Genomic DNA, 56,201 nt, shown 5'->3' with positions numbered 1-56,201 from the left:
AGGGTGTCGCTGGCGGCCTTGGTGGCGGCATAGGCGCCCCAGAACGCGCGCGGCTTTTCCGCGACCGTGCTGGTCATGCCGATCACGCGGGCATCCGCGCTCTTGCGCAGCAGGGAATCGAAGTTGGCGATCAGGGCCTGAGTGGCGAGCACGTTGGTCGTCAGGGCCTTGTTGAACGCGCGCTGGTCGATATCGGCCACGCTCGTCAATTCCGGGAGGATCGCGGCGTTCACTACTAGGATGTCGAGCTTGCCCCAGCGCTGCGAAACGGCCGTGGCGAGGCGGGCGATTCCGTCCGATTCGACCAGGTCGACCGGCGCGATCGTGGCCGAGCCGCCGGACTCGAAGATCCGGTCCTCGATGGCTTCCAGCGCCTTGGTGTCGCGCCCCGTCAGCAGGACATGCGCCCCGGCAGCCGCTAGGGCGAGCGCCGTGGCCGCGCCGATGCCCCGGCTGGAACCGGTTACGAGCGCGACCTGACCTTCGAACGGCTTACCGCCTGCATTTTCGCTCACGCTGCGTTGCGCTCCCCGGAGAAGCGTTCGGCGAAGTCCGTCAGCTTCGTGGGATACTCGCCCGAGAAGCAGGCGTCGCAGAACTGCGGGCGCTTCTTGTTGCGCTTGTCCTCGCCTACCGCGCGGTAGAGACCGTCGATGGAGACGAAGGCGAGGCTGTCTGCCTTGATGAAGTCCGCCATGGCCTGGATGTCCATGTTGGCGGCCAGCAGCTTCGAGCGCTCAGGCGTATCGACGCCGTAGAAGCACGAGTGCTCGGTCGGCGGGCTGGCGATGCGCATGTGCACTTCGGCAGCGCCCGCATCGCGCATCATCTCGACGATCTTGAGCGAGGTGGTGCCGCGCACGATCGAATCGTCGATCAGGATGATGCGCTTGCCTTCGACGATGGCGCGGTTGGCATTGTGCTTGCGCTTCACGTCCGCGTGGCGGGCGGCGTCACCCGGCTGGATGAACGTGCGGCCGACATAGTGCGAGCGGATGATGCCGAGTTCGAAGGGAATGCCCGATTGCTGGGCATAGCCGATCGCGGCGGGAACGCCGCTGTCCGGCACCGGGATCACGACGTCGGCCGGGGCCGGCGCTTCCTTGGCCAGTTCCATGCCGATCTGCTTGCGTACGCCGTAGACCGAGCGGCCGTCCATCACCGAATCGGGTCGGCTGAAGTAGACGTGCTCGAAGATGCAGGGGCGCGGGGCCGGATTGCCGAAGGGGCGGTGGCTGGAGATCGTGCCCTTGTGGTCGACCTGGACGAGTTCGCCCGGCTCGATCGAACGTATGAACTCGGCGCCGATCACGTCGAACGCCACGGTTTCCGAAGCGAAGACGGTGGCATCGCCGATGCGGCCCATGACCAGCGGGCGGATGCCCAGCGGATCGCGGCAGGCGATCATGCCCTCTGCCGTCATGCAGATCAGCGAATAGGCGCCTTCCACCATGCGCAAGGCATCGACGAAACGGTCGAGCAGCGTGGGGTAGCGGCTCGTCGCGACGAGGTGGATGATCACCTCGGTGTCGGAGGTCGACTGGAAGATCGAGCCCTTCGACACGAGATCGCGCTTCAGCGTCATCGCGTTGGAGATGTTGCCGTTATGAGCGATCGAGAACCCGCCGGCGGCCAGGTCGGCGAACAGCGGCTGCACGTTGCGCAGGCCCGATCCACCGGTGGTCGCGTAGCGGACGTGGCCCGAGGCCATGGTGCCCGGCAGGGTGTCCAGTTCGCGCTGGGAGAACACTTGCGCCACATGGCCGAGGCCGCGATGGGAGTGGAACTCCTCGCCGCTGAAGCTGGTGATGCCCACGGCTTCCTGGCCGCGATGCTGAAGGGAATGAAGCCCGGCCGCAGCGATGTTCGCCGCGTCCTTGGAGCCGATTACGCCGAAAACGCCGCACTCTTCGCGCAGCTTGTCCCCGTCGGCGTCTCGAAAGGGATGTGTCATGTTCATGGATGTCGTCCGGGCTGCCGTCGCGCCAAATCGCCCGCGCATTTGGAGCGTGTTGGCTCCAAATGCAAGGCCCAGCGCGAAAGAGCCTGAGACTCCAAGCGGGCGGCGGCCTTGCGCGCCTTCGATGACGGCGTGATGACGATGGGATGGGAGCCGAATCGCGCCGGAGGCGTTTCCGACTTCCGTTCATCCTGGCGTCACGCGTGGTCCCCGATCAGCTTGCCAGCTTTCCGACATGTGCTTAATGCCGGGCTCTCTGCCCGATCTCAGACGGACCCGTCGCTTGATCCTATCCCCTTTCGAATGGACCATTGCCAAGCGCTACATGCTGCCCGGGAAGGGCGAGCGCTTCATTGCCCTCGTCGCCGGCATCAGCCTGGTGGCGGTCATGCTCGGCGTCGCCGCGCTGGTGATCGTCATGAGCGTGATGAACGGCTTCCGCGCCGAACTGTTCGACAAGATCGTCGGGCTGAACGGCCATGCCATCATCCAGGCCTATGGCGGGCGGCTCGACGACTGGCAGAGCGTGCTGAAGGACGTTCGCGCGACGCCCGGCGTCACTCATGCTTCGCCGCTGATCGAGCAGCCGCTGATGACCACTTTCAACGGCCGGGTCGAAGGCATTCTGGTGCGCGGCAATACGCGAGAGGACCTTACCCGGCTCAATGACAAGGTAAAGGCGGGGAACTTCTCCGAACTTACCGAGGGCAGCGACAATGTCGCGATCGGTTCTCAGCTTGCGCAGAATCTGGGAGCGCAAGTGGGTGACACCATTACGGTGATAAACCCGCTCGGCCGTTCCACGCCCTTCGGCACGGTTCCGCGCCAGATCGCCTATCGCGTCGCCGCGATCTTCGAGATCGGCATCTACGATTACGACAAGGCCTACGTGGTCATGCCGATGAAGGACGCGCAGACCCTCATGCTGACGGGCGACACCATCGGCATGATCGAAGTGTCCACGACCAATCCCGACAAAGTCGGCGAAATCCTCGCCCCGCTCGAACGCAAGCTGAAGGGCAGGGCCATCGTCACCGACTGGAAGACCATCAATGCCTCGCTGTTCGAGGCGTTGGCGGTGGAGCGGGTGGCGATGTTCGTCGTGCTCTCGATCATTGTGCTGGTGGCCGTCTTCAACATCCTCTCCTCGCTGATCATGCTGGTGCGCGCCAAGACCCGCGATATAGCCATCCTGCGCACGATGGGGGCGACCCGGCGCTCGCTGCTCAAGGTCTTCGTGACCACCGGCTTCTGCATCGGCGCGCTGGGAACGGTTGCCGGCGTGCTGCTCGGCATGGTGTTCCTCTACTTCCGCCAGCCCATCGTCCATTTCGTGGAGATCGTGACCGGCCAGAACCTCTGGGATCCCTCGATCCGCTTCCTGACCGAGCTGCCCTCGCGGCCCGATCCGGTGGAGATCGCGGTGATCTGCGTGATGGCCCTGATCTTCAGCTTCCTCGCCACGCTCTACCCCGCCTTCCGGGCGGCGAGCACCGACCCCGTGCAGGTGCTGCGCTATGAATGATCCCGTTGTTCGCCTCAACAAGGTAACCCGCAGCTTCGAACAGGGCGGCGTGACCATCGATGTCCTGCGCGGCGTCGATCTGGAAGTGCGTCCGGGAGAGATCGTCGCCCTGCTCGGGCCTTCGGGTTCGGGCAAGTCGACGATGCTCCAGGCCATCGGCCTGCTGGAAGGCGGCTTCGGCGGCCGGATCGAGATCGCGGGAATCGATGCCTCGAAGCTCGGCAAGGACGGCCGCGCGGCCGTGCGGCGCGATCACATCGGCTTCGTCTATCAGTTCCATCACCTCCTGCCTGATTTCAACGCCATCGAAAACGTAGTCCTGCCGCAGCTCATCACCGGCAAGTCGCGCGAGGAATGCGAGGTGCGCGCGCGCGAACTGCTGAGCGCGCTCGGGCTTGGCCAGCGGCTGGACCACCGCCCGAGCAAGCTTTCGGGCGGCGAGCAGCAGCGCGTTGCCGTGGCACGCGCGCTGGCGAACAGGCCGCGCCTCGTGCTGGCGGACGAACCGACCGGCAATCTCGATGAATCGACCGCCGATACGGTCTTCGCGCAGTTCCTGGCGCTGGTGCGCGGGCAGGGCAGCGCGGCGCTCGTGGCTACTCATAACGAGCGTCTGGCTGCGGCGATGGACCGCGTGGTAAGACTGCACGATGGGGTGCTCTCCTGACCGTTCATCGTCTGACGTTCATCGGGGGAACATCGTTGATGGTCTAAGCGTTTTGGCTATCGAGGCAAGACGCGCGAAAGGAGCGTATTTATGAGCGACTTTCCCACTACCATCCAAGGCCATCCGGCTGGCGAAGGCCCAGGCTGGAACGATAGTGCCGAACTGCACAAGACGGCCGACGGTGGGGGTGTCTTCAACGTGTTCAAGGCCATCCGCAGAGATACGGTGGCCAATCTGATCCGCTACGTCATGCATCTGCCTGAAACCGAGCAGGGCAACTATTCCGTCCAGAAGGACGGTGACAGGCTGTTGGAAATAGGGGATATACGCCGTCTTTATAGAAGGACGGACTTCCCTCATGGCGTCACCGGCTGATCCCCGCACGATCGCGGATTTCGAAGCGACATTGCCCGGCGGCGAGACAGTGAGTCTCGCCGACAGGCTGGGCAAGGTCCTGTTGGTGGTAAACACGGCCAGCAAATGCGGCTTCACCCCGCAATATGCCGGGCTCGAAGCTCTATGGCGTAAATACCGGGAATCCGGCTTCGAGGTGGTCGCTTTCCCATGCAACCAGTTCGGGGGGCAGGAGCCGGGCTCCGCCGATGAGATCGCTTCGTTCTGCGAAGTGAATTTCGGCCTATCGTTTCCGCTAATGGGCAAGGTCGACGTCAACGGAGACCATGCCGCGCCGCTCTGGACCTGGCTGAAGGGCGAGGCTCCAGGTCTGCTGGGAAGCAAATCGATCAAGTGGAACTTCACCAAGTTCCTCATCGGCCGAGACGGCAAGGTCGTGCGCCGTTATGCTCCGACCGACAAGCCGGAGAAGCTGGAAGAAGATATCGAGGCGCTGCTCTGAACGTGGATCGGGCGATCTGCCGGAAAGAGGAGTGCTTAAGCGGACCGGCACTATGTCGAGCCATTTCGGAGCGATCTTTAGCTCCTGTCCACCGTCGATGATCATTCCCGCCTTGATCGGGCGGCATGGCAACGCCTAAATTCCTCGCATGTCCCATGCCCCATTCGTACCGCTCCGCATCTTCTCGAGTTTCACGATGCTGGATGGCGCGATCGATCCCAAGGCCGCGGCCAAGCTCGCCAAGGAACGCAAGTTCCCCGCCGCTGCAATCTGCGACCGCAACGGCCTCTACGGCGCGCCCACGTATGCCCAGGCGTGTACGGGAGCAGGCGTCCAGCCGATCGTCGGCACGTTCCTTGCGGTCGCACGTCCCGGCGTGGTGGCCCAGGGGCAGGATCTTCCGATCGATTGGCTGGCCCTGTTCGCACAGAACGAGGCTGGCTGGCTGGGTCTGTGCGACCTCGTCAGCCGCGCGCATCTGGAACGGCCGCTCGAGCTGGATCCGCATGTCTCGCTCGAATCGCTACGAGGGCATACCGATGGCCTGATCTGCCTGACGGGCGGGGATGAAGGCGCACTTGCGCGACTTTATGCGACTGGCCAGTACGATGCCGCGGAAAGCTACTGCGATACTCTGCAATCGCTGTTTGGCGACCGTCTTTACATAGAGATCACCCGCACCGGCGAAACGGTGGAGGACGAGAGCGAGGAAGATGTCATCGCGCTCGCCTACAAGCGCGACATTCCCTTGGTCGGCACCAATCCGGCCCAATATGCCGAGGCTCAGTTCCACGCCGCGCATGACGCCATGCTCTGCATCGCCAACTCAACGCAGGTCGATGCACCGGAACGTCCGCGTTCCTCCCCGGAACGCTGGGTAAAGCCGGTGGAAACGATGCAGGAACTCTTCTCGGACCTGCCGGAAGCGCTGGCGAACACTCTCGTCGTCGCCCAGCGCTGCGCTTACATGCCGCCGCGCCGCAAACCGCTGTTGCCCAGCCTTGCCGGCGATCTCGAAGGTGAGGCGCGAATGCTGGCGGACAATTCGCGCGCCGGCCTTGCGAAAAGGCTTGCGCCCTATTGGCCGGACGTGACCGAGGAAGAACTCGACGCGGCCATGGCCCTTGAGGGCGATGCGCGCGAGGCGGCCTATAGGGAACTGGCCGAACGCGGCGTCACCGAAGACTTCCTCGACTATGCCAAGCGCCTCGATTTCGAAGTGCAGATCATCGTCGGCATGGGCTTTCCCGGCTACTTCCTGATCGTTGCCGACTTCATCAAGTGGGCGAAGGACAACGACATTCCCGTGGGGCCGGGGCGCGGTTCGGGCGCCGGTTCGCTGGTTGCCTGGGCGCTGACCGTCACCGACCTCGACCCACTCAAGCTGGGCCTGCTGTTTGAACGCTTCCTCAACCCGGAACGCGTCTCGATGCCGGACTTCGATATCGACTTCTGCGAAACGCGGCGCGGCGAAGTGATCCGCTACGTTCAGAGCAAATACGGGCATGACCACGTCGCGCAGATCATCACTTTCGGTAAGATGAAGGCCCGCGCGGTGCTGCGCGATTGCGGGCGGATCCTGCAGATGGGTTACGGCCGCGTCGATAGCCTCTGCAAGATGGTGCCCAACCATCCGACCGACCCCTGGACGCTGACCGAGGCGCTGCACGGGCGCAAGCAGCACGGCGTGACCAAGGATCCGCCGGTCGCCGAATTCCGCCGCGAATACGACGTAGACCGCGAGGTGAAGCGCCTGGTGGATCTTGCCGTTCAGCTCGAGGGTCTGCCGCGCAACTCGTCGACCCACGCGGCCGGCGTCGTCATCGGCGATCGCCCACTAGCGCAGCTGGTGCCGCTCTACCGCGATCCGCGCTCCGACATGCCGGTGACGCAGTTCGACATGAAGTCGGTGGAAGACACCGGCCTCGTGAAGTTCGACTTCCTCGGCCTCAAGACGCTGTCCGTACTGAAGAAGGCCTGCGACCTGCTGGAGCGGCGCGGGATCACGATCAACCTGTCCACGCTCGCCTGGGACGATCCGGCGGTCTACGAACTGCTCAAGCGCGGCGATACGGTCGGCGTGTTCCAGCTGGAATCGGAAGGCATGCGCCGCACCCTGGCGGCGGTGAAGCCGACCAACTTCGGCGACATCATCGCGCTCGTGTCGCTCTATCGCCCCGGCCCGATGGACAATATCCCGCTGTTCGGCCGCCGCAAGAACGGGCTGGAAACGATCGAATATCCGCATGACAAGCTGGCCGGTATTCTGGGTGAGACTTACGGGATCTTCGTCTATCAGGAACAGGTCATGCAGGCCGCGCAGATCCTGGCGGGCTATTCGCTGGGCGATGCAGACCTTCTGCGCCGCGCCATGGGCAAGAAGGTCCAGGCCGAGATGGACAAGCAGCGCCAGCGCTTCGTCGATGGTTGCAAGGACATATCCGGTATCGAGACGGCCAAGGCCAACGAGCTGTTCGATTTGATCGACAAGTTCGCCGGCTATGGTTTCAACAAGTCGCACGCCGCTGCCTATGCGCTGCTCGCCTACCATACCGCCTGGTTCAAGGCGCATTACCCGCACGAATTCTATGCCGCTTCGATGTGCTTCGACATGCACCAGTCGGAAAAGCTGGCGATCTTCGTGGACGATGCGCGCCGCAACGGCATCCAACTGGCCGCGCCGGATATCAACATGTCCGAAGCGGAGTTCTGCGTGGAGGAGACGCCAGACAGCCATGCTGTGCGTTATGCCCTGGCAGGCATCCGCAATGTCGGTGAAAAGGCGATGGATGCGATCGTGGCCGAGCGGGAGGCCAATGGAAAATTCGTCAGCCTCGACGACGTTTTCCGCCGCGCGCCCGCCGGTTCGATGAACCGCCGCCAGCTCGAAAGCCTTGCGGCCGCCGGCGCCTTCGACGCGCTGGAGCCCAACCGGGCGAAAGTTCTGGCCAATGCCGATACTCTGCTGGCAGAGGCAGATCGCTCCTCCCGCGAACGCAACAGCGCGCAGCACGGCCTGTTCGGGGGAGACGATCATGTTGAACAGGGTCTGCGGCTCGTCGATGCCGAGCCCTGGAACCGCACGGATCAGATGGCCAAGGAGCGGGAAACCTTTGGCTTCTATTTCGCCGCGCATCCGGTCGAGCAATATCGCGCGGTCGCTTCGGCCAACGGCGCGCGCACCTATTCCAGCCTCATGGCGGGCGGCGGTGCGGGGCGCACGGGCGCGGTCATGGCGGCAATGGTCGAGAACGTGCAAAAGCGGAAGACCAAGCGCGGCAAGGACTTCGTCATGGCGGATTTTTCCGATCAGTCCGGCAACTTCTCCGCCTCCTGCTTCGAGGAAAGCATGGTTGAGAACTTCGTCAGATGGTCGAAAGAGGGCGCCTGCATCCTGCTCAACGTGGAACTGGATAGCCCAAGCCCCGACGAGCCTCCTCGAGTGACAGTGCGCAGTGCCCGGCCGCTGAACGAAGTGAAGGCCGATGCGCGCATGCTGCTGTCGCTGGAGATCGATCGGGTGGAAGCCGTGCAGGAACTCGCGATGCTAATGCGGCCAGGAGCACCCGGATGCGGCGAACTTGTAGCGGTTCTGCACCTTGGGGAAGGGCGCAAGCAGAAGATTCGACTCGGGCGCGACTTCGCACTCGACGGTGATTTCGCGGAACATCTGTCCAGCGTTGCCGGCATATCCAACGTGTCGCTGATCGCGCGGCGCGGACCCGAAGGACTCCGCCGGGCAGCCTAAAGCCGCCCCACAGGGTCGGGTTGAAGGAAAGCACCGGACGCCCGACGCGGCGTCCAGTGTTGTCGTCTGGGATCGCGACGTTCAGATCCGCCTCAGATCCGGAAGCAGGCTCAGTTGCCGCTGTCCTTGTTGACGCTGCTGGCGGCATCCTGCGCGGCATCGCCGACCTTGTCCGCAGCGGCGCCGACATTGTTGGCCGCTTCGGTGATCGCGCCGTCCTTGGCGGCTTCGCTCTGCGTGCCCTGGCTGAACAGATAGATTCCGCCGACGACCGCAATAAGCAGAATCAGCGCCATGATGATCCCCGTGGCGCCGCCCGAGGATCCGCGCTCGCGAATGATCGTCGTCGTGGTGTTGGGTGCCTCGGGAGCGCGCTCGGTGGTTACCGTTTCATCAGCCATGATGGCCTCCTCTCCAGTTCCTGTGACGGGTGAATAACGCGAAAGTCTGGATCCGGTTGCCGCTTGCTCAAGGCGCTGCCCGGATCCGCTTCGCTTCACCAGCCCCCAACGCGCGATATCATGCCTCGGGTCTGTCCGCGATTAGCCCCTAAGGCTACAGAAGCGAAAGTTGACCATCCAGCGACGGTCGGCGGAACCTGGAACTGTCCAGCGCGATGTTCGGCCGCGAAAATCCCATTCGCGTCATGGCCAGCTTGAAGCGGCTTCTGAAAAGGTCTGCCCAGACGCCGCTCGGCCGCATGCGCGTGAAGAAGTCCGGGTCGTTGTCCCGCCCGCCGCGCATCGACTGGATCGTGGCCATGACTTTGCCGGCGCGATCCGGAAAATGCGCGTTCAGCCATTCGCGAAAGAGCGGAGCGACTTCATGAGGCAGGCGGATCATGATCCAGGTTGCGCGACCGACTCCCTGAAAACTGGCCGCTTGCAGAATGTCTTCGAGGTATTGGTCGGTGATCGACGGGATGACCGGCGCGATCGAGACGTGACAAGGCACTCCGGCTTCCACCAGCCTGCCAAGAGCCGCGATCCGCTTGACCGGCGCGGCGGCACGAGGTTCCAGCAGGCGCGACAATTTAGCATCCATGCTCGTCACCGAGATGCCTACTTCCACAAGATCGAGGGCGGCCATTTCGGCAATCAGGTCGAGATCGTGCAGCACGCGGTCCGACTTAGTGGTGATCGTTACGGGATGGCGGGTTTCGAGGCAGACTTCCAGAACGCTACGCGTGATCCGGTAGCGCCCTTCGATCGGCTGGTAGGGATCGGTATTCGTCCCCATGGCGATAGGTGCGGGATGATAGGCGGGCTTGGCAAGCGTTTCGCGCAGCAGCCGTGCCGCCTGCGGCTTGGCGAACAGCCTGGTCTCGAAGTCGAGGCCTGGGGAAAGATCGTGATAGGCGTGAGTCGGCCGGGCGAAGCAATAGATGCAGCCATGCTCGCAGCCACGATAGGCATTGATCGAGCGATCGAAGGGAATGTCCGGCGACTTGTTGAACGACAGGATGGATCGGGGATGCTCGTCGGTGACCGTGGTCGCGGGGTGGCGGGGAGGGCCGTCGAGATCTTCCACGACATCCAGCCAGTCTCCGTCAGCCTCCCGCTGAGGAAGGTTGAAGCGCTTGCTTGCCTGGCCGCTGACGGCGCCTCTTCCCTTGTGAGCCTGCATGCGACTCATATGAACAAATAGAGAACAAAATGCAAGCGACCGACTCGCGGCATCGATGTGAAGACGGGGCGGCATTCGGGTCCACGAAGCAAACCTGCAAAAGAAAACCCTCCGGCCTTGCGGACGGAGGGCTTCTTCGAACTCAGGTTCGGATGTGTGGGATCAGGCCCAGCTTGCCATCCTGGCTTCGAGGTTCTGCACGATGGCCTCGAAGAACTGCTCGGTGGTCATCCAGTTCTGATCGGGACCGATCAGCAGGGCAAGGTCCTTGGTCATCTTGCCGCTTTCGACGGTTTCGATGCAGACCTGCTCCAGCGTCTCGGCGAACTTCACCACGTCCGGCGTCTCGTCAAACTTGCCGCGGTAGGCGATGCCGCGCGTCCAGGCGAAGATCGACGCGATCGGGTTGGTGGAAGTCGACTTGCCCTGCTGATGCTGGCGGTAGTGACGGGTCACGGTGCCGTGGGCGGCTTCCGCTTCGACGGTCTTGCCGTCGGGCGAGAGGAGGACCGAGGTCATCAGGCCGAGCGAGCCGAAGCCCTGCGCGACGGTGTCCGACTGCACGTCGCCGTCGTAGTTCTTGCAGGCCCACACGAACTTACCCGACCACTTGAGCGCCGAGGCGACCATGTCGTCGATCAGGCGGTGCTCGTAGATGATCTTGGCTTCGGCGAACTTTTCCTTGAAGCCTTCGTTGTCGAACACTTCCTGGAACAGGTCCTTGAAGCGGCCGTCATAGGCCTTGAGGATGGTGTTCTTGGTGGAGAGGTATACCGGCCAGCCAAGGTTGAGGCCGTAGTTGAACGAAGCGCGCGCGAAGTCGCGGATCGATTCGTCGAGGTTGTACATCGCCATGGCGACGCCCGGAGCCGGGAAGTCGAACACGTCGAGGTCGATCTTCTCACCGCTCTCGCCGTCCCAGACCAGGCGCAGCTTGCCGGGGCCGGGGATCAGGGTATCGGTGGCCTTGTACTGGTCGCCGAAAGCGTGACGGCCGACGACGATCGGGTCGGTCCAGCCCGGAACCAGGCGGGGGACGTTCGAGATCACGATGGGCTCGCGGAAGACGACGCCGCCAAGGATGTTGCGGATCGTGCCGTTGGGCGACTTCCACATCTTCTTGAGGTCGAATTCGGTGACGCGGGCTTCGTCGGGGGTGATCGTTGCGCACTTGACGGCAACGCCATGTTCCTTGGTCGCGTTGGCGGCGTCGATGGTGATCTGGTCACCGGTTTCGTCACGCTTCTGGACCGAGAGATCGTAGTACTTGAGATCGATGTCGAGGTAGGGGAGGATCAGCCGTTCACGGATCCATTCCCAGATGATCCGCGTCATTTCATCGCCGTCCATCTCGACGATGGGATTCTTGACCTTGATTTTTGCCATTCCGGAAAACTCCCCTGAGTGAGAATTGGGGGTCTCTTAGGCAGGCGCGGCACGGCTGGCAAGGCGGGTCACAGCCAGGGCGCCCGCTTTGCGCAGTGGCGGAGTTGCAGCGCTTGCACGGTTTCCAGCTTGACGGAAACGCGCGCGCGACAGCGGCGTCATCTCTGCCGTTTTGTTCATGTCTAGAACGAGAAAACCCCGCTAGGTCAGCGACCTGCGGGGTTCTCGAATGGTGGGCGTAGCAAGGATTGAACTTGCGACCCCTACGATGTCAACATAGTGCTCTACCACTGAGCTATACGCCCACACCATTCGGTCGGTCCGTTGCGGCTCCGTAGTGCCGCTCGGTGGAGTGGGCCTCTAACGGTGGAGCCGGGGGTTGGCAACCGGTTTTTTCAAAAACTTTCACGGAGCCGTGGGCAGCCCTGTGGATAGCGTCGATCAGAGCTGCGCGTGTTCCGAAAGGCCGAAAAGTCGCTGAACTTCCATTACGATATCCCGCAAATGGAAGGGCTTGGACAGCACTTTGGCATGCGGGGCCTCGCGGCCGGCGCGCAGCGAGACGGCGGCGAAGCCGGTGATGAACATGACTTTCGTGATCGGCGAGACTTCGGCGCAGCGCTGCGCCAGTTCGATCCCGTCCATTTCCGGCATGACGATGTCAGAGAGCAGAAGGTCGAAATGCTGCGTTTTCAGATAAGGGAGCGCTTCGGTGCCGCGATCGACGGCCAGCACGTCATAGCCTGCGTTTTCCAGTGCGCGGGCAAGGTAGGTGCGCATGGCCTGGTCGTCTTCGGCAAGCAGGATGCGGATCATCGCGTTTTCATATCCAGATTCGTGGTCGGTTAACGGGCGGCAGTCGCACGCTCTTCGGCGGTGCCACGTTCTTTATGAGCCAAGGCATAACGCCTGTCTGGTTAAAATTCTCGCTCCCAAATTAATAGTGACCGGGAACGGGACGCTTTGACAGGGATGGGCGAAAGCGGCAGCCTAGCGGCCATGATCGACTCATTGCGCGAGGACAACTCGCAACAAGGCGGCGGGGGCAGCATCCCCGGCACTCCCGGCATTCCCGCCTTCGTTCTGGAAGCGCTTGAGCCTTCCGACGTCCCCGTGCTCATCGCGGCTCCTCATGCGGGTCGGGCCTATCCGGCGCGGCTGCTGAAGGACATGCGTCAGCCGGAGATCGCCGCGGCGAGGCTGGAGGATCGCTTCGTGGACCGCGTGGCCAAGGCGGTCGCGCGGGAGATCGGCGCGCCCTTGATCTTCGCACAGGCGCCGAGGGCGATGATCGACCTCAACCGTGCGCCGGACGATGTCGATTGGGAAATGCTCCCGCGCAACGCTCGGCCGGTTGGGCTTCGTGCGCTGCAGAGCCGCCGGGTACGGAGCGGGCTTGGCCTCGTCCCCCGCCGCCTTCCGGGATTGGGCGACATCTGGCGCGGTCGTCTTGCGGAGGGCGATCTCCAGGCGCGGATCGATTGCGTGCACGAGCCTTATCACGCCGCGATCACGCGTTCCCTGAACGTCTTGCGGGAGCGCTGGGGCGCTGCGCTGTTACTCGATCTTCACTCCATGCCGCCGCTCATGCCGCGGCCCGGATGCGAGCCTGCGCGCTTCGTCGTGGGAGACAGGTTCGGCGCCAGCTGCCACGGCAGCCTGGTCGCAACGACCTTCGCCCATTTGACGGGAGAGGGTTGGGCGGCGGCGCACAACCGTCCTTATGCAGGGGGGTACGTTCTCGATCGGCATGGAAAGCCGGGCGAATCGATCCATGCGTTGCAACTGGAAATCGACCGCAGCTGCTATCTCGACTCCCGGCTTCTGGAGCCGGGTCCCGGCATGACGGATATTGTCGGATTGCTGGCGGGCCTGGTTCGCGGCCTTGCCGCTACGGTCTGCGAGCTGGCACAGGACCGAGGCGGGCGAGGCTGGGCTCAAGCTGCCGAATAAGGCGCGCGAGCGGCCGGAGTGCTTCCATGGTCATTAAAAAACCACCTCGCGCGATGCGCGAGGTGGCCAAGGTTCAGGGAGGAGGTGCACGATGTGCACCAGCCTGACCGGGCCATGAGGGTAGCGCCGACCAGGTAGCCCTAACATAGCAAGCCTGATCGGACATTCAACCCCTAGAATGAGGCCATCAATAGATGTTTTGCAAGCGTCGGTTTCTAAACCGTAGCATAAAGGAGTGGAGGTGTGACAAAATTGTCATAAACCTCCTCTCCAAAATGCTGGCTTCAGGCGCTCGGCAGGACCTGCGGGCCCTTGCCCTGCGAAACCTGGCGGCCGAAGATCTCGCGAACGAGGTCGAGTGAGAAGAGGTGCGCGTAGATCAGCGGCAGCATGCCGTTCTGGTTCCACTGGCGCAGCACGTCGCCGCGCACTTCGCGCAGCTTGGTCTCGTCGACCATCTGGAAGCCGCGATAGGTAAAGGGCTGGCCGGTGCCGATGTCGATGTTCAGCTCGCCGTCCATCAGCAGGTTGTGCTTGGCCAGTTCGGCCATGAAGTTGGCGGTCTTGGTGCCGGCGATCTCGAAGTTCTCGCAGAACTTGAGCATGTTCGTGGTGGCTTCGGTCGGCTCGGTGCCGTCGAACAGGGCCTGGCCGTCTTCGCCTTCACCCACGAGATCGCTGGTCGGGTCGATGCAGAGCGACAGTTCCTCGGCATCCGGGCGCAGGCGTGCCAGCATAAAGGGGTAGCGGCGCGCGTAGGCGGGGACGTAGACCGGCGTGTTCACGGTGCCGTCTTCGTCGACGTAGACGTTTACGCCTTCGTTCATGCCCATGAGCACCAGCGGCACGGGGTTTTCGCCGGCCGTGAAGATGATTGGGAAATTGCGCTGCGCTTGCGGGAATTCCTCGACCGTCAGCGGAACCGAGTTCACGCCGACGAGCCAGGTGGCCTTGTCGGTAGAGCGGGTCTTCCACGAGGCGTGCTGCTGCGAGTTGAGCGGCACGAGGTCCTTGTAGAACAGGGGCAGGGCAGGATTCTGCGGCGCGGTGGCCATTGCGTTACTCTCCGCAAGACAGGGAAATTTTGAAGGCGTCGCTTTAGGGGCTGGAGGCCCCCTGCGCAAGCGCGCAGCCCGCCGGAACGGGGATATTGCGCGAGTCGTACCACGCCGGCGAATCGCCGGCGCGCTGGTGGTCAGATCAGCTTGCCGGGATTGAGCAATCCCCGCGGATCGAGGGCCTGCTTCACCGCGCGCATCATGCTCAGCGAAACCGGATCGCCCAGGCGCGCCAGTTCGTCGCGCTTGAGCTGCCCGATGCCATGCTCGGCCGAGATGGAGCCGCCCCATTCCGTCACCAGATCGTGCACGTAACGGCTGATCGCCTTGCCTTCGCTTGCCTGCCATGCCGGGCCGTCGGTCACTTTGGGGGCGATCGCATGATAATGCACGTTGCCGTCGCCCAGATGACCGAAGGCGATGGCCTCGGTGCCGGGCCATCTGGCCTCGATCATGGGAATCGTGGTTTCCACGAAGTCCGGCATCTTCTCCACCGGGACCGAGATGTCGTGCTGTACCGCCGGGCCGCGCGCCCGCTCGGCGGGAGATATCGATTCGCGCAGCAGCCACATGGCTTCGGCCTGGGCTTCGCTGGCGGACATCGTCGCATCTTCGACAAGTTCGGCCTCGAAGGCTTCGGCCATCATCGTCTCGCAGCGGTCGCGCAGGGTGGCCGCTGCCGCCCGGTCCGCGACGACTTCGATCAGGACGTGCCAGGCATGAGGCTCCGCCAGGGGCGCGCGGGCATCGGGAAGGTGGTCGAGCACCGCTTCCAGGCAGGCCTGGGGGAGAACTTCGAAGCCTTCCAGGGCGTCACCTGCCGCCGCCTCGCAGTGAAGGAGCAACTTGCGGGCCATGCCGAGCGAGGAAACACCCGCCCAGATCACCACCCGCTCGGCCACGGCGGGCAGCAGCGCCAAAGTGGCGGCCGTGACGATGCCCAGCGTACCTTCCGATCCGATAAGCAGTTGCTTGAGGTCGAAGCCGCGATTGTCCTTCTTGAGCGGCGTGAGCATCGAGAAGATCTGCCCGTCCGCCAGGACGGCTTCCAGTCCGAGCACCAGAGCTCGCATCGAGCCGTGACGCAGCACCTGGGTGCCGCCTGCATTGGTGGAGATCAGCCCGCCCACCGTTGCCGAGCCCTTGCCCCCCAGCGAAAGCGGAAACCGCAGATCCTGCGCTTCGGCTGCTTCGTGAAGGGCCTGGAGAACGACGCCGGCCTCGCAGGTGACTTGCCGGGCCTCGGCATCCAGGGTGCGGATCGCGTTCATTCGGCGCAGGGAGAGCAGAAGTGCCTTCCCGCTCGAATCGGGCGTCGCGCCGCCCGACATCCCGCTGTTGCCACCCTGCGCGACGATCGGCACACCGTGTCTGGCGCAGAGCCGCACGATCTCCGCGACTTCCAGGACATTGGCGGGCGAGGCAAGGGCGATCGCCGCGCCCGTGTAGCGACCGCGCCAGTCCGTGAGCCAGGGAGCGAGGAGATCGGCATCGGCCGTGAGACCGCGCGCGCCGAGCAGGTCGGCGGCTTCTGCGAGAAAGCTGTCGGTATTGGTCATTTGTGGGCTATGGCACAGGCGCAAGGCAGTTTCATCAGCACTCTTTTGGACTTAGTCGTTTGCGAAGCGTTGCGCGAAGTTAAGCGCTGGTTCAAGCTCTTGCTCTATGGCAGCCAGGACGTGCGCCCGGGGACCGTTCCTTTTTCATGAATCTCGCTTCTGTCCTGCTCTATCCGTTTGCGCTGCTGCTTCCTGCGGTCGGGCTGGGGCATGGTGGCGCGCAGGGCGGGCGGGGCAAGCAGGAAGATCGCCGGGAACCTGCTGCCGCGCCGATCTCCGTGCCGGGCATCAGTGCGACGCAGGGCTATGCCTGGCCTGACTACTCAGCTTTGCCCTCCTCCGGTGGCTGGCGGTCTGCCGCCGACGCGTTCGCGCATGTCGAGCCGGAATCGTCGTGGCAGGTGCGAATCGAACAGCGCATGACGATCCGCGTAAGCCCCCGCGCACAGATGCCGACGCGACCGGACATGCTCATGGGCATGCCCGGACGCGGCGATGAGCGGCCCCGCTATTTGGAGCGGAAGATCGGCAAATGCCTGCCGATGTCGGGTATCGCGGGGGTTCAGCCCGACGGTCAGAGCCGGCTTCTGCTGTTCATGCGGGACCGCCGGATCGTGGGCGCGGAACTGGAGCGAGGCTGCCGCGCCGGGGCGTTTTACTCGGGCTTCCTGCTGTCCCGCACGGCGGACGGGCAGCTCTGCATCGACCGGGACGAACTGCTGTCGCGTAGCGGCACCAGTTGCAAGCTGGCGAAGATTCGCCAACTGGTAGCCGCCGGTCGCTGACGACCCTTCGGATTCGAGAGGCAAACCCGCCTGTTCAGGCGATCGATGCGAGGAAACCGTCTGCATAGTGCCGGCCGGGCGCGGATTTCCTTGACTTCTGCGGTATTTCCCGACTAGGCGGCGCGCAGGTGTACGATGGGCATGCGCGTGGTTCGTTTGATTCGAGGCTCGCAGCAGCGCCGCGACATAATCGAAGTACCCCGCAATCTCGCACGACTCCTGCCTATGAGACTTGTCTGTCTATGAACTTTGCCGATCTCGGCCTGTCTGACGAACTGTTGCAAGCGGTTGAAACCGCTGGCTATAGCGAGCCGACTCCCATCCAGGCCCAAGCCATTCCGCCGGTCCTGATGATGAAGGACCTCATCGGCATAGCTCAGACCGGAACCGGCAAGACGGCCAGCTTCGTGCTGCCGATGATCGACGTTCTCGCCCATGGCCGGCGCCGGGCGCTGATGCCGCGATCGCTGATCCTCGAACCGACGCGCGAACTGGCTGCGCAGGTTGCCGAGAACTTCGAGAAGTACGGCAAGAACCACGATCTCAAGATGGCGCTGCTGATCGGCGGCGTACAGATGGGTGACCAGATCAAGGCGCTTCAAGAAGGCGTCGACGTGCTGATCGCCACGCCCGGCCGTCTGATGGACCTGTTCGAGCGCGGCAAGATCCTGCTTACGGGATGCGAACTGCTCGTCATCGACGAGGCGGATCGCATGCTCGACATGGGCTTCATTCCCGATATCGAGACGATCTGCTCCAAGTTGCCCACGAATCGGCAGACGCTGCTGTTCTCGGCAACGATGCCGCCGGTGATCAAGAAGCTGGCCGATCGCTTCCTGTCCAACCCGAAGTATATCGAAGTCGCTCGCCCGGCGACCACGAACACCAATATCGTCCAGCACAAGGTGGCCGTGCCGACTCGCAAGAAGCGCGAAGTCCTGCGCCACCTCCTGCAGACCGACGACGTTTCCACCGCCATCGTTTTCGCCAATCGCAAGACGACGGTGCGCGAACTGGCCAAGAGCCTGAAGCGTCATGGTTTCGCTGCCGGCGAGATTCACGGCGACATGGACCAACCCGCGCGTCTGGCGGAGCTTCAGCGGTTCAAGGACGGATCGATCAACATCCTCGTCGCATCGGACGTTGCCGCGCGCGGTCTGGACGTGAAGGGCGTAAGCCACGTCTTCAACTTCGACACGCCCTGGCACCCGGACGACTACGTCCATCGCATCGGCCGTACCGGTCGCGGCGGCGCTTCCGGGCGGGCCTTCACGTTCGTTGCGCCTGAAGATGCCGAAGCGATCGACAATGTCGAGAAGCTGACCGGCGGCAAGATCCCCGTCTATCAGATGCCGGCGGAAGAAACGGCTCCGGCCCCGGTTCGCGAAGAGAAGCCGCGTGGGGAAAGGCGCGAACGTACGCCTGCCCGAGCGGAAGCCGCTTCGCGCGCCGATGCGCCGCGCTATGACGAGCGGGCCGAAAGCCGCGAGGAACGCGCGCCGCGCCGGGATAGCCGGGGCGAGGAACAGCGCCGTGAACGCCGCTCGGATGGAAACCGCTCGCGCCGCCGTGAAGCGGAACCCGCCGACGATGGCTGGAACGGTCCGATCCCTGAGTTCCTGCACGTCTCGGCGCTGGCCTGACGGCACCCGCGCCGAAGACGCCGCCGCGCGTCTTTGGCTTGACGGCAGAGCGTCCGACCCGGCCTGATCGCGCTTGCCCGGCGGCCTCCACCCGTGCCAGACTGTCCATCAAGGTCGTCGGCAGCGGGGGATACATGAAGATCAGGCACATACTGGCGTTTGCCGGAATGCTCACGACCTCCTGTGCCGTCCTGGCGGAACCCGGAACGGAAGTGCGCATCGAAAGCGGTACTCTGGCCGGTAGCGCCGAGAACGGCGTAGCCAGTTGGAAAGGTATCCCTTTTGCCGCGCCGCCGGTGGGGCTGCTTCGCTGGCGCGCGCCGCAGCCTGCCGCATCCTGGGCGGGGACGCGGGCCGCAACCGCCTATGGGCATGACTGCATGCAGAAGCCGTTCGACGGAGACGCCGCTCCGCTGGGAACGCCACCTGCCGAGGACTGCCTTTACGCCAACGTCTGGCGACCTGCCGAAACGCGGGGAAAGCTGCCCGTCGTGGTCTGGATCTACGGAGGCGGCTTCGTGAACGGGGGCGCCTCTCCGACGACCTATTCCGGCGCGGAACTGGCGCGGCAGGGCGTTCTGTTCTTCAGCTTCAACTACCGTGTCGGTCGCTTCGGCACTTTCGCGCATCCCGCACTGACCAAAGCCGGCGAAGACGGTGGGCGGATCGGCAACTACGGCTACATGGATCAGCTGGCGGCGCTGCGCTGGGTGAAGCGCAATATCGCGGCATTCGGCGGCGATCCGGATAATGTCACGATCATCGGCGAAAGCGCGGGTGGCATGTCGGTGAACACTCTGGTGACGTCCCCGGAAGCGAAGGGATTGTTTCACAAGGCCGTGGTGATGTCGGGCGGCAACGGCACGAGTCTTGCCGAAGCCGACCTTGCATCGGCCGAGGCCGTCGGTGCCCGCTTCGGGGAGGGGAAGGGCATCGCACCGCAAGACCCGCAAGCCCTGGCCAAGCTGCGCGCGCTGTCCGCGGAGCAAGTGACGGACGGATTGAACCTTGCCGCGATGTTCGCGCCATCGGGCCAGCCTCGCACGTTCTCCAGTCCTTTCGTGGACGGTCGGCTGGCCGTCGACCAGCGAGCGGCTTACGCGGCAAAGCGCTTCCACCACGTTCCCATGATGATCGGGGCGACCAGCGACGACATCGGCGGCATTGCCGGAGGCATGATCGCCGGTGCGCGGCAGGTGTCCGGGCTCGTCGCCCAGGCGGGCATTCCGGTTTACGAGTACCGCTTTTCCTACGTCGCCTCGTCCCTCCCCGCAGGCAAGGGCGCTGGCCATGCCACTGACATTCCATTCTTTCTCGGCACGCAGGCGATCAAGTATGGCGATCGTACGAGTGCGCGGGACAACGCCGTCGGGCGCACCGTCAGCGGCTATCTCGTGAACTTCGCGAGAACCGGCGATCCGAACGGTGGGACGCTTCCGAAGTGGCCGGCGCGATCGAAGGACGGCGCCGAACTTCTCGAGTTCGCACCCGACGGAACGGCGACGTTCAAGCGCGATCCATGGCTGAGCCAGATCCAGGCGGCGCCGGCCAAGGCAGGCCTGTGAAGCGGCTCAGCCGGCAGGCTTGACGAAACTGTCGAGCACCCGCTTGCGCCCGGCCTGTTCGAAATCGATTTCCAGCTTGTTGCCTTCCTGCGAGATCACCGCGCCGTAGCCGAACTTCTCGTGAAATACGCGGCTGCCGATCTCCACATCGGTGCGCGGCTTGGCGGCGAAGCTGGCGGCACTGCGCGTGGACTCAGCGATCTTGCGAGGCGTCGTATCGAATTCGCGAGCGGCGGCGCGTTGCCAGCCCGGCCCGCGCGTAATGGTGCGAGCAGGCTGCGCGCGCGCAACTTCGGCAAACGGATCCGCCATTTCCGACCATTGCGCCCGCCACAGCGAAGCGCCGCCTGACAGGGTCGTTTCGCTTTCGACGTGATCCTCGGGCAATTCCGCGATGAAGCGGGACGGAATCGAACTGGTCCACTGGCCGTAGATGCGGCGATTGGCGGCATGAAGGATCGTGCATTTGCGCCGCGCGCGGGTGATCGCGACATAGGCCAGGCGGCGCTCTTCCTCCAGGCTGGCGAGTCCGCCTTCGTCCATCGCCCGCTGCGAGGGGAAGACGCCTTCTTCCCAGCCGGGCAGGAACACGTTGTCGAACTCCAGGCCCTTGGCAGCGTGCATGGTCATGATCGTCACCTTTTCCTCATCGGAAGCGGCATCGTTGTCCATGACCAGACTGACGTGCTCGAGGAAATCCCCGAGCGTCTCGTATTCCTCCATGGCGCGAGCCAATTCGACGAGGTTTTCGAGGCGCCCGGCCGCCTCGGGCGTCTTCTCGGCCTGGAGCGCATCGGTGTAGCCGCTTTCGTCGAGCACGTTGCGCAGGAGGTCGGCCGGGTTCTCCGTTCCGGCAAGATCGCGCCAGCGCGCGAAATCGCGCATCAGGGAAAGGAAGGTGTTGCGGGCGCGGGCCGGCAGCTCATCGGTATCGGCAATCTCGATGGCAGCCATGGCGAGCGGAATGCCCCGCCGGCGAGCGAGCGTATGCAACGCCTCCAGCGCCTTGGCGCCAAGGCCGCGCTTGGGCGCGTTGTAGATGCGTTCGAAGGCAAGGTCGTCGGCAGGCTGGGCGATGACGCGCAGATAGGCGAGGGCGTCGCGGATTTCGGCGCGTTCGTAGAAGCGGAAGCCGCCGATGATGCGGTACTTCATGCCGATCGAGATGAAGCGGTCCTCGAACTCGCGCGTCTGGTACTGGGCGCGCACGAGAATGGCGACCTGATCCAACGGTGCGCCCTGGCGCTCGAGCCGCTCGATCTCGTCGCCCACGCGGCGCGCCTCCTCGGGCGCGTCCCACACGCCGATCACCCGGACCTGCTCGCCGGGGTGTCGCTCGGTCCACAAGGTCTTGCCGAGACGCTGGGTATTCTCGCCGATCAGGCCCGAAGCGGCGGCCAGGATCTGGGGCGTGGAGCGATAGTTCTGCTCCAGCCGGATGACCTTGGCGCCCGGAAAATCCTTTTCGAACTTGAGGATATTGGCGACTTCCGCCCCGCGCCACGAGTAGATCGACTGGTCGTCGTCCCCCACCACGCAGATGTTCTTGCGCTCCTGCGCGATCAGCCGCAGCCAGAGGTACTGCACTTGGTTGGTGTCCTGGTACTCGTCCACCATGACGTATTTGAAACGCTGCTGATACTGTTCCAGCACTTCGCGGTTGGTGCGCAGGATATTGAGCATGTGCAGCAGCAAATCGCCGAAGTCGCAGGCATTCACGGCCTTCAGGCGGTCTTGGTAGAGCTGGTAGAACTTTTGTCCGCGTCCATTGGCATAGGCTTCGTTCTCGCCGGCATCCAGATCGGCGGGATTGAGTCCGCGATTTTTCCAGCGATCGATGCAGCCGGCGAGCTGGCGGGCGGGCCAGCGCTTTTCGTCCAGCCCTTCGGCCTGGATGAGCTGCTTGAGCAGGCGAAGCTGATCGTCGGTGTCGATGATCGTGTAGTTGGGCTGGAGACCCACCAGTTCGGCATGGCGGCGCAGCATCTTGGCGGCGATCGCGTGGAAGGTGCCGAGCCAGGGCATCCCTTCCACCGCCGGACCGATCAGGTGCCCGACGCGTTCGCGCATTTCGCGCGCGGCCTTGTTGGTGAAGGTGACGCAGAGAATTTCGCTGGGCCAGGCCAGACGGCTGCGGACGAGATGCGCCAGCCGGCGGGTGAGCGCCGCCGTCTTGCCGGTGCCTGCCCCCGCTAGCATGAGAACGGGGCCTTCGGTCGTCAGCACCGCGTCCCGCTGCGGCGGATTGAGGCCTTCGATCAGAGGATCGGAGGGTGCTTGGGGCGAGGAGGATTGCAGATCGTTCACCCGTGAACATCTAGGGAACGGCATGTCGTGACGCAAGGCCGGTTCGTCGCAGCCCCGGAACAATCCCCCTGCGCGGCGCGTCGCTGAGTCACGGAGAAAAAATAACGACAGACAAGAAGAAGTGGAGAGCGAATCATGCGCAAATATCTCCTTTCTGGCGCTGCTGCCGCGTCCATTCTGAGCCTGACGGCCTTGGGACCGACCGACGCGCTTCATGCTCAACAGGTCGGCAGCGATGCGCCGCCCGTTCCCGAAGAACCTGCCATGCCGCCGTCCACATCGACCGGGCCCAGCGGCGCACAGGCAAAGCCCAGGACATCGGCTTCGATGACCGCCGACCAGAAGGCCATGTACGATGCCTGGCCGGCGGCTCAGCGCAGCGACTACGACAGCTGGACCCCGGAATATCAGGCCTATTACTGGAGCCTCACGGCGCCTCAGCAGAAGGGCTATTGGGCGCTCACGCCTGACCAGCGCGGGCAGATCTACAAGATGACGCCGGAACAGCAGGCGGTCGCCTGGAACTCGATCTCGCAGCAGATGGCCGGCAAGACGCCGACGACGCCGCCCGCTCAAGCGAACCCTCCGGGAGAGGGCATGCCGACGACGGGGGTGCCCGACCCGCAATCTGCGGGACAGGCGGCCCGCCCCGCCATGCCGGCCGACCCCAATTATCAGGGAGGGCCATACAAGGGCGCAATGACACCGCCGCCGGCAACGGCGATGGACAAGACCTATCCGATCTGCAGCAAGACGGTGAAGGACAATTGCCGCAATCGCGGCGGCAAGTGACATGGCAGCCCCGTCGTCCCGGCGGCCATCCGGGGCGACGGGGCTTTCAGACCTCGCGGCGAAGGAAGTGAAGCCTGGCCTTGCCGACGTCGCGCGCGCTTTCGAGCACGAACCCCTTGATTGAGACGGCTTCGGTCTTGGCGGTTTCGAGGCTTATCCAGGTCTGCTCGCCGATCCAGCCAAGCCGTGCGAGCTTGTCGATAGCTACGGCACCGGCGCCGGTATCATAAGGCGGGTCCAGCAGAACGAGATCAAGCGTCTCCTTCGCCGGACCGAGCGACAGCACCGAACTGGCGCGAACGTCGCTGCGGCTTTGGGCATGCAGATTCGCAATATTGCCGCGTAGCGCGCGGACGGCCGCTGGATCCTGGTCCACGAACAGGCAATGCGCCGCCCCGCGAGACAGAGCTTCGAGCCCCAGAGCGCCCGATCCGGCGAAGAGGTCGGCTACCTTCAATCCTTCGAACGTGCCGAGTCGGCTGATGAGCATCGAGAACAGAGTTTCGCGGGTACGATCGGCCGTGGGCCGGGTGGTAGCGCCTTCCGGCGCAGCCAGTTTGCGGCCGCGCCATTCACCTGCAACGATACGCAGGCCGGATTTCACTGCAGCCGCTTTACCGGTTGCGCCCTTCACGATTTTCCGCCCGAAAGCGTTCGGCGGAAGTTCTCCAGGTCGCGCGGCGCGACTTCGAAAGCCGTGCCCTTGGGCAAATCGAGCAAACGAAACGGCCCGTAGGAAGTGCGGATCAGACGGCTGACCTGAAGTCCAAGATGTTCGAGAACGCGGCGCACTTCGCGGTTCTTGCCTTCGGTGAGCGTCATCTCGATCCACTGGTTGCGCCCGGTCCGGCGCTCCATGTTGGCATCGATCTTCCCATAGACCACGCCTTCGATCTCGATGCCCTCGATCAGGTCTTCGAGCTGCGCCTGACTGATGTCGCCGAACGTGCGCGCGCGGTAGGTACGCGGCACGCCGGTAGCGGGGAGTTCCAACTCGCGCTTGAACGCGCCGTCGTTGGTCAGCAGCAGCAGGCCTTCGGTGTTGAGATCGAGGCGGCCGATCGGCATCACGCGGCCCGCGCCTTCGGGAAGGGCATTGCGCAAGGCGGTGTAGATGGTCGGGCGGCCGCCCGGGTCGCGCTCCGCCGTAAGCAGGCCGGCGGGCTTGTGGAACGCGAAGAGGCGGGTCTCTTCCGCTTCGCGAACCGGATTGCCGTCCACGGTGACGCCGCGCAGGCTGGTGAGTACGGTCGACGGCGTCTCGATCAGGTCATCGCCCAGCTTGACGCGGCCCTCGATGATCAGACGCTCCGCTTCGCGGCGGCTGGCGACTCCGGCGCGGGCGAGCAGCTTGGCGATGCGCTCGCCCTCGCGCTCGGGCATTCCCGGCGTCTTGGGTGTGGGAGCGGCAGCCTGCGGCGCTGCGCGCGGCGGCTTGCGGCGCGGGCGCTCGCCATCGAACGAGCGCGACTCCGAAAAGCGGGGACCGCGCGAGGAGTAGGTACCGTCACGGGGCGAGAACTCGGCCGAACGTCCGCCGGACCCGCGGCGCGCGGCACCGTCCGGTGTTGCCGCGGTCGTGCGCGCCGGGCGCTCACCGTACGCGGCGCGTTCCCCGTGTGCCGGACGTTCGCTGCGCAAGAAGCTGTCGTCACGGAAAGGCCGGTCACCGCGCGGGCGCAGATCGTCGTTCCGGCGTTCGCTGCGCGCAGGGCGTTCGCCGCGGGTGCGCTGATCGTCGCGTGAGCGTTGATCGCGAACAGGGCGCTCGTTGCGGCCGAAGATTTCGCCGCGATCGCTGCGGCCGCCGCGCGCCGGACGATCGTCACGCATAGGCCGCGCATCGCGCGAGGCGCCGTCGCGAGCGCCCCGTCCCCGTCCGGCGCTTTCGCCCGTGCGACCTTCTGCGCGCCCGGTCCTGTCGGCGCCGTGCCGGCCTCCCCTGCCCGGGCCGCTAGCTGAGCTGTTGCCAGAGCCGGTGCGGAAAGGGCCACGGGAAGATCCGCCATCGCGAGAAGAGCCGCCCCGCTTCGGGCCGCCGGATTTGAAAGGAGGTTTGGACATTCGCTCGCCCATACCTGTTGATCGCCGCTTCATCCAGCCTTCCCTTCGGGAAACCATGCGTTACGGTCGCCCCCGGTCTGTCCGAAGCTGTCGCCGTTGGAGAAAATGGGATGTCTGAAGCCTCTGCTGCCCCGAAGCCCGGTTGGGGAGCGGTGATTCGTGCTTTGGGCAATCGCAAGACCGGCTTCATGGCGGTGTTCGGCTTCGCGGCGGGGCTGCCCTATTCGTTGCTGCTCGGCACGCTCTATGCCTGGCTCTCCGACGCACATGTCGATCTGGAGACGATGGGCGTATTCTCGCTGATCGGGCTGGCCTATGCCTTCAAGTTCCTCTGGTCGCCCGCGCTGGACCGGATCGACCTGCCGGTGCTGCGCCGCCTTGGTCGGCGCAAGCAGTGGATCGTGACGGCGCAGGTCCTGCTGGGCATCATTCTCGTCACCCTGTCGCAGCTCGACCCCGTCGCGGCGCTGGGACTGTTTTCGCTGCTCGCCGGGATCGGGGCCTTCGCCTCTGCCACGCAGGACATCGCCATCGATGCCTGGCGCGTCGATGTCGCGGACGAGGTGGCGACCATCGACATGCTCTCCACCGTGTTCCAGATGGGCTACCGCATCGCCGCGCTGGTCGGCGGCGCGCTGGCGCTGATCCTGGCCGAACGGATCGGCTGGACCTCGGTGTTCCTGGTCATGGGGCTGATCCTCGTGATGGCAGGCGTCATATGCCTCTTCGCCCCGGATGCCGACGCAATTGCACCCAGCGCCGATGAGCGCGACGAACTGCTCGAACTGCGCGAGGCTGGCCAGCTCAGCCCGCGCGTGCGTGCGCTGGCGCTGGGGCTGGTCGGCCTGCTCTGGGGCTGGGCATTGGTGACCGTTGGCGTGTTCATGGTGCGCTCGCTCGGCAGCGATCCGGGTGCACGGCCCGATGCCGTGGACTTCGTGGCGAAGACCGGACCGCTGATCGTCATCGCCACGATCATCCTGCCCGCCGCGATCGCCGCCGTGCTCGTCTGGCTGCAGCGCAGCGGGCGGCATCTCCTTCCCGAGGCCGTGCCGCATAACGGCACCGGCTCGCGCGCGGCGGACCACCTCTATCGCGCGCTGATCCTGCCGCTGACCGAACTGGTCGGCCGCATGGGCTGGGGGCTCGTGCTGGCGCTGGCGCTGGTGCTGACCTACCGGCTTTGCGATTCGATCTGGGGCACGTTCGCCTATCCGTTCTATCTGGGCGAGTTGAAGTACACGAAGGACGAGGTGGCGATCGCTTCCAAGTTCTTCGGCGTAGGTGCGATCGTGCTGGGCCTGGCGCTGGGCGGTACGCTGCTGACGGTAGTAGGCCGCATGGCCACGCTGACGCTCGGGGCAGTCCTCGCCGCCGCTACGAACCTGCTCTACGCCGACCTTGCCCTGGGCGGCGGCCATATGGCGGTCATCAGCGACATGTTGGGAGTGACATGGCTGGTGGCGCAACTCGGCGGCGAGCCGCGCCTGGGCACGCTCATGGTCACCATCGGCATGGAGAACCTGGCGACGGGCATTGCCGGCGCGGCCTATATCGCCTGGCTCTCGTCGATCGTTTCGAAGGGATACAGCGCGGTGCAATATGCCCTGCTGTCGTCGCTGACCTTGCTGGTCGGTACGCTGGGCCGGGGAGCGCTGGGGCAGCTCATCCAGGAGCAGGGCTATTACCGTATGTTCGTGCTGGTCACCTGGATCGGCACGATCGCGATCGTCCTGTGCCTGCTCGAATGGTGGCGGACGGCGCGCAAGGCGCGCGCTTAGTCCGGCACTTCCTCGTTTGCCTCGAGGACTACGCCCGCGAGATAGAGCGATCCGGCAATCAGTACCGGCAGGCCGTCATCCGGCAGATTCGTGAGCGCGTCGGCGACGCTATCGGCAGCAAGGGCCGAGGCGCCGAAGCTGGCCGGACCGTGGCAGTCATGCCCCGGCACCGGCACGGCGCGGATGCTGGCGATGCTTTGCGTCAGAGGATCGACAAGGGCGCGCGGGTCCTTGTTCGCCAGCATGCCGATAACGAGATGAAGCCGCTGTCCGGCGAAATGGCGGGCGATGGCCACCCCGGCATCGGGATTGTGGCCACCGTCCAGCCAGACCTCGCGTGCCCCGGCATGGCGGGTCAGCGGGCCGCTGGAAAGGTGCTGCAGGCGAGCGGGCCAATGTGCGGCGCGGAGGCCGTCCGCGAGCGCTTCGGGTGAGACCGTGACCTGGTCCTGATGGCGCAGGATGGCGACGGCCAGAGCGGCGTTTTCGGCCTGATGGGTGCCCGGCAGCGTCGGGAGCGGCAGGACAAGTTCACCGTGGCGGTCTGAATACTCGATCACGTCGCCGACCGCTGCATCCCAATCGCGCCCGCGCATGTGCAGCGGCGCGCCTGCCGTCAGTGCGGCCCGTTCGATCTCCAGCGTGGCGCTTTCCGGATAGGCCAGCGTGACGACCGGCGCGGGGCCGCGCACGATCCCGGCCTTTTCGAACGCGATGCGGGCGAGCGGTTCTTCCGGCGCGCCCTCTTCGGGACGCAGCAGGAAGGCCTCGTGGTCGATGCCGAGAGTGGCGATCCCGCAGGCGGCCGGATGGTCGATGACGTTGGTGGCATCGAGTCGGCCGCCCAGGCCCACCTCGATCACGCAGGCGTCGGCAGGCTCGCGCGCGAAGGCGAGGAAGATCGCCGCCGTCGTCACTTCGAAGAAGCTGGGACTCAGGTCTTCGCCCGCGTCCAGCACTTCACGGAGCAGATCGGCCAGCATCTCGTCCGAGATCAGCTTTCCGCCGAGCCGAATGCGCTCATTGTAGCGCACGAGGTGCGGCTTGGTGGCGGCATGGACCTTCAGGCCCTGTGCTTCGAGCATGAAGCGCAAGTAGGTGCAGGTCGACCCCTTGCCATTGGTTCCGGCGACGTGGAAGGTCGGCGGCAGGCGCTTGTGCGGATCTCCGAGACGTTCGAGCAGCGCGTGGATCGTTTCCAGACCGAGGCGGCCTTGCGGGATCGAAAGCGCCGCGAGTCGGTCAAGCTGGGCCTGAACGCGCGGGTCTTCGGAGGTGGCGAAATCTTTCATGGCATCGGTCCGGAAAAGAACATCGCGGCAAGCCTGTTCGGCTGCCGCGATGTACGGAATTGCGGTGTCGTCATGCTTTTCGCAATGACGAAATTTGGTGCGAAAGCGGTCAGCGCGCAGCGTGAACCGCTTCGGCCAGCGCCGAGGTCAGCGCACGCAGATGCGCTGGCGCCTCGGTGCCGTGCTGCTTGACCAGATCGACCAGCGCCGAACCAACGACCACGCCGTCCGCGACTTTGGCGATTGCGCTCGCCTGCTCCGGGGTACGCACGCCGAAGCCGACCGCGACGGGGATCTTGCTGGCGGCCTTGAGCCTGGCCACGGCGTCCTCGATCGAGCCTTGCGCTGCCTGCTGCATGCCGGTCACGCCTGCGACTGAAACGTAGTAGAGGAAACCCGAGGAGCCTTCGAGCACGGCCGGAAGGCGCGCGGCATCGGTGGTCGGCGTGGCGAGGCGGATCAGCGAGACGCTTTTTTCCCGCAGGGCGGGGCCGAGTTCGGGATCTTCTTCAGGAGGAATGTCCACGCAGATCACACCATCGACACCGGCCTTGGCGCATTCGCCCGCAAACCAGTCGGCGCCGCGCGCGATCATCGGATTGGCATAGCCCATCAGCACCAGCGGCACTTGCGGATGGCGAGCGCGGAATTCGCTCGCCATGCGGAACACGTCGGCGGTCTTCGTGCCCGCGTCGAGGCTGCGGATGTTCGCTTCCTGGATCGCCGGGCCGTCGGCCATGGGATCGGTGAAGGGCATGCCGAGTTCGATCACGTCGGCGCCGCCCTCGACGAGCGCGTCGAGATTGGCGGCAGTGTCGCCGTCACCCCCGGTGATGAAGCAGACGAGCGCCGGACCTTTGGCGAATGCGGTTTCGAAGCGGGTCATCGGTTAAAGCTCCACGCCCAGCGCTTCGGCGACCGTGAAGATGTCCTTGTCACCCCGGCCCGAGACGTTGACGACGAGCAGCTTGTCCTCGTCCATCTCCGCCGTCAGTTGCGGCAACGCGGCCAGCGCGTGCGAGCTTTCCAGCGCCGGGATGATGCCCTCCAGTTCGCAGCAGAGCTGGAACGCCTCCAGGGCCTGGGCGTCCGTGATCGGCACGTAGTTCACGCGGCCGCTCTCATGCAACCACGAGTGCTCCGGCCCCAGCCCCGGATAGTCGAGACCGGCCGAGATCGAATGGGCCTCGGTAATCTGGCCGTCCGCGTCCTGAAGCAGGTAGGTCTTGTTGCCGTGCAGGACGCCGGGCTTGCCGCCGGTGAGCGAGGCGGCGTGCTTGTCGGTGTCGATGCCGTGGCCCGCTGCCTCGATCCCTGTCATCGCCACGTCTGGATCGTCGAGGAAAGGGTGGAACAGGCCGATCGCGTTGGATCCGCCGCCCACGGCCGCGACCAGCATGTCGGGGAGGCGGCCTTCCTTTTCCAGCATCTGCTCGCGCGTCTCCTTGCCGATGATGGATTGGAAATCGCGGACCAGCTCTGGATAGGGGTGTGGGCCGGCGGCGGTGCCGATGATGTAGAAAGTGTCGTGGACGTTCGCGACCCAGTAGCGCAGCGCGTCGTTCATCGAGTCCTTCAGGGACTGCGATCCGCTTTCGCAGGAGACGACTTCGGCCCCCAGCAGCTTCATGCGGAACACGTTGGGCTTCTGCCGCTCGATGTCCTTGGCGCCCATGAAGATCTTGCAGGGCAGACCGAAGCGGGCGGCGACGGTCGCCGTGGCGACGCCGTGCTGGCCGGCGCCGGTCTCGGCGATGATTTTCGTCTTGCCCATGCGGATCGCGAGCAGGATCTGGCCGATGCAGTTGTTGATCTTGTGCGCGCCGGTGTGGTTCAGCTCTTCGCGCTTGAAGTAGATCTTGGGGCCTTTTCCGGCCGGTGCCTTGGCGCGGAAATGATCCGTCATGCGCGGGGCGAAGTAGAGCGGGCTGGGACGGCCCACGAAGTCCTTCATCAGCGCATCGAATTCCGACCAGAACGCCGGATCCTGCTGTGCCTTGCGATATTCCTTCTCGAGATCGAGGATCAGCGGCATCAGCGTTTCGGCGACGTAGCGCCCGCCGAACTGGCCGAAGTGGCCGGTTTCGTCGGGCAGGTTGCGGAAGCTGTTCACGGGCGTTTGGCTGGTCATGATCCGGCCGATTGGCAGAGCCGGACGGTCAAGTCCAGCATGTAACAAGCCTTGGGATCGCTTGCTTCGTTTTCAATTGCAAAGGGTGCAACAGGTGTAACTGGAATGACAAGATAATGTCTGTAAGTGGCAGTTTCATGACAGTTTTGAGCAATTAGCAAATTTTCGTTCATCTGCGCGAAAGGTTCGCGGGAGCAGCGGGGCGGTCCCCGGTGAGGGCCGGGGAACGTACTGGAGTAAGATAATATGCGTATTGCACTCGTTTCGCTCGCCGCGGTTGCTGCCGTGGCCGCCGCCACTCCCGCTCTCGCCAACGAAGCGCGCATCGAAGCGCGCACGGGCATCGTCTGGAACGGCAGCGACAGCGAAGCAGTCGGCGGCGTTGCAGTCGGCTACGACTACGACCTGGGCGAAAAGTTCTTCGTGGGCGTTGAAGGCTCGGCCGACAAGATCCTTGCCGACAACTACCGCGTTTCGTGGGGCGTCGGCGGCCGCGCCGGTTTCAAGGTCACCCCGACCACCAAGCTCTATGCCAACTCGACCTGGCAGTCGAAGTTCAGCAAGTACGGCAACAGCGCCGTTGCTGTCGGCGGCGGCGTTCAGCAGTCGCTCAACAACCGCGTATACGGCAAGGTCGAATACAAGCACCTGCTGATCGGCGACAACACCCCCGACGCAGACGTCGGCCTCATCGGCCTGGGCGTGAAGTTCTGATAGGATAACATCCTGATAGGATTCCGGCCCGGCGCAGCTACCGAGTTCGTCGGGCCGGAGCCCGAGAAGGAATCCGCTCTGCAAGGAGCGTAAGCCAGGGAAGGGCGGTCTATGAGGGGCCGCCCTTTCTTGTTGTGGGGACGGGCTCAGAAGTCCGAAGCACCGCGCACGGCCTCTGCGAAAGCCTGTATACGGCCGCCGTCCTTGACGCCCGGCGCGCTTTCGACGCCGGAGGACGTGTCCACCAGGGGCGTTCGGGTCAGTCGGATCGCTTCGGCGACGTTATCAGGCGTCAGTCCACCTGCGAGGCCCCAGGCGATGGGGCCTTTCCAGTTCGCCACGAGGTTCCAGTCGAAGCTGAGGCCCATGCCGCCCGGCAATGTTCCCTTGGGCGTCTTGGCATCGAACAGTACCAGATCTACGGCCCCTGCATAACTAGCGGCCCGGGCGGTATCTTCCGCCGTCGCCACCGATAGCGCCTTCCACACCGCGATGCCGAAGCGGGCGCGAAGCTGCGCCGCGCGCTCCGGGCTTTCGCTGCCGTGAAGCTGGAGCGCGTCGAGCCGCGCGCCGGCCACGGCCTCTGAGATGGCGGCGTCGTCGGCGTCGACGAAGAGGCCGACCCGGCCGATCCGCCCCTGCGCGCGCTCCGCAAGCGCGGCCGCCTCTCCGGGAGTGACGTTGCGGGGGCTCTTGGGGAAGAAGACGAACCCGGCGTGCGCGGCACGGGCGCGGATCGCGGCTTCCAGCGCGTCGCCTGTGCTTATCCCGCAGATCTTGATCGCCGCTGTTGGCATGTCGTCTTTCCGGCCTAGATTGCGACCCCAAAGCAGGGGATCGTTAATGAATACACTGGGCCGCTATCTAATGTCATTTGCCGCCGCCGCAATGCTGGCGGGCTGCGGTGTGAAGGAGTCGTTCAAGGACGCCGAGGCCCAAGTCGGCAAGTTCCACCAGGCGCTGGACGCCGGAAACATGCGCGCGATCTGGCAGCAGGCGGAACCCGAACTGCGGCAAGGCGCAAAGCGGGACCAGCTTGAGAACGTTCTGGGCGCCGTACAGCGCAAGTTGGGAAAAGTGAAAGAGGCGCGGCAGGTTGGCTGGAACGCCAATGCGACGACGGGCGGCACCTTCGTCACGCTGACTTACGAGACGCGGTTCGAGCACGGGTCCGGCGTCGAACAATTCGTCTATCGCAAGGGCGAGGATGGCAAGGTTGCGCTGACCGGCTACGATATCCAGTCGCAGGACATGATGCTGAACTAGTTCACGCCTCGGGGGAGCGGATCGCCTCCCGGCATGCCGGAGGGCGATCCATCCGAGCGGCTGTTATCGCGGTGCGAGTTCGAACTGCACCGTCACGTTGACGTTGGTTTCGAGCTCTCCGGCCGCTACCGGTGGTGCCGAGGCCAGCGAATCCATGGCCGCCTTTGCCCGGTACATGACGGGTGCGGGTGCATAGCCGCCGCTTTCGCTGATCGAGACGATGCGGGCGACCTGCATGCCGGCGGCCCCTGCATAGAGGTCGGCGCGGGTGCGAGCCTCCTTGATCGCCGCCACGCGCGCTTCGTTCTGAGCGGCATCGGGCTGCGACAGCGAGAAGTTGGGGCCGTTGACCTGATTTGCGCCCGCCTTGACAAGGGCGTCGATCACTTTGCCCATGTCGTCCAGCTTGCGCTGGCGGACGCCTACCGTGTTGCTCGCCTCGTAGCCGACGATCTCGCGCGGGCCGTCCACGTAGCTGCCGTCGGGCTGGCGCTTGGGCTGGGCGTAGACCGGGTTCACGCTGAGATTGCTGGTCTGGATGTCCTTGTCCGCCACGCCGGCCCGCTTCAGCGAGGCGATCACCTGGGTCATGCGCGTGGAGTTGGCGTTCAGCGCCTCGCTGGCGGTCGTGCCCTGGGTAGTGACGCCGGCCGAAAAACCGGCCATGTCGGGCGTGCGAGTGGACGATCCCTGCGCATTCACCGTCAGCAGCGTGTGTCCGGCGGCAATGGCGGGAACCAGGCCGGAGTCCTGCGCCGCGGCGGGCAGGGCTACGGCGCTCGCCAGAGCAGTGGTGGTGACGGCAAGCAGGTTCAGGGATTTCATAAAGTCGCACTCTCCAGTTGATAACGTGGATCAACGATCTGAAGGGAGCGAGGTTGCCCGGCGCTGAACCGTGCATTTTGGGGCGTGAAAGGTTTGAGGTTGGACCGGATCTGAACGGCACGAGCCAGGCTTCATCCTGGACTTCATCCGGGGTCGCTGGCCGAGCCGCGTCTTGGCGCCTGAAGCTTTGCGAGCGGTCCCGGATCAAGTCCGGGACGATGTGAACGACCTGGCAGGTGCAGACTAAAGCGTTGCTTCGATGGCGATCGCTGCGGCAAGCGGATCCTCGGCGCGGCTGATCGGGCGGCCGATGACCAGCACGCTGGCGCCGGCATCACGGGCGGCGCGCGGGGTCATGATGCGCTTCTGGTCGCCGCTCCTGCCGTCGTCCGGGCGCAGTCCGGGAACGACGAAGTAGCCGTCCTTCCACTGCTGATGCACCGCGCCGACTTCGTGACCGGAACAGACGATTCCGTCGAGACCGGCCGAATGGGCGAGTTCGGCAAGGCGGAGCGCCTGTTCATGCGGCTCCGCATCGACGCCGATGGCGTTGAGATCGCCGCCGTCCAGGCTGGTCAGCACGGTTACGGCCACGACCTTGCAGTTCTCTCCCGCCGCCGCCTTGGCGTCTTCCATCATGGCCCTGCCGCCGGCCGCGTGGATCGTGACGATCGACGGTTCCAGAACGTGGATGGCCTGCATCGCGCCGGCCACGGTGTTGGGTATGTCGTGCAGCTTGAGGTCGAGGAAGATCGGCAGCCCCAGCTTGTGCAGCTCGTGGACGCCGTGATGACCGTGGGCGCAGAAGAATTCGAGCCCCAGCTTGATCCCGCCGATATGCCCGGCCACCTTTCGCGCCAGCGCTTCGGCAGCGTCGAGGCGGGGCAGATCGAGGGCGAGGTAAACGGGATTGCTGTTCATGGTCTCAGGATTCCGGGGAAGGTTCGGGGGTGGAAAGGCTCGCGGCCGAATGCGCGGCAGGCGCCGCTTCGGGAACGGCGGAAGGCACGCTGTTGGCGCGCAGGGAGTTTTCGAGGCTGGCGATCCGGCGCTGGAAACGCCAGCGCATGGCGCGCAGGTAGAGCCAGACCGGCGCCATGCCCAGAACGAAGAACACGAGCGCGACCACGCCTACCGGCCATTCGAAATGGACGTAGTTGGCATCGTCCAGCGGCCAGAAGTTCACCGGCACCCTGGTCCAGTTCATGGCGATGAAAGCGACCAGGATCGCGGTTATCGCGATCCACAACACCGTGCGGACTATCTGCATGTTTCCTCCGGCAATTCGTGCACCAAGACCTTTCGCAATCGCGTTGGGACGTGATCCGTCCATTCGGAAGCGGATCGCGCCCCATGATCTTCTGTTTACCGCATTTTCCGAGTCGCCGGGTGAAGCCACCCGGCTTGAAGATGACCCGGATGCTAAGCGCGATTGCAGGGCATGGGAAGTGGCGGCGGAGGGCTTAGTTACCGAAAACGCGCGCGAAGATCGTATCGACCTGCTTGAAGTGGTAGTCGAGGTTGAACTTCTCCTCGATCACTTCGACCGGCAGTGCCGCCGTGACTTCCTCATCGGCCTTGAGCAGTTCGAGCAGCGAGAGCTGGCCGTCCGATTCCCAGACCTTCATCGCGTTGCGCTGGACCAGGCGATAGGACTGGTCGCGGGTGAGGCCGGCCTGCGTCAGCGCCAGAAGGACGCGCTGCGAATGGACGAGGCCGCCCATGCGATCGAGGTTCTTCTGCATGCGCTCGGGGTAGACGAGCAGCTTATCGATCACGCCCGTCAGGCGGGCCAGCGCGAAGTCCAGGGTGATCGTCGCGTCGGGGCCGATGAAGCGCTCCACCGAGGAGTGCGAGATGTCGCGCTCGTGCCAGAGCGCCACGTTTTCCATCGCCGGGACCACCGCCGAGCGCACCACGCGGGCAAGGCCCGTGAGGTTTTCGGTCAGGACCGGGTTGCGCTTGTGCGGCATGGCCGACGAACCCTTCTGACCGGGCGAGAAGTATTCTTCCGCTTCCAGAACTTCGGTACGCTGGAGGTGGCGCACCTCGATGGCGAGGCGCTCGATCGAGCTGGCGATCACGCCCAGGACTGCGAAGAACATCGCGTGACGGTCACGGGGGATGACCTGGGTCGAGACCGGCTCGACCGCGAGGCCCAGCTTGTCGGCGACATAGTCCTCGACCGCCGGGTCGACGTTGGCGAAAGTGCCGACGGCGCCGGAGATCGCGCAAGTGGCGACTTCTTCACGGGCGGCCAGAAGCCGCGTCTTGCAGCGCGAGAATTCGGCATAGGCTTCGGCCATCTTCAGGCCGAACGTCACCGGCTCGGCGTGGATGCCGTGGCTGCGGCCGATGGTCGGGGTGTACTTGTGCTCCTCGGCGCGGCGCTTGATCGCGGCGAGCAGGGCGTCCAGGTCTTCCAGCAGGATGTCGGCGGCCTTGACGAGCTGCACGTTCAGCGTGGTGTCGAGCACGTCGGAGCTGGTCATGCCCTGGTGCATGAAGCGCGCCTCGGGGCCTACCTGCTGGGCGACCCAGTCGAGGAAGGCGATGACGTCGTGCTTGGTCACCGCTTCGATGGCGTCGATGGCGGCGACGTCGATCTTCGGAGCGGTCGCCCACCAGTCCCACAGGGCCTTGCCGGCGCTTTCGGGAACGGTGCCCATTTCGCCCATCTTCACGGCGGCGTGGGCTTCGATCTCGAACCAGATGCGGTAGCGGGCTTCGGGTTCCCAAATCGCGGTCATAGCGGGGCGGGCGTAACGGGGGACCATGTTCGACTCCTTGGTGACGTCATTAGACCCGGCGCTGACCCGGCCTCCTGGCGGTCCCGCTAAGGCGGGCTTGCCATAAAGGCAAGGGTGCGCGCGGGAGGACGGCTGGAGGAATGTGACGCAGACGGTACAAAAAAAGGAAGCACTTCGCGTTACCGGTGATTGGATCCACGCAGGAGCCATTGAACAACCACGACTTTCCGATTTGGCAGGAGCCTTCCGGCCGATGACGCGCTATGGTCCACACGGTAACTGCGGCACCCTGTCGACGATGGAAGGACCAGCGATGCGACATGCGCTCCCCACGATTTCCGCCATTGCGCTCCTGCTCGGGGCGATATGTGCCGGGCCGGGTCAGGCCTTGGCACAAGACGATCCCAGCCAGACGACAGCGGCTCCGGCCATCAGCGGTCAGGATATCAAGCTGGAGGACTTCGGCTCCAACCTCGAACGCTTCCCCTATCCCTGGAAAGTGGAGGGCATGGAGATCAAGCTGGGCGCAGAAGAGGCGACCATGGCCTACATGGACGTGCAGCCGGACAAACCGAACGGCCATGCGGTGGTCCTGCTGCACGGCAAGAATTTTTGCGGCGCGACGTGGGAGGATACGGCGCGGACGCTGCTCTCGGCGGGGTACCGGGTGGTGATTCCCGATCAGCTCGGATTCTGCAAATCCTCCAAACCGGCGACGGCGCAGTATACTTTCGCGATGATGGCCGATCTCACGCACAGGCTGATGGAGAAGGTCGGGCTGGAGAAGGCGATCGTGCTGGGCCACTCCACCGGCGGCATGCTGGGTCTTCGCTTTGCCTTGATGTATCCGCAGGCCGTGGAGCGGCTGGTACTGGTGAATCCGCTCGGCCTGGTCGATCGCATGGCCGAGGGTGTGCCTTACGAGCCCTTGGACAAGCTGCTGGCGAGCGAGCGGGCCAAGGGCTATGCCGAGATGCGGCAGTACCAGCTCGACACTTATTACCATGGCGACTGGAACCCGCGGTACGACCGGTGGGTGAAGATGCTGGCAGGCCAATATGCGGCGGCGGATCAGGACGCGGCGGAACTGGCACAGGCCAAGACTTCGGAAATGATCCTGACGCAGCCGGTCGCCCACGAATTCGGCCGCCTGGCGGTTCCCGTGACGCTGATGATCGGCATGCGCGACACCACCGTATTCGGCAAGGGACAGGCTCCGGCTGAGATCAAGGCCAAGTTGAAACCGATTCCGCAAGTCGCCGCGCAGGCCGCGGCGGCGATGCCTTCCGCGCGGATCGTGGAGTTTCCCGAGTACGGTCATTCGCCGCAAGTGGAAGCGCCGGAAGTGTTCGGCGCCAGGCTGCTGGAGATACTGTCCTCGCCCGCTCCCTGAAGCCTTGAGCGTCCGCTCCGTCCGTCAGCGGGCCGGGGCGAGCGTGCTCGGCATGACTCGGCATCCCGGCACGCGCGTTTCGGATGCTTTCCAGCGCAGTTCGTAAGTGACCAGGAAGCCGTCGTGGTCCGATAGCTGGGGGCTGCCAGGCCTGCCGTCGAACAGGGCCTCCACCCGCACCGGGCGGATCCGGACGCCGTCTCCCGGCCAGAAGAACTGGAGATCCTGGGTGTCCATCCAGGGCTCGTCCCCGTCCCACGACATCCGCACCTCGCACCCGGACGCAGGATCCACGCAGACGCGGTGAACCAGGGCGAGCGACTGATAGCGCGAGAAATTGCCCCAGCGCTCCTCCGAGTGGCGCATGTTGAAGTCGCCTCCGAAGATGAGCGGGGTCGCGTCGTCATGGGTGCGGTCGATGAACTCCGAGGCTTCCAACGCCTGACGATCGTGGGCGGCCAGATTGCGGGCTGCCGGCGCTCCCGAGGCGCCGCGCGAGTTCATGTGGGTATCGTAGACGTCGATCAGGGACGGCACGCCGGGCACTTCGATTCGGGCGAGCGCAATGCCCTTGTTGGAGAGGCAGTCGAACCCGGCGCAAGATTTGCGGCCGTAGGCGCGGCGGTCTGTATCGACGATGGCGTAGCGCGATGCGATCGCAAGGCCGCTGCCGAAGGCGTGGATGCCGATTTCGCCGCGCTTGAGGCTGGAACGGCCGGGCAGCTTCTCCCGCGTCGAGCCGCGTGCCCGCGTGGTCCGGTGGGGACCGGAGGCAATCGCGGGATAGCCGCTGGCCAGAACCGCACGCTTGGCGGCGTCGCTGAACATTTCCTGGAACAGGACCACGTCCGGCGCGCTGCCGACGGAGCGCATGGCGGCGAGATGGGCGCCGATCTTCGCGAGCGACGGTCCGCGTCCGCTTCGCGCGGGCCAGGACAGGCCCTCTATGTTGAAGGTCAGTACCGACAGGTTCGTCGAGGCGGTTTGCCCGTCGGCGGACAGGGCGATGCCGGGAGGTAGCGTGGAACTGCACGCGACCTCGGCGCGGGGCGGCGCCATCGTGTTGCACCCGCTCGCCAGCAAGGTTGCGCCGAGCATGAGCCTGCGCAGGAGATACGGAGCCGAGGCCTTCATGTGGTTGGCTGACTTCCTGTAAAAAGCGATCCGCCGAAATGCGGGAGACCGCGGTGAGGTTACGTTTTCGGAAGAATCAAGTCCATGATCGGCAAACCCGTCCGGTCGAAGCGGATGGGTCAACCCTCGCTCCAATCCAGGTCGATATGGATTTCGCCCGAGGTGCTGCCGTCCGGTGCGAAGCTGCGCTCGGCGATTTTTCCCGCGCCGCTGCGGTGAACGGCGATGACGGTGCTGCACCGTGTTCCGTACACCGGATTGCGGATGAAGACCGGCGCGAAGCGCGGTTCGGGGCCTTGCTCCGGTTGGGCCAGACGCGGGTCCGGGGTTTCGGCGCGCAGCGCATCCAGCAGCGCGGACAAGCCGTCCGCGGCATTCGGTGCTGCACTCAGCCAGGAGGCGACGGCCTGTTGAACCTGCAGGGTCTTGGGCCATGGCAAGTCGAAGCCGCCGTTGGAAAGTCCATGTAAGCCGGGTGCCAGCGGCCGCGACGTGCTTTGCGGATGATTGGTCAGGAACCTGGCTTCGCCGCCTTTCACCTGGATCAGGTTGAACGGGTTCATCGTCTCGATCGGTCCGGGCTCGCGGCCTTGCAGCAGGTCGGTCACTAGCTTGCCGCGGGAAGGGCGGCCGGGAACCGAGCCTTCGGGCACGCGGTAGTTGGTCACGAGCACCATGCCGCCCGGCGCCTTTCGGCCGCTTTCGGCCACGCCGAGCCAGGTGCCGCCGCCGAGGCAATCGCGCCCGGCGACGATGCCGCTGCCGTCCTGCCAACGGGCGAGCGGGGCGGAGGGCCGCGCGTGGAATTCGTCGCGGTTGGCGGCGACGAGGAGGGGCCAGTCGGGATGGGCATGCCAGGCGACCGCAGCGACGCACATGTCAGATCAGCCCTTTGGCACGCAGGCTCACATGGCCTTCCCGGCCGATGATCACATGGTCGTGAACCGATATGCCCAGCAACCTGCCGGCTTCGGCGATGCGGTTGGTCACCTCGATGTCGGCCCGGCTGGGCTGGGGTGAGCCGGAAGGATGGTTATGGACGAGGATCAGGGCGGTGGCGCCGATGTCCAGGGCGCGGCGAATCACCTCGCGCGGGTGGATCGCCGCTTCGTCGATAGAGCCGTCGCCTACCAGGTCGTCCAGAATGAGCATGTTCTTGGAGTTGAGATAAAGAACCCGCACGCGCTCCAGCGTGAGATGGGCCATGTCGATGGTCAGATAATCTATCAGTGCCTGCCATGAGCCGATCACGGGGGTCTCCCGCACTTTCTGCCGCGCCAGGCGAGTCGCCGCGGCCGTCACGATGCGCAGGGCCGCCACCGTCGCCTCTCCCATCTCCGGATGACCTGCCAGCGTGCGCGGGTCGGCCTGCAGCACGCCTGCAAGCGATCCGAAGCGATGGATCAGGCTGCGCGCGAGCGGCTTCATGTCCCTTCGGGGGACCGCCTGTATCAGCAGGAGTTCGATGATCTCGTGATCGGCCAGCGCATCGCTGCCGCCGGCCAGCAGGCGCTTCCGCAATCGGGAGCGATGGCCGCTGGGATCGTTGCCGACATCGCTGAGAATCGTTTCATCCTCGCGCGAATCGGCAGGGATCGGGCTAGCGGGTTCATCGAAGAGACGGTCTTGCTCGGGCATAAAGCGTACAGACAATTGCCTTTCCCGGAAGGCAAGCGCAATTGATGGACCGGATGTCGCAGGATCAAGACCAAAACCCCGTAACGACGGAGCTGCCGCAGCCGGCCCGCCGCAGCAAACGGCGTGCAGCGGCGCCCGCGCTCATCGGGCTGGGCGCGATTGCCGTCGCCGGGCTGGCGGGAGCCTGGTTCTGGCGCGAAGACATCGCCGACGATCTGATAACCGAGGAACTGCGTAAGCTCGGCCTGCCGGCTACCTACCGGATCGAGCGCATCAGCCCCTCGGAACAAGTGATTCGCAATCTGGTCGTCGGCGATCCCAGGCGCCCGGACCTTGTCGTGGAAGAACTGCGCGTGGCGACCAGGCTCAATTGGGGCTGGCCGGGCGTCGGCCGGATCACCCTGGTTCGGCCGCGTCTGTTCGGATCGCTGCATGGTGGCAAGCTGAGCCTCGGATCGCTGGACAAGGCGCTGCGGGGCGGCGGAGACAAAGACCACGTCCTGCCCGACCTGGATGTCGCCGTGCTCGACGGCCGGGCGCTGATCGAAAGCGATCATGGCCGCCTTGCCGCCAGACTGGCCGGCGCAGGAGCGCTGCGCGGCGGCTTTCGGGGCGAACTTGCCCTCGTGTCGCCAAAGCTGACTGCGCAGGGCTGCGAGACGGGCCGCGCCACCCTCTACGGCAAGCTCACGGTATCCGGAGAGCGTCCTCGCTTCAAAGGCCCCTTGCGCCTTGGATCTGTCGTCTGCCGTGATCCGGATCTGCGGCTGGCGGCGAGCGGAGCGCAGCTCGATGTCGTGCTCGACCGGCTTCTCGACGGCGGAGAGGGCAAGATCGGCCTGGACGGCGGCGCCTTGCGATTCGCCGGGAACGGGGCGTCCGGCCTTACTGGCTCGGGACGGTTCACCTATCGAAAGCAGGCGCTCAACGCGAACTTCAAGGCGCGGGTCACGGGCATCGTCACGGCGCAGGCGCAGATCGGCTCGCTCGGCTTCGACGGGCGCATGCGCTCCAGCCACGGCTTCGAACGCTTCGACCTGGAAGGGGATGTGAGCGGCGGCGGCGTGGCTATCGGCAAGTCTGCCGACGCGGCGCTGGCAAAGGGCATGCAAGCAGGCGAAGGCACTTTGGCCGCTCCCCTGGTTCGGAAATTCCGCAAGGCCCTGGCCGAGGAGACGCGCGGCAGCAGGCTTTCCGCGAACCTGATCCTGCGGCGCGGCGAAGATGGCCTCACGCTCGTCCTGCCCCAAGGGCATCTGCGCGGCACCAGCGGCGCCTCGGTGCTTACGCTTTCGCGCGTGCAGGCCCAGTTCGGCGGCTCACGCCCTGTCGTTACCGGCAATTTCGCCAGCGGCGGTCGAGACCTCCCGCAGGTTTCGGGTCGCATGGAAAGCGATGCGCGGGGGCATCTCGCCTTGCAGGTGGAGATGGCGGACTATGCGGCGGGCGATTCGCGGCTGGGTATCCCGCGTCTCACTCTGGCGCAGTCTCCCGACGGCGCGATGCGCTTCTCCGGCGAGGCCCGTCTGTCCGGCGCTCTTCCCGGCGGCGCGGCGCGCGGGGTCGTGCTGCCCGTCGATGGCCGCTGGGACGCGGACGGTGTCGTGACCGCCTGGAGCGCGTGCACACCCGTCCGCTTCGAGAGCCTGTCCTTCGCCAATCTCGCGCTGGACAGGCGCAGCATTCAGATCTGCCCGGCGCCGGGCAGCAGCATCCTTCGCAGCTGGGGAGAGGGGCTCGATATCGCACTTGGCGTACCTCGCCTCGACGTTTCCGGCCGCCTGGGGCAGACGCCGATTCGCATCGCCAGCGGCCCGCTCGGCTATGCCCAGATGGCCGGCAGACCTGGAGCGCTCACCGCCAGGGGGGTGGACGTGGCGCTGGGATCGGCGGAGGCGCCGTCACGCTTCCGCCTCGCGCGGCTGGATGCGCAAGTGGGCAGGAACATCGGCGGCACCTTCGACGAAGCCGACATCGGCCTTGCGGCAGTTCCTCTCGATCTGCGGCAGACGGCCGGCAATTGGCGTTATTCTGGCGGCGTGCTGTCGATCGACCAGGCGCGCTTCACGCTGATCGACCGCCAGCCTGCGCCGCGCTTTCAGCCCCTGATCGCCCGGGACGCGTCGCTGCGGCTTGAGAACAACGTGATTTCCGCTCAGGCGATCATGCGAGAGCCGCGCAGCGCCCGCGAAGTGGTTCGTGCCGACATTGTGCACGACCTCGGAAAGGCGAGCGGCCATGCCGATCTGGCCGTCGCGGGGGTCACCTTCGACAAGGATGTCCAGGCGGAAACGCTGTCGCCCTTGCTGCTCGGCATCGTCTCGGACCTCAAGGGCTCGGTGCGGGGCAATGGGCGAATCGACTGGAACGAGCGGGGTGTCACCAGCACGGGTCGCTTCGCTTCCGACGGCCTGGATTTCGCGGCCGCCTTCGGTCCCGTAAAGGGATTGAGCGGCGACGTGGTCTTCACCGACCTTCTGGGCTTCGTGACTGCGCCGAACCAGCAGTTGAAGATCGCCTCGGTCAATCCCGGCATCGAAGTCACGGACGGCGTTCTCGGCTTCCAGATGGAGCCTGGCTACCTGCTGCGGATCAACGGTGCGAAATGGCCGTTCATGTCGGGCACGCTTACGCTGGATCCGGCAACGATGCGGATCGGCGCATCGGAAACCCGTCGTTATAAGCTCAGCGTCAGCGGTCTCGATGCTGCAACATTCGTGCAGCATCTCGAACTCACCAACATCAACGCCTCGGGGATCTTCGACGGCGAGGTTCCCATCGTCTTCGACGAGCAGGGCGGGCGCATCGTAGACGGCTACCTGGCCTCCCGCGATCCCGGCGGCAACGTCAGCTACCTGGGCGCACTGACGTACAAGGACCTGTCAGCGATGGGCAACTTCGCCTTCGGAGCGCTCAAGTCCGTCGATTACAAGCACATGGAAATCGGCCTGAACGGCTCGATCTCCGGCGACATCCTCACGCGGATCGCGTTCGACGGGCTGAGCCAGGGATCTTCGGCCGACAAGAATTTCCTGACGAAGCAGATCGCCAAGTTGCCGATCCGCTTCATCGTCAAGATCAAGGCGCCGTTCTTCAGCCTGTTCGGCTCGATGCGCTCGCTTTACGATCCTGCCTATCTCACCGATCCGCGCACCCTGGGTATATCCCAGGGCATACCTCCCCAGGCTTTGCCGAAAGGCGGAAACTCGGCTCGTCCTACGCCGGAAACCGTTCAGCCTCCAGTCAGCGAGAATAATCCATGAATCCCCTGCAATTGACCGGAAGCGCTCCGGCTGCGACAAACCCGGCCATGATGAGCCGGATACGAGGTTTGGCGCGGCGGTTCGATTCACGGTCCGGCGGGCGCACCGTTTGCGCGGTGATGATGATGGCCGGGTTCGGATCCGTGCTGAGCGGCTGCGTCAACGTGACGGCGCCCGACAAGCCGATCGTGATCGAACTCAACATCAACATCAGGCAGGAAGTGATCTATCGTCTCTCCCAGGACGCGGAGAACACGATCAAGGAAAACGAAGGCGTATTCTGATGAACAAGACCCGTTTCAGCAGTTCCGCCGCCATAGCCGGCGTTCTCGCCCTGTCGTTCCTCGGCGGCGGCATGGCGCTGGCGCAGGAAGGCCGTGACCCGGCTTACGCCGCCGCGCGCTCAGCAGGGCAGGTGGGCGAGCAGAAGGACGGCTACCTCGGCGTCATCGGCAGCCAGCCGGCCGCGATCCAGGCCATGGTGCGGGACATCAACAACAGACGGCGCGCCATCTATACGGACAAGGCGGCCGGAAAGAGCACGATCGAGGAATATGCCTTCGCCACGGCCTGTCGTCTGATCTCTCAGACGAAGCCGGGCGAGAAGTACCAGGCTGCCGACGGATCGTGGAAAACCCGCGATTCCGGCGCGCCCGATCGGGACGCGCGCTGCCCCTGACCAAGTGGGGGCTTCGGTTGAAATCGAAAGGTCATGCAAAAGGGCGGCCACAACGCGGCCGCCCTTTTGCATGACCATAGCGCTACGCCCGGACGACCTTGCGCTGACGATAGCGGGTTTTGCTTGAGTGAACGGCGGCCGAGCCTGCTTTTCACGAGAATTTTGTCCGACATCGTCCTTGCGGTATTAGCCCCGCGACACCATTTCCCAGCCCTGTTCGGAACTTGGTCGCGCGGGCATCCGTGTGAACAACTCTTGCCGTGCGCGTCCCGTCATGGTTGACTCGAGAATGCCCCCACCCTAAGGGGTCGGCGCCCTCGGCGGGCAGCCGTTGAACGCGTCATTCGTTCCTATTCGATTGAGAAGGAGCCCTGACATGAACGACGAGCCGTCCGCACCGGGCCCTGTCGGCGAGGATGCGCGCCTCGATTCGCTGGACGATCGGCTGAAAGCCCTTCGCGAGCGGGAAGCGCAGCGTCAGAAGCCGGTCGCGGGTGCGGAAACCGACGATGCCTATCGTGCCGGTAACCGCGTCCTGGCCGACTTGCTCGGCGGGGTTGCGGGTGGTCTGTTCCTTGGCTGGGTGATCGATCACTTTGCCGGAACATCGCCCTGGGGTCTGATGGTGATGCTGTTCGCAGGAATATTCGTCGCCTTCAGGAACATTATCAGGAATTCGAACCGGCGCCCGGATTGACCCAGGAGGGGTAAGTTAAGGGCGCTGCCGTTCATTGGCGACAGGGATATTCGCGTGGCAGCCGAAGCGAAGGTCGATCCGATGCACCAGTTCAGCATCCAGCCGTTGTTCGGCTCGGAAGGCTGGAGCATCGCCGGTTATAACATCGCCTTCACCAACAGCACGCTGTGGATGGCGATCGCCGCCGTGACGCTGGCGTTCTTCGTTGCCGGCGGCATGAAGCGCCAGCTCGTGCCCGGCCGCTGGCAGATGGCTGTCGAAAGCTTCACCGGCTTCATCGACGGCATGCTGGCCGCCAACGTCGGCCCCGGCGGCAAGAAGTACGTTCCGTACATCTTCTCGCTGTTCATGTTCATTCTTTTCGCGAACTTCCTTGGGCTGCTGCCGCTGGGCGTGATCGGCCTCCATGCCTTCACCTTCACCAGCCATTTCTCGGCCACGGGCGTTCTCGCCGTGCTTTCCTTCGCGATCGTCCTGATCGTCGGTTTCGCAAAGCACAAGCTGCACTTCTTCTCTCTGTTCGTGCCGCACGGCACCCCGGTGATCATGATCCCGCTGATCTTCTGCGTGGAACTGATCTCCTTCCTGGTGCGCCCGTTCAGCCTCGGTCTGCGTCTTTTCGTCGCTATGATGGCAGGGCACGTCCTTCTTGAGGTTCTTTCGAGCTTCGTCATCAGCTCCGGCAATGCCGGCATCGGCCTCTTCGCCATCGCCGGTCTGCCCAGCTTCATCCTGATGGTCGGCATCTGCGCTCTCGAGCTGCTCGTCGCCGGTATCCAGGCCTATGTTTTCGCTCTTCTCACTTGCGTCTATCTGAACGACGCAGAGAACCTTCACTGATTTTCAGTCTCACTCGAGTTTTCCAAAGGGAGTTTTTGAAATGGACGCAGAAGCTGCAAAGCTGCTTGGTGCCGGTCTCGCTGCTATCGGTTGCGGCCTCGCCTCGATCGGCGTGGGTAGCGTTTTCGCCAAGTTCCTCGAAGGCGCGCTGCGCAACCCGGGCGCCGCTGACGCCCAGCAGGGCCGCCTCTTCATCGGCTTCGCCGGCGCCGAACTTCTCGGCCTGCTGTCGTTCGTCGTTGCCGCGCTGCTGATCTTCGCCTGATCGCGCGCACTGATCCCCTCCGGCTACCCGAACCCTTTGGTTGGGCGGCCGGAGAGGACGCAAGAATTCTACCGGCCACTTCGAGACAGGGCTGACCCATGCCTCAGATCGCACAGCTAGCCGCGACCTATTCCAGCCAGATCTTCTGGATGCTGATCTTCTTCGGCTTCACCTTCTTCGTCGTTGGACGGGGAATGGTTCCCAAGGTCATGGATACGGTTGCGCAGCGCGACAAGCAGATTGCCGACGACCTCGCCGCCGCCGAGCGCGCTCGCGCCCAGGCCGATGCGGAAGAGGAAGCCTGGCGCACGCGTGAGAACGCCAACCGCGCCGAGGCGCAGGCCCTTATCGCGGAAGCCCGCGCCAAGGCCGCTGCCGTCACGACCGAGCGTCTCGCGACCGCACAGGTGGCCATCGACGCCACGCTCGCCGAAGCCGAAACCCGTATCTCGCAGGCTCGCCGTTCGGCAGCCGCCGAGATCGAGGACGTCGCCGCCGACGCCGCCCGCGAGATCGTCAGCCGCATTGCCGGCCTGACTCTCGACGACGGCGCGGTTCGTTCCGCCGTGAAGGAGAACCTGGTCCATGGCTGAGAACACGGAACTGTCCACCACGGATACCGTCGTCGCTGAAGGCACTTCGCACGAAGCGGCCGAGATGGCCGGAACGCAGGCCGGCATCGAGCATCACGCCGAACCGCTGCTGCTGGGCGTCGCCCCGCCGGTGGCGGTGGTCAGCGCCTCGATGCTGGTGCTTCTCGCAATCATGGTCTGGAAGGGTCTGCCGAAGATGATCTCCGGCGGCCTCGACAGCAAGATCGCCGAGATCAAGGCCCAGCTCGAAGAGGCGAAGATCCTGCGCACCGAGGCGGAAGCCCTGCGCAAGGAATATGCCGACAAGATCGCCGGTGCCGAAAAGGACGCCGCCGCTCTGATCGAGCACGCCCGCCACGAAGCGGAGACGATCGTCGCCAAGGCCCAGGCCGACACGACCGACGTCATCGCCCGTCGCGAGAAGATGGCGCAGGACAAGATCGGCGCCGTCGAGCGCGCTGCTGTGACCGAACTGCGCCAGCAGGCCGCCGCTGCCGCTGCCGCTGCTGCCAGTGGGCTGATCCGCGCCAATCACTCCGCCGGTGCCGACAAGGCTCTGGTCGATCAGGCGATCGCCGGCATCTGATCCTTTCGGATCGGCTGCGAAGCAACAAGGCCTCCGTGCTCTGCACGGGGGCTTTTTTGTGTGCCGGAAAGGGGCAGCTGCAATCGGATGTTGACCTTGGCCGCGTTCGGGATCACAGCGCCGCCCGCGCAGCCTTTGTTGCTGCGGTGTTTCAGGAAGCGAGGACATGTCCAGCGACAGTTCCAGTAGGACCGCACGCCCCAAGGGCGCTGGCTAGTTCTCGCTGGCCATCGTCCGCCCGGGTCGTGCGGACGAAAGGTTTGAAGATGGTGAACGACCTGCTCGCCGGCGTGAACGCCGGTGCCCGGCCCGGCAAGCGCGGGCTCTACATTGCCGATATCGTCGAGATGCTCCAGGCGCTGACGCCCGAGGCGGCTGCCGCCAAGCTCGGCCGCATGGCGGACGTGCGCGCCGTGGCCGTGCTCGACCGCCCCGAGTTCACGGCAGCAGCGGAAGTGCTGGCGCTGCTGCCACTGCCCCGCGCGGTGCATCTGGTCGCCCAGATGGCCGAGGATCGCGCTGCCGATGTTCTTGCCGAAATGGATGAGGATGTGGCCGGCCGGATCTTCGGTGCTCTCTCCCCCGAGGTGCGCACCTCGTTGCGCCGTCTCCTGGCCTGGCCGGAGGACAGCGCCGGCGGCATGATGACCACCGAGTTCGTTGCCGCGCGGGTCTCGGCCAGTGTCGCCGATGTGTTGGACCTCCTTCGCACCGTCGAACGCAGCCGCGAGACCGTCTACTCGGTGTTCCTGCTCGACGAACGCGGCTGTCTCGATGCGACGATCTCGCTGCGCCGCCTGATCGCCGCCGCGCCCGATTCGCCGGCCATCGATCTCGCTCGCGACCGCACGCCCGTCACGGTGACGCCCGCGACCGATCGCGAGGTAGTGGCCGACCTGATCCGCCGTCACGACCTGCTGGCATTGCCGGTGGTAGACGATGCAGGCCGTCCGCTCGGCATCGTGACCGTCGACGACGTGCTCGATGCACTGGTGGCCGAACACACCGAGGACGTCCAGAAGTTCGGCGGCGTCGAGGCGCTGGGCCGGCCCTATCTCGAAACCGGCTTCTTCGAAATGATCCGCAAACGGGCAGGGTGGCTCAGCGTGCTGTTCCTCTCGGAAATGCTGACCGCCAGCGCCATGCAGCATTACGAGGACGAACTCGCCCGCGCGGTGGTGCTGACGCTATTCATCCCGCTTATCATGAGTTCGGGCGGCAACAGCGGCAGCCAGGCGACATCGCTCATCATCCGGGCCCTGGCGATGGGGCAGGTGCGCCTGCGGGACTGGTGGCGCGTGGCACTGCGCGAACTGCCCGCAGGCATGGTTCTGGGCGCGATGCTCGGCACCGTGGGGTTCATCCGGATCACCGCATGGCAGGCGCTGGGCCTCTACGATTACGGCAGCCACTGGGTGCTGATCGCCACGACCGTTTCGGCGGGTTTGGTGGGGATCGTGACCTTTGGCTCGCTGGCTGGCTCGATGCTGCCGTTCCTGCTCCAGAAGCTGGGTTTCGACCCGGCCAGCGCCTCGGCACCGTTCGTCGCGACGCTCGTGGATGTCACAGGTCTGGTGATCTACTTCACCATTGCCCTTGCCATTCTCTCCGGAACGTTGCTCTAGGGCCGCGCAATTAAACGAAAGGACCGCCCCATGGCATTCACCGCGAAGATCCTGTTGCTCGGTTCGGGCGAATTGGGGCGTGAATTCGTGATTTCGGCCAAGCGACTCGGCTGCCAGGTGATCGCTTGCGATGCCTACGAGGGGGCGCCGGCCATGCAGGTGGCGGACGGGTTCGAGGTCTTCTCGATGCTCGATGGCGAACGCCTGCGCGCGGCCATCGAGAAGCACCGGCCCGACTTCATCGTGCCCGAGGTCGAAGCCATCCGCACCGAAGTGCTGGCCGAAGTCGAGGCGGAAGGTTTCTGCGTCGTTCCTTCGGCCCGCGCGACGCAGATGACCATGAACCGCGACGCCATCCGCGAAGTCGCCGCTGTCGAACTCGGCCTGCGCACTTCGCGCTATCGCTATGCCGAAAGCCTCGACGAAGTGCTGGCGGGCGCCGAGCACACGGGCCTGCCCTGCGTCATCAAGCCGGTCATGTCCTCCTCGGGCAAGGGCCAGAGCACGGTGCGCGATGCCACCGATCTGGAGAAGGCCTGGGACTACGCCGTCGCCAACATGCGCGGCGATCGCAAGCGGGTGATCGTCGAGGAATTCGTCGCCTTCGACTACGAGATCACCTTGCTGACGATCCGCAGCCGCGAGGGCGTGTCCTTCTGTCCGCCGATCGGTCATCGGCAGGAGCGCGGCGACTATCAGGAGTCCTGGCAGCCGACGCCGATGGCTCCCGCCGCCATTGCCGCCGCACAGGACATGGCGCGCAAGGTCGTCGACGATCTCGGCGGCTACGGCCTGTTCGGCGTCGAATTCTTCGTGAAAGGCGAGGAGGTGATCTTCTCCGAACTCTCGCCGCGTCCGCACGATACCGGGATGGTCACGCTGATTTCGCAGAACCTCTCCGAGTTCGATCTCCATGCGCGGGCGATCCTCGGGCTGCCCGTTCCCGAAGTGGTGCTGCATGGGGCGAGCGCTTCGGCGGTGATTCTCGCCGACCGGGAGAGCGGTTCCTTCGCTTACGAAGGCCAGGCCGAGGCTCTGGCGACGCCGGGTGCGCAAGTGGACTTGCGCATCTTCGCCAAGCCGGTGACGCGGCCCTACCGGCGCATGGGGGTTGCCCTGGCGCTGGCGGAGGACACCGACACCGCGCGCCGGGTGGCGGCGGAAGCGGCAGGCAAGGTCCGCATCGTCTACTGAGGATGCCGTAGTCCGTCATTGCCAGCGAAGCGAAGCAATCCAGGGCGATTTACGCCGCCGTGGGTTGCGCTGCGTCGCGCGATGACAAACTACTTCAGAAACTGTTCTTGGCTTCGCGCAGCGCGGCGAATGTCGCTACGGCATCGCCGCCGCCCCAGCGGGCCTGAAGCGCGGGATCGTCTGCGCGCAGGAACGGGTTGGTCAGCAGTTCGCGGCCGAGTTTCGTCGGCACCGTCGGCAGGCCGGCGGCGCCGGCGCGGTCGACATCCGCAGCATAGGCGGCGAGTTCCGCATTGTCCGGATCGGCGTGGACGGCGAATCTTGCATTGGCCGCCGTATATTCGTGCGCGCAATAGAGCATGGTATCGCCAGGTAGCGCCTTGATGCGCTGCAAGCTCGCCCAGAATTGTGCGGGCTGGCCCTCGAACATGCGGCCGCAGCCGAGCGCGAAGACCGAATCGCCGACGAAAGCGATCCGCGCCTCGGGAAGGTGGTAGGCGCAGTGCCCCAGCGTGTGCCCGCCGACGTCGATGACCCGGGCCTGCCAGTCTCCCAGCATGACCACATCGCCCTGATCCACCGTGCGATCCACGCCGGCGATCTTGCCGGCATCGCCCGTCGGAGCCGTCACCTTGCAGCCGGTCACCCCCTTGATGGCACCGTTGCCGCCGGCATGGTCGGGGTGCCAATGGGTGTTCCAGATCTGGGTGATCTGCCAGCCCTTGTGCCCTGCCTGGCGCAAGTATTCGTCAGCGTCCGGGGTGTCGATGCAGGCGGTTTCGCCGCTCACCGGGTCGTGTAGCAGATAACCGTAATTGTCGCTGAGGCAGGGGAACTGGTGGACTTCGAGCATGGGACCTCTCCTTGCGGAGCGATGTAGGCGCTTGGTGCTTTTGGGGGAAGAGGCGCTGGGCTTGGGGTTCGCGCGCAGCCGCGTAGAAGCATGAAGGATCGCACGCGGAGATGCGGCTTGGCGGAAGGCCCCGGTCCAGTCGAGACTACGGCTTGGGCGGCGATGGTGAGACGGCGGCATCGGCACATCCGCGCCTTCGCGTGGAACCCGGAAAAGCAAAAGCCCGCCCGGATTTCTCCGGACGGGCCTTTGACGGTTCACCTTGCGGTGAAGCCTGGAAACGTTCTTACGAACGGTTCTTGAGGGCTTCGCCGAGGATGTCGCCGAGCGAAGCGCCCGAATCCGACGAACCGTACTGCTCCACGGCTTCCTTCTCTTCGGCCAGCTGGCGGGCCTTGACCGAGAAGTTCGGCTTCTTCGAACGATCGAAGCCGGTGACCATGGCGTCGAGCTTCTGGCCGACCTGGAAGCGGTCGGGGCGCTGCTCGTCGCGGTCGCGACCGAGGTCCGAACGCTTGATGAAGCCGGTGGCGCCATCGTCCCCAGCCTGGACTTCCAGGCCGCCGTCGCGAACTTCGAGAACGGTGACGGTGACGACTTCGTTGCGACGCAGCGAGCTGCCGCCGGTCGCGGCAACGCCGCCAGCGGCCGGAGCGCCACGCTCAAGCTGCTTCATGCCGAGGCTGATGCGTTCCTTCTCGACATCGACGTCGAGAACCACGGCCGAAACCTGCTCGCCCTTGCGGTGCAGAGCCAGCGCGTCTTCGCCCGAGATGCCCCAGGCGATGTCCGACATGTGAACCATGCCGTCGACGTCGCCGTCGAGACCGATGAACAGGCCGAATTCGGTGGCGTTCTTGACTTCGCCTTCAACCTGCGAACCGACGGGGTGCTTCTCGGCGAACGCTTCCCAGGGGTTCTGCTGAGCCTGCTTGAGGCCGAGCGAGATGCGGCGCTTGTCCGAATCGACTTCGAGAACGACCACTTCGACTTCCTGCGAGGTCGAGACGATCTTGCCGGGGTGGACGTTCTTCTTGGTCCAGGACATTTCCGAAACGTGGACGAGGCCCTCGATGCCGGCTTCCAGTTCCACGAAGGCACCGTATTCGGTGATGTTCGTGACGGTGCCCGACAGCTTGGCGCCGACCGGGTACTTGACGGCTGCGCCTTCCCACGGATCGCTTTCCAGCTGCTTCATGCCGAGGCTGATGCGCTGGGTGTCCTGGTTGATGCGGATGATCTGGACCTTCACGGTGTCGCCGATGGCGATCACTTCGCTCGGGTGGTTGACGCGCTTGTAGCTCATGTCGGTGACATGGAGCAGGCCGTCGATGCCGCCGAGGTCAACGAACGCACCGTAGTCGGTGATGTTCTTGACGACGCCCTCGATGACCTGGCCTTCGCTCAGCTTGTCGATCAGCTCGCTGCGCTGTTCGGCGCGCGTTTCTTCGAGGACGGCACGGCGCGACACGACGATATTGCCGCGGCGACGGTCCATCTTCAGGATCTGGAAGGGCTGCGGCACGTCCATCAGCGGGGTGACGTCGCGCACGGGGCGGATGTCGACCTGCGAGCCGGGGAGGAATGCAACGGCGCCGTCGAGGTCGACGGTGAAGCCGCCCTTGACGCGGCCGAAGATCACGCCTTCGACGCGCTTGCCTTCACCGAATTCGTTTTCGAGCTTGTCCCATGCGGCTTCGCGGCGTGCGCGGTCGCGCGACAGCATTGCTTCGCCGTCGGCGTTTTCGACGCGGTCGACGTAAACTTCGACTTCGTCACCGACCTTGAGACCGTGCTCGCCTTCACCGCGGGCGAATTCGCGCAGGGCAACGCGGCCCTCGCTCTTCAGGCCCACGTCGATGACGGCCTTGTCGTTTTCGATGGCAGTGACGGTACCCTTGACGACGCGGCCTTCGAAGCCGTCGTCGGCGACGCCGCCGAGCTGATCGTCAAGCATCTTCGCGAAGTCGTCGCGGGTCGGATTGGCAGAAGTAGCCATTAAAGGTTTGATCCTGTTTAGTTCTTTCCGGCCAGGCGGTTTGATCCGCCGGTCTTTCCTCCGCGCTTCGCACCATGCGAGGCCCGGGCCAAAAGGGCCGAACCGCCACGGGGGCCGAATGCCGTCCGCGGCGCCTTGGAACCTTGCGGTTCTTCAGACCGGCGGGCCCTACGCGCATGAGGGGCGAAATGCAAGGAAATAGGCGGGCTCGGCGCGGTTCCGTCGCATTATCCGGCCGGTCGATCCGGGCCGGTTCGGTCACCCGGCGGCTTTGGTTCAGCGGGTCAGGTAACCCGCAGGGCGTCCACGGCAGCGATGGCGGCGGCGATGGCTTCCTCGCGCTTGAGGTCGGAGGTGTCGATTACCAGCGCGTCGGCGGCGGCCACGAGGGGGGCGTCCTTGCGGCCACGGTCGCGTTCGTCGCGCGCGGCGAGGTCGGCGGTGATGGCTTCCAGCGAGATGTCCCGGCCCTGGGCGTGCATTTCGAGGAAGCGACGCTGGGCGCGCGCTTCGACAGAAGCGACGACGAATAGCTTGGCCTGGGCCTCGGGTGCAATCACCGTGCCGATGTCGCGCCCGTCCAGCACCGCGCCGGCCGGCTGCGTCGCGAAAGTGCGCTGCCGTTCGTAGAGCGCCTTGCGAACCGTGGGGTGGATCGAAACGCGACTGGCGAGGCCGCCACTCGCCTCGGAGCGCAGTTCGGGGTCTTCCAGCAGGCCCTCGGGAAACGCGCAGGCGGCAAGGGCATCCACGGGGTCGTCCGGGTCGCCGCCGTCGAGGAAGCACTGGCGGCCGACCGCGCGGTAGAGCAGGCCGGTGTCGAGGTGAGGCAGTCCGAAATGGTGGGCGAGGGCCTTGGCTATGGTGCCTTTGCCCGAAGCGGTGGGTCCGTCTACGGCGATGATCATCGCAGGCTCATGGCTGTTCAGTGCGGTCAGTGCAAGGTCGGGGAAGGCAATGTCGGCCCCCGCATGGGATGGGGGCGCGTGCTGCCCGGTCCGGTGTTGGCTTGCACGATACCCTTATCCCGCGAGGCTGGCCAGCAGGTCTTCGAAGTTCGGAAAGCTGGTGGCGATCGGCCGGATGTCGTCCACTCCCACGCCGCTACTGCTGGCCAGACCGGCAACCGCCATCGACATGGCGATGCGGTGGTCGAGATGGGTGGTGACCCGTGCACCCTCGGCCATGCCGGGCAGCGGCGCGCCGCCGGTGCCGGTGATGACGAGGCCGTCCTCGCGCTCCTCGATTTGCGCTCCAGCGAGCGTGAGAGCGACGGCCATGGCGGTGAGGCGGTCCGATTCCTTCACGCGCAGCTCGTCGAGACCGCTGGCGACGGTGACGCCTTCGGCCAGCGCGGCGGCGACGAAGAGCACGGGGAATTCGTCGATCATGGCCGGCGCGATGGCCGGGTCGACTGCGACGCCCTTGAGGCGCGAGTGCTTGACCCTGAGATCCGCCACCGGCTCACCGCCGACTTCGCGTTCGTCAAGGAAGTCGATCCGGCCGCCCATCTGGCGCAGCACTTCGACCAAACCGGCGCGGGTGGGGTTGAGGCCGACGTTCTCGATCACGACCTCGCTGCCCGGCACCAGGAGTGCTGCGACGATGAAGAAGGCGGCCGAGGAGGGGTCGCCCGGCACGTCGATCACCTGGGGCTTGAGTTCGGCCTCTCCCTTGATCGTAATGACGCGGGTGCCGTCGGCTTCCACGTTGACGGTGAGGTCGGCGCCGAAGCCCTTGAGCATGCGTTCCGAATGGTCGCGCGTCGGCACCGGCTCGATCACGGTGGTCTCGCCGGGCGTGTTTAGGGCGGCGAGCAGGATGGCGCTCTTCACTTGCGCGGAGGCGACCGGCAGGCGGTAGGTGATCGGTACGGCGGGCGACGCACCGCGCACGATCAGCGGAAGACGGCCACCTTCACTGGCCTCGAAGCTCGCCCCCATCTCCGACAGCGGATCGATCACCCGGCCCATCGGGCGTTTCGAGAGTGAAGCGTCGCCGGTGAAGCTGACCTGGATCGGATGACTGGCGACGAGGCCCATGAGCAGGCGGGTGGAGGTGCCGGAATTGCCCATGTCCAGCGGGCCTCCGGGCTGGAGCAGGGCGCCGACGCCCACGCCGTGCACCCGCCACTCGCCCTCTCCGACACGCTCGACCGTCGCGCCCATTGCCCGCATGGCGGCGGCGGTAGACAGCACGTCCTCGCCTTCCAGCAGGCCGGTCACGCGGGTCTCGCCCACCGCCAGCGCGCCCAGCATGATCGAGCGGTGGCTGATCGACTTGTCGCCCGGCACGCGGATCCTGCCCGTGAGCGGCCCGGCGGGCAGGAAACGGCGGGGGCGCATGGGGGTGGCGGTGTCGTGGCTCACGGGTGCTTCTCTCGATACTGGAGGGGCGCAAAATCGCGGGGCTTTTGACAGCGGGGGCGGCCTATGGCAAGGCGCGCGCCCTGATGCAGCCGGGACGCTTGATTTTGCGCGCCGGCCCTCCCATCAAGACACGGAATTCTCGCCCGTACTCTACGGGCGCGCAGTATGAGGACATTTCATGGCAAAGCCTGAGTGGGGCGCCAAGCACGGCTGCCCGAAATGCGGCACCCGCTTCTACGACCTGGGCAAGGACGACCCGGTCACCTGCATCGAGTGCGGCCATTCGTGGCACCCGGAGCCGGTGCTGAAGTCCAAGCAGCCGATTCCCTATGAGGAAATCCAGAAGAAAGAAGTTGTCGAGGACGAGGATTCGGATCTCGCTGAAGACGATCTGGACATCGATGACGACGGCGATTCGCCGGACAACGATGTCGACCTCGGCGGCGACGACGATCTCGGCATCGGCGGCGGTGACGACGACGGCGATCGCGACGAGTAAAGCGCGGACTCTTCGGCGTTCGGAAAAGGGCGCGGCGCTTCGGCGACCGCGCCCTTTCTCGTTCGGCAGCTTGCGAAGGGGAGGGTGTGGGTTGAGGGCACGGCGCTCGTCGCGGCTTCATCGGAAAATGACAGGTGCATGAAATTTCCACTTGCCAGCCCGGGGAAGCCCATCTAGAGGGCGGCCTCCCAAGCGGAGGCAAGTCATCAATGACGGGCTGAAGTGTGGGAAACGGACCGAACCTCCCGGGATCGGTCCGCTGAAATGATCGGGGCCTTAGCTCAGCTGGGAGAGCGCCTGCATGGCATGCAGGAGGTCAGC

The 56,201-nt window shown here is 65.0% G+C and carries 51 protein-coding genes and 1 tRNA gene (1 of these 52 running past the window's edge); 25 read left to right on the top strand and 27 right to left on the bottom strand.

Annotated elements, in window-relative coordinates; genetic code table 11:
• Both L284_RS32025 and purF read right to left on the bottom strand, forming a co-directional pair.
• Positions 1-515 carry the 5' portion of an SDR family NAD(P)-dependent oxidoreductase gene (locus L284_RS32025; protein ID WP_021233393.1) on the bottom strand. It extends 217 nt beyond the left edge of the window, so only the first 515 of its 732 coding nucleotides appear in the window; its start codon is at positions 513-515; its stop codon lies beyond the left edge, outside the window.
• A complete protein-coding gene (gene purF / locus L284_RS32020) occupies positions 512-1,960 on the bottom strand; it encodes an amidophosphoribosyltransferase (RefSeq protein ID WP_021233392.1) in 1,449 nt (482 codons plus the stop codon). The genes L284_RS32025 and purF overlap by 4 nt, the downstream gene beginning before the upstream one ends.
• 283 nt (positions 1,961-2,243) lie before the next feature.
• Between purF and L284_RS32015 the strand changes: the two genes are divergently transcribed.
• The 5 genes from L284_RS32015 (at position 2,244) to dnaE (ending at position 8,756) form a co-directional block, all read left to right on the top strand.
• Positions 2,244-3,485, top strand: a complete 1,242-nt coding sequence (locus L284_RS32015; RefSeq protein ID WP_021233391.1) for a lipoprotein-releasing ABC transporter permease subunit — start codon at positions 2,244-2,246, stop codon at positions 3,483-3,485.
• Positions 3,478-4,152 carry an ABC transporter ATP-binding protein gene (locus tag L284_RS32010; protein ID WP_021233390.1) on the top strand — a complete coding sequence of 225 codons (675 nt, stop codon included), beginning with the start codon at positions 3,478-3,480 and terminating at the stop codon, positions 4,150-4,152. Before L284_RS32015 ends, L284_RS32010 begins: the two co-directional genes overlap by 8 nt.
• Before the next feature lie 90 nt (positions 4,153-4,242).
• Positions 4,243-4,527, top strand: coding sequence for a hypothetical protein (locus L284_RS32005; RefSeq protein WP_021233389.1), 285 nt, complete (start codon positions 4,243-4,245; stop codon positions 4,525-4,527).
• Positions 4,511-5,008, top strand: coding sequence for a glutathione peroxidase (locus L284_RS32000; protein ID WP_021233388.1), 498 nt, complete (start codon positions 4,511-4,513; stop codon positions 5,006-5,008). Before L284_RS32005 ends, L284_RS32000 begins: the two co-directional genes overlap by 17 nt.
• Positions 5,009-5,156: 148 nt before the next feature.
• Positions 5,157-8,756, top strand: coding sequence for a DNA polymerase III subunit alpha (dnaE, locus tag L284_RS31995; RefSeq protein WP_021233387.1), 3,600 nt, complete (start codon positions 5,157-5,159; stop codon positions 8,754-8,756).
• 110 nt (positions 8,757-8,866) lie between these two features.
• Here the strand turns inward: dnaE and L284_RS31990 are convergent, their stop codons facing one another.
• From L284_RS31990 to cpdR, 5 genes are all read right to left on the bottom strand, one after another.
• Positions 8,867-9,157 carry a hypothetical protein gene (locus tag L284_RS31990; RefSeq protein ID WP_021233386.1) on the bottom strand — a complete coding sequence of 97 codons (291 nt, stop codon included), beginning with the start codon at positions 9,155-9,157 and terminating at the stop codon, positions 8,867-8,869.
• A 154-nt stretch (positions 9,158-9,311) separates the two neighbouring features.
• The gene (locus L284_RS31985) at positions 9,312-10,382 is read right to left on the bottom strand and encodes a PA0069 family radical SAM protein (protein WP_021233385.1); all 1,071 of its coding nucleotides are present in this window, start codon (positions 10,380-10,382) and stop codon (positions 9,312-9,314) included.
• Positions 10,383-10,544: 162 nt separating this feature from the next.
• Positions 10,545-11,768 carry an NADP-dependent isocitrate dehydrogenase gene (locus L284_RS31980; RefSeq protein WP_021233384.1) on the bottom strand — a complete coding sequence of 408 codons (1,224 nt, stop codon included), beginning with the start codon at positions 11,766-11,768 and terminating at the stop codon, positions 10,545-10,547.
• Positions 11,769-11,998: 230 nt separating this feature from the next.
• Positions 11,999-12,073: transfer RNA gene (locus tag L284_RS31975), tRNA-Val, on the bottom strand.
• Between the two features lie 136 nt (positions 12,074-12,209).
• Positions 12,210-12,584, bottom strand: coding sequence for a cell cycle two-component system response regulator CpdR (gene cpdR / locus L284_RS31970; protein WP_021233383.1), 375 nt, complete (start codon positions 12,582-12,584; stop codon positions 12,210-12,212).
• A 183-nt stretch (positions 12,585-12,767) separates the two neighbouring features.
• Here cpdR and L284_RS31965 point away from each other — a divergent pair, with 183 nt between their 5' ends.
• Positions 12,768-13,721 (top strand): N-formylglutamate amidohydrolase, encoded by a 954-nt coding sequence (locus tag L284_RS31965; protein ID WP_152524631.1) that lies wholly within the window; start codon positions 12,768-12,770, stop codon positions 13,719-13,721.
• A 284-nt stretch (positions 13,722-14,005) separates the two neighbouring features.
• Here the strand turns inward: L284_RS31965 and L284_RS31960 are convergent, their stop codons facing one another.
• Both L284_RS31960 and L284_RS31955 read right to left on the bottom strand, forming a co-directional pair.
• On the bottom strand, positions 14,006-14,776 hold the full coding sequence (locus L284_RS31960; RefSeq protein ID WP_021233381.1) for a SapC family protein: 771 nt from the start codon (positions 14,774-14,776) through the stop codon (positions 14,006-14,008).
• Between the two features lie 140 nt (positions 14,777-14,916).
• Positions 14,917-16,338 carry an FAD-binding oxidoreductase gene (locus L284_RS31955; RefSeq protein ID WP_021233380.1) on the bottom strand — a complete coding sequence of 474 codons (1,422 nt, stop codon included), beginning with the start codon at positions 16,336-16,338 and terminating at the stop codon, positions 14,917-14,919.
• A gap of 146 nt (positions 16,339-16,484) precedes the next feature.
• On the opposite strand from L284_RS31955, the gene L284_RS31950 reads away from it, so the two are divergent.
• The 3 genes from L284_RS31950 to L284_RS31940 all read left to right on the top strand — a co-directional run bounded on the left by L284_RS31950 (position 16,485) and on the right by L284_RS31940 (position 20,331).
• Positions 16,485-17,123 carry a hypothetical protein gene (locus tag L284_RS31950; RefSeq protein ID WP_021233378.1) on the top strand — a complete coding sequence of 213 codons (639 nt, stop codon included), beginning with the start codon at positions 16,485-16,487 and terminating at the stop codon, positions 17,121-17,123.
• 242 nt (positions 17,124-17,365) lie between these two features.
• On the top strand, positions 17,366-18,766 hold the full coding sequence (locus tag L284_RS31945; RefSeq protein WP_021233377.1) for a DEAD/DEAH box helicase: 1,401 nt from the start codon (positions 17,366-17,368) through the stop codon (positions 18,764-18,766).
• Positions 18,767-18,900: 134 nt separating this feature from the next.
• Positions 18,901-20,331, top strand: coding sequence for a carboxylesterase/lipase family protein (locus L284_RS31940; RefSeq protein WP_031341773.1), 1,431 nt, complete (start codon positions 18,901-18,903; stop codon positions 20,329-20,331).
• Positions 20,332-20,337: 6 nt separating this feature from the next.
• Here L284_RS31940 and L284_RS31935 read toward each other — a convergent pair whose 3' ends face one another.
• Entirely contained in the window at positions 20,338-22,662 is a 2,325-nt protein-coding gene (locus tag L284_RS31935) for an ATP-dependent helicase (protein ID WP_407635834.1), read from the bottom strand.
• 111 nt (positions 22,663-22,773) lie between these two features.
• On the opposite strand from L284_RS31935, the gene L284_RS0123920 reads away from it, so the two are divergent.
• Positions 22,774-23,430, top strand: coding sequence for a hypothetical protein (locus L284_RS0123920; RefSeq protein ID WP_031341772.1), 657 nt, complete (start codon positions 22,774-22,776; stop codon positions 23,428-23,430).
• A gap of 46 nt (positions 23,431-23,476) precedes the next feature.
• Here the strand turns inward: L284_RS0123920 and rsmD are convergent, their stop codons facing one another.
• Positions 23,477-24,034 carry a 16S rRNA (guanine(966)-N(2))-methyltransferase RsmD gene (gene rsmD / locus L284_RS31930; protein ID WP_235054327.1) on the bottom strand — a complete coding sequence of 186 codons (558 nt, stop codon included), beginning with the start codon at positions 24,032-24,034 and terminating at the stop codon, positions 23,477-23,479.
• A gap of 26 nt (positions 24,035-24,060) precedes the next feature.
• Positions 24,061-25,263 (bottom strand): pseudouridine synthase, encoded by a 1,203-nt coding sequence (locus L284_RS31925; protein ID WP_021233371.1) that lies wholly within the window; start codon positions 25,261-25,263, stop codon positions 24,061-24,063.
• 341 nt (positions 25,264-25,604) lie between these two features.
• On the opposite strand from L284_RS31925, the gene L284_RS31920 reads away from it, so the two are divergent.
• On the top strand, positions 25,605-27,275 hold the full coding sequence (locus L284_RS31920; RefSeq protein ID WP_031341769.1) for an AmpG family muropeptide MFS transporter: 1,671 nt from the start codon (positions 25,605-25,607) through the stop codon (positions 27,273-27,275).
• Here L284_RS31920 and L284_RS31915 read toward each other — a convergent pair.
• The 3 genes from L284_RS31915 to trpB all read right to left on the bottom strand — a co-directional run bounded on the left by L284_RS31915 (position 27,272) and on the right by trpB (position 30,698).
• Positions 27,272-28,567 carry a bifunctional folylpolyglutamate synthase/dihydrofolate synthase gene (locus L284_RS31915; protein WP_021233369.1) on the bottom strand — a complete coding sequence of 432 codons (1,296 nt, stop codon included), beginning with the start codon at positions 28,565-28,567 and terminating at the stop codon, positions 27,272-27,274. The genes L284_RS31920 and L284_RS31915 overlap by 4 nt on opposite strands.
• A gap of 109 nt (positions 28,568-28,676) precedes the next feature.
• Positions 28,677-29,453 carry a tryptophan synthase subunit alpha gene (gene trpA / locus L284_RS31910; RefSeq protein ID WP_021233368.1) on the bottom strand — a complete coding sequence of 259 codons (777 nt, stop codon included), beginning with the start codon at positions 29,451-29,453 and terminating at the stop codon, positions 28,677-28,679.
• Between the two features lie 3 nt (positions 29,454-29,456).
• Positions 29,457-30,698: a tryptophan synthase subunit beta gene (gene trpB / locus L284_RS31905; protein WP_021233367.1), complete on the bottom strand. Its 1,242-nt coding sequence runs from the start codon at positions 30,696-30,698 to the stop codon at positions 29,457-29,459.
• Between the two features lie 246 nt (positions 30,699-30,944).
• On the opposite strand from trpB, the gene L284_RS31900 reads away from it, so the two are divergent.
• A complete protein-coding gene (locus L284_RS31900; RefSeq protein ID WP_021233366.1) occupies positions 30,945-31,412 on the top strand; it encodes an outer membrane protein in 468 nt (155 codons plus the stop codon).
• Between the two features lie 146 nt (positions 31,413-31,558).
• Here the strand turns inward: L284_RS31900 and L284_RS31895 are convergent, their stop codons facing one another.
• A complete protein-coding gene (locus L284_RS31895; protein ID WP_021233365.1) occupies positions 31,559-32,209 on the bottom strand; it encodes a phosphoribosylanthranilate isomerase in 651 nt (216 codons plus the stop codon).
• A gap of 70 nt (positions 32,210-32,279) precedes the next feature.
• On the opposite strand from L284_RS31895, the gene L284_RS31890 reads away from it, so the two are divergent.
• Positions 32,280-32,678: a DUF4019 domain-containing protein gene (locus tag L284_RS31890; RefSeq protein ID WP_235054326.1), complete on the top strand. Its 399-nt coding sequence runs from the start codon at positions 32,280-32,282 to the stop codon at positions 32,676-32,678.
• Positions 32,679-32,741: 63 nt separating this feature from the next.
• On the opposite strand, the gene L284_RS31885 is transcribed toward L284_RS31890, so the two are convergent.
• The 4 genes from L284_RS31885 to purB form a co-directional block, all read right to left on the bottom strand.
• Positions 32,742-33,503, bottom strand: a complete 762-nt coding sequence (locus L284_RS31885; RefSeq protein ID WP_021233363.1) for an SIMPL domain-containing protein — start codon at positions 33,501-33,503, stop codon at positions 32,742-32,744.
• Positions 33,504-33,746: 243 nt separating this feature from the next.
• Complete coding sequence (gene pyrF / locus L284_RS31880) at positions 33,747-34,424, bottom strand: orotidine-5'-phosphate decarboxylase (RefSeq protein ID WP_021233362.1); 678 nt, start codon at positions 34,422-34,424, stop codon at positions 33,747-33,749.
• A 4-nt stretch (positions 34,425-34,428) separates the two neighbouring features.
• On the bottom strand, positions 34,429-34,773 hold the full coding sequence (locus L284_RS31875) for a lipopolysaccharide assembly protein LapA domain-containing protein (protein WP_021233361.1): 345 nt from the start codon (positions 34,771-34,773) through the stop codon (positions 34,429-34,431).
• Positions 34,774-34,966: 193 nt separating this feature from the next.
• On the bottom strand, positions 34,967-36,280 hold the full coding sequence (purB, locus tag L284_RS31870; RefSeq protein WP_031341766.1) for an adenylosuccinate lyase: 1,314 nt from the start codon (positions 36,278-36,280) through the stop codon (positions 34,967-34,969).
• Between the two features lie 286 nt (positions 36,281-36,566).
• Between purB and L284_RS31865 the strand changes: the two genes are divergently transcribed.
• Entirely contained in the window at positions 36,567-37,646 is a 1,080-nt protein-coding gene (locus L284_RS31865; RefSeq protein ID WP_081673935.1) for an alpha/beta fold hydrolase, read from the top strand.
• Between the two features lie 24 nt (positions 37,647-37,670).
• Here the strand turns inward: L284_RS31865 and L284_RS31860 are convergent, their stop codons facing one another.
• From L284_RS31860 to radC, 3 genes are all read right to left on the bottom strand, one after another.
• On the bottom strand, positions 37,671-38,780 hold the full coding sequence (locus tag L284_RS31860) for an endonuclease/exonuclease/phosphatase family protein (RefSeq protein ID WP_021233358.1): 1,110 nt from the start codon (positions 38,778-38,780) through the stop codon (positions 37,671-37,673).
• A 119-nt stretch (positions 38,781-38,899) separates the two neighbouring features.
• A complete protein-coding gene (locus tag L284_RS31855) occupies positions 38,900-39,658 on the bottom strand; it encodes an NRDE family protein (protein WP_021233357.1) in 759 nt (252 codons plus the stop codon).
• 1 nt (position 39,659) lies between these two features.
• Positions 39,660-40,418, bottom strand: coding sequence for a RadC family protein (gene radC, locus L284_RS31850; RefSeq protein WP_021233356.1), 759 nt, complete (start codon positions 40,416-40,418; stop codon positions 39,660-39,662).
• A 53-nt stretch (positions 40,419-40,471) separates the two neighbouring features.
• On the opposite strand from radC, the gene L284_RS31845 reads away from it, so the two are divergent.
• The 10 genes from L284_RS31845 (at position 40,472) to purT (ending at position 50,160) form a co-directional block, all read left to right on the top strand.
• Positions 40,472-43,681, top strand: a complete 3,210-nt coding sequence (locus L284_RS31845; RefSeq protein WP_040712863.1) for an intermembrane phospholipid transport protein YdbH family protein — start codon at positions 40,472-40,474, stop codon at positions 43,679-43,681.
• Positions 43,678-43,965, top strand: a complete 288-nt coding sequence (locus L284_RS48370; RefSeq protein WP_167663579.1) for a YnbE family lipoprotein — start codon at positions 43,678-43,680, stop codon at positions 43,963-43,965. The genes L284_RS31845 and L284_RS48370 overlap by 4 nt, the downstream gene beginning before the upstream one ends.
• Positions 43,965-44,360, top strand: coding sequence for a YdbL family protein (locus L284_RS31840; RefSeq protein WP_021233353.1), 396 nt, complete (start codon positions 43,965-43,967; stop codon positions 44,358-44,360). The genes L284_RS48370 and L284_RS31840 overlap by 1 nt, the downstream gene beginning before the upstream one ends.
• Before the next feature lie 376 nt (positions 44,361-44,736).
• Complete coding sequence (locus L284_RS31835; protein WP_021233352.1) at positions 44,737-45,057, top strand: AtpZ/AtpI family protein; 321 nt, start codon at positions 44,737-44,739, stop codon at positions 45,055-45,057.
• Positions 45,058-45,111: 54 nt separating this feature from the next.
• On the top strand, positions 45,112-45,897 hold the full coding sequence (locus tag L284_RS31830) for a F0F1 ATP synthase subunit A (RefSeq protein ID WP_021233351.1): 786 nt from the start codon (positions 45,112-45,114) through the stop codon (positions 45,895-45,897).
• 40 nt (positions 45,898-45,937) lie between these two features.
• A complete protein-coding gene (locus L284_RS31825; RefSeq protein WP_007013775.1) occupies positions 45,938-46,162 on the top strand; it encodes a F0F1 ATP synthase subunit C in 225 nt (74 codons plus the stop codon).
• Between the two features lie 98 nt (positions 46,163-46,260).
• Complete coding sequence (locus tag L284_RS31820) at positions 46,261-46,755, top strand: F0F1 ATP synthase subunit B family protein (RefSeq protein WP_021233350.1); 495 nt, start codon at positions 46,261-46,263, stop codon at positions 46,753-46,755.
• Entirely contained in the window at positions 46,748-47,341 is a 594-nt protein-coding gene (locus L284_RS31815) for a F0F1 ATP synthase subunit B family protein (RefSeq protein WP_021233349.1), read from the top strand. The genes L284_RS31820 and L284_RS31815 overlap by 8 nt, the downstream gene beginning before the upstream one ends.
• Positions 47,342-47,607: 266 nt before the next feature.
• On the top strand, positions 47,608-48,966 hold the full coding sequence (mgtE, locus tag L284_RS31810) for a magnesium transporter (RefSeq protein ID WP_021233348.1): 1,359 nt from the start codon (positions 47,608-47,610) through the stop codon (positions 48,964-48,966).
• A 30-nt stretch (positions 48,967-48,996) separates the two neighbouring features.
• Positions 48,997-50,160 (top strand): formate-dependent phosphoribosylglycinamide formyltransferase, encoded by a 1,164-nt coding sequence (gene purT / locus L284_RS31805; RefSeq protein WP_021233347.1) that lies wholly within the window; start codon positions 48,997-48,999, stop codon positions 50,158-50,160.
• A gap of 94 nt (positions 50,161-50,254) precedes the next feature.
• Here purT and gloB read toward each other — a convergent pair whose 3' ends face one another.
• The 4 genes from gloB to aroA all read right to left on the bottom strand — a co-directional run bounded on the left by gloB (position 50,255) and on the right by aroA (position 55,357).
• Complete coding sequence (gloB, locus tag L284_RS31800) at positions 50,255-51,013, bottom strand: hydroxyacylglutathione hydrolase (protein WP_021233346.1); 759 nt, start codon at positions 51,011-51,013, stop codon at positions 50,255-50,257.
• Between the two features lie 286 nt (positions 51,014-51,299).
• A complete protein-coding gene (gene rpsA / locus L284_RS31795) occupies positions 51,300-53,012 on the bottom strand; it encodes a 30S ribosomal protein S1 (RefSeq protein ID WP_021233345.1) in 1,713 nt (570 codons plus the stop codon).
• Positions 53,013-53,296: 284 nt separating this feature from the next.
• Entirely contained in the window at positions 53,297-53,920 is a 624-nt protein-coding gene (locus L284_RS31790) for a (d)CMP kinase (protein WP_021233344.1), read from the bottom strand.
• A 114-nt stretch (positions 53,921-54,034) separates the two neighbouring features.
• Complete coding sequence (aroA, locus tag L284_RS31785; RefSeq protein ID WP_031341758.1) at positions 54,035-55,357, bottom strand: 3-phosphoshikimate 1-carboxyvinyltransferase; 1,323 nt, start codon at positions 55,355-55,357, stop codon at positions 54,035-54,037.
• 202 nt (positions 55,358-55,559) lie between these two features.
• Between aroA and L284_RS31780 the strand changes: the two genes are divergently transcribed.
• Positions 55,560-55,880: a TIGR02300 family protein gene (locus tag L284_RS31780; protein WP_021233342.1), complete on the top strand. Its 321-nt coding sequence runs from the start codon at positions 55,560-55,562 to the stop codon at positions 55,878-55,880.
• Positions 55,881-56,201: the final 321 nt, after the last annotated feature.

The organism is Novosphingobium lindaniclasticum LE124 (genome assembly GCF_000445125.1).
Classification (GTDB): Bacteria; Pseudomonadota; Alphaproteobacteria; order Sphingomonadales; family Sphingomonadaceae; genus Novosphingobium; species Novosphingobium lindaniclasticum.
The sequence above is the reverse complement of the archived record's forward strand: the minus strand, read 5'-3'. Positions and strand labels throughout refer to the sequence as shown.

Bases quoted from the DNA above. Each gene is read 5' to 3' on its own strand.
- purF (WP_021233392.1), bottom strand. From the start codon at position 1,960: ATGAACATGACACATCCCTTTCGAGACGCCGACGGGGACAAGCTGCGC.
- L284_RS32010 (WP_021233390.1), top strand. From the start codon at position 3,478: ATGAATGATCCCGTTGTTCGCCTCAACAAGGTAACCCGCAGCTTCGAA.
- L284_RS32005 (WP_021233389.1), top strand. From the start codon at position 4,243: ATGAGCGACTTTCCCACTACCATCCAAGGCCATCCGGCTGGCGAAGGC.
- L284_RS32000 (WP_021233388.1), top strand. From the start codon at position 4,511: ATGGCGTCACCGGCTGATCCCCGCACGATCGCGGATTTCGAAGCGACA.
- dnaE (WP_021233387.1), top strand. From the start codon at position 5,157: ATGTCCCATGCCCCATTCGTACCGCTCCGCATCTTCTCGAGTTTCACG.
- L284_RS31990 (WP_021233386.1), bottom strand. From the start codon at position 9,157: ATGGCTGATGAAACGGTAACCACCGAGCGCGCTCCCGAGGCACCCAAC.
- L284_RS31985 (WP_021233385.1), bottom strand. From the start codon at position 10,382: ATGCAGGCTCACAAGGGAAGAGGCGCCGTCAGCGGCCAGGCAAGCAAG.
- L284_RS31980 (WP_021233384.1), bottom strand. From the start codon at position 11,768: ATGGCAAAAATCAAGGTCAAGAATCCCATCGTCGAGATGGACGGCGAT.
- cpdR (WP_021233383.1), bottom strand. From the start codon at position 12,584: ATGATCCGCATCCTGCTTGCCGAAGACGACCAGGCCATGCGCACCTAC.
- L284_RS31965 (WP_152524631.1), top strand. From the start codon at position 12,768: ATGATCGACTCATTGCGCGAGGACAACTCGCAACAAGGCGGCGGGGGC.
- L284_RS31960 (WP_021233381.1), bottom strand. From the start codon at position 14,776: ATGGCCACCGCGCCGCAGAATCCTGCCCTGCCCCTGTTCTACAAGGAC.
- L284_RS31955 (WP_021233380.1), bottom strand. From the start codon at position 16,338: ATGACCAATACCGACAGCTTTCTCGCAGAAGCCGCCGACCTGCTCGGC.
- L284_RS31950 (WP_021233378.1), top strand. From the start codon at position 16,485: ATGAATCTCGCTTCTGTCCTGCTCTATCCGTTTGCGCTGCTGCTTCCT.
- L284_RS31945 (WP_021233377.1), top strand. From the start codon at position 17,366: ATGAACTTTGCCGATCTCGGCCTGTCTGACGAACTGTTGCAAGCGGTT.
- L284_RS31940 (WP_031341773.1), top strand. From the start codon at position 18,901: ATGAAGATCAGGCACATACTGGCGTTTGCCGGAATGCTCACGACCTCC.
- L284_RS31935 (WP_407635834.1), bottom strand. From the start codon at position 22,662: ATGCCGTTCCCTAGATGTTCACGGGTGAACGATCTGCAATCCTCCTCG.
- L284_RS0123920 (WP_031341772.1), top strand. From the start codon at position 22,774: ATGCGCAAATATCTCCTTTCTGGCGCTGCTGCCGCGTCCATTCTGAGC.
- L284_RS31925 (WP_021233371.1), bottom strand. From the start codon at position 25,263: ATGCGTGACGATCGTCCGGCGCGCGGCGGCCGCAGCGATCGCGGCGAA.
- L284_RS31920 (WP_031341769.1), top strand. From the start codon at position 25,605: ATGTCTGAAGCCTCTGCTGCCCCGAAGCCCGGTTGGGGAGCGGTGATT.
- L284_RS31915 (WP_021233369.1), bottom strand. From the start codon at position 28,567: ATGAAAGATTTCGCCACCTCCGAAGACCCGCGCGTTCAGGCCCAGCTT.
- trpA (WP_021233368.1), bottom strand. From the start codon at position 29,453: ATGACCCGCTTCGAAACCGCATTCGCCAAAGGTCCGGCGCTCGTCTGC.
- trpB (WP_021233367.1), bottom strand. From the start codon at position 30,698: ATGACCAGCCAAACGCCCGTGAACAGCTTCCGCAACCTGCCCGACGAA.
- L284_RS31900 (WP_021233366.1), top strand. From the start codon at position 30,945: ATGCGTATTGCACTCGTTTCGCTCGCCGCGGTTGCTGCCGTGGCCGCC.
- L284_RS31895 (WP_021233365.1), bottom strand. From the start codon at position 32,209: ATGCCAACAGCGGCGATCAAGATCTGCGGGATAAGCACAGGCGACGCG.
- L284_RS31890 (WP_235054326.1), top strand. From the start codon at position 32,280: ATGTCATTTGCCGCCGCCGCAATGCTGGCGGGCTGCGGTGTGAAGGAG.
- L284_RS31885 (WP_021233363.1), bottom strand. From the start codon at position 33,503: ATGAAATCCCTGAACCTGCTTGCCGTCACCACCACTGCTCTGGCGAGC.
- pyrF (WP_021233362.1), bottom strand. From the start codon at position 34,424: ATGAACAGCAATCCCGTTTACCTCGCCCTCGATCTGCCCCGCCTCGAC.
- L284_RS31875 (WP_021233361.1), bottom strand. From the start codon at position 34,773: ATGCAGATAGTCCGCACGGTGTTGTGGATCGCGATAACCGCGATCCTG.
- purB (WP_031341766.1), bottom strand. From the start codon at position 36,280: ATGGTCCCCCGTTACGCCCGCCCCGCTATGACCGCGATTTGGGAACCC.
- L284_RS31865 (WP_081673935.1), top strand. From the start codon at position 36,567: ATGCGACATGCGCTCCCCACGATTTCCGCCATTGCGCTCCTGCTCGGG.
- L284_RS31860 (WP_021233358.1), bottom strand. From the start codon at position 38,780: ATGAAGGCCTCGGCTCCGTATCTCCTGCGCAGGCTCATGCTCGGCGCA.
- L284_RS31855 (WP_021233357.1), bottom strand. From the start codon at position 39,658: ATGTGCGTCGCTGCGGTCGCCTGGCATGCCCATCCCGACTGGCCCCTC.
- radC (WP_021233356.1), bottom strand. From the start codon at position 40,418: ATGCCCGAGCAAGACCGTCTCTTCGATGAACCCGCTAGCCCGATCCCT.
- L284_RS31845 (WP_040712863.1), top strand. From the start codon at position 40,472: ATGTCGCAGGATCAAGACCAAAACCCCGTAACGACGGAGCTGCCGCAG.
- L284_RS48370 (WP_167663579.1), top strand. From the start codon at position 43,678: ATGAATCCCCTGCAATTGACCGGAAGCGCTCCGGCTGCGACAAACCCG.
- L284_RS31840 (WP_021233353.1), top strand. From the start codon at position 43,965: ATGAACAAGACCCGTTTCAGCAGTTCCGCCGCCATAGCCGGCGTTCTC.
- L284_RS31835 (WP_021233352.1), top strand. From the start codon at position 44,737: ATGAACGACGAGCCGTCCGCACCGGGCCCTGTCGGCGAGGATGCGCGC.
- L284_RS31825 (WP_007013775.1), top strand. From the start codon at position 45,938: ATGGACGCAGAAGCTGCAAAGCTGCTTGGTGCCGGTCTCGCTGCTATC.
- L284_RS31820 (WP_021233350.1), top strand. From the start codon at position 46,261: ATGCCTCAGATCGCACAGCTAGCCGCGACCTATTCCAGCCAGATCTTC.
- L284_RS31815 (WP_021233349.1), top strand. From the start codon at position 46,748: ATGGCTGAGAACACGGAACTGTCCACCACGGATACCGTCGTCGCTGAA.
- mgtE (WP_021233348.1), top strand. From the start codon at position 47,608: ATGGTGAACGACCTGCTCGCCGGCGTGAACGCCGGTGCCCGGCCCGGC.
- purT (WP_021233347.1), top strand. From the start codon at position 48,997: ATGGCATTCACCGCGAAGATCCTGTTGCTCGGTTCGGGCGAATTGGGG.
- gloB (WP_021233346.1), bottom strand. From the start codon at position 51,013: ATGCTCGAAGTCCACCAGTTCCCCTGCCTCAGCGACAATTACGGTTAT.
- rpsA (WP_021233345.1), bottom strand. From the start codon at position 53,012: ATGGCTACTTCTGCCAATCCGACCCGCGACGACTTCGCGAAGATGCTT.
- L284_RS31790 (WP_021233344.1), bottom strand. From the start codon at position 53,920: ATGATCATCGCCGTAGACGGACCCACCGCTTCGGGCAAAGGCACCATA.
- aroA (WP_031341758.1), bottom strand. From the start codon at position 55,357: ATGCGCCCCCGCCGTTTCCTGCCCGCCGGGCCGCTCACGGGCAGGATC.
- L284_RS31780 (WP_021233342.1), top strand. From the start codon at position 55,560: ATGGCAAAGCCTGAGTGGGGCGCCAAGCACGGCTGCCCGAAATGCGGC.